The organism is Nocardia amikacinitolerans NBRC 108937 (assembly GCF_001612615.1).
Lineage (GTDB): Bacteria > Actinomycetota > Actinomycetes > Mycobacteriales > Mycobacteriaceae > Nocardia > Nocardia amikacinitolerans.
The window spans coordinates 1-56774 of record NZ_BDAU01000034.1 but is presented as its reverse complement, the minus strand read 5'-3'; the positions used below and the strand labels follow the sequence as shown (position 1 = coordinate 56774).

At 68.7% G+C, this 56774-nt stretch carries 57 protein-coding genes and 1 pseudogene (1 of these 58 running past the window's edge); 29 read left to right on the top strand and 29 right to left on the bottom strand.

The window, feature by feature from the left end:
* The 5 genes from NAM01S_RS25010 to NAM01S_RS24990 all read right to left on the bottom strand — a co-directional run.
* Positions 1-196 carry the 5' portion of an SCO2523 family variant P-loop protein gene (locus tag NAM01S_RS25010; protein WP_067789403.1) on the bottom strand. The gene continues 722 nt to the left of window position 1, outside the view, so 196 of the gene's 918 nt are visible here — the first part of the coding sequence; it begins with the start codon at positions 194-196; its stop codon lies off the left edge, out of view.
* A 3-nt stretch (positions 197-199) separates the two neighbouring features.
* Positions 200-2059 (bottom strand): SCO2524 family protein, encoded by a 1860-nt coding sequence (locus tag NAM01S_RS25005; RefSeq protein ID WP_067789400.1) that lies wholly within the window; start codon positions 2057-2059, stop codon positions 200-202.
* A 278-nt stretch (positions 2060-2337) separates the two neighbouring features.
* Positions 2338-3189, bottom strand: coding sequence for a TIGR02569 family protein (locus NAM01S_RS25000; protein ID WP_067789395.1), 852 nt, complete (start codon positions 3187-3189; stop codon positions 2338-2340).
* Between the two features lie 163 nt (positions 3190-3352).
* Positions 3353-4537: an adenylyltransferase/sulfurtransferase MoeZ gene (gene moeZ, locus NAM01S_RS24995; protein WP_067789392.1), complete on the bottom strand. Its 1185-nt coding sequence runs from the start codon at positions 4535-4537 to the stop codon at positions 3353-3355.
* Positions 4538-4631: 94 nt separating this feature from the next.
* On the bottom strand, positions 4632-5825 hold the full coding sequence (locus NAM01S_RS24990; RefSeq protein WP_307188703.1) for a DUF3152 domain-containing protein: 1194 nt from the start codon (positions 5823-5825) through the stop codon (positions 4632-4634).
* A gap of 184 nt (positions 5826-6009) precedes the next feature.
* Here NAM01S_RS24990 and fasR point away from each other — a divergent pair, with 184 nt between their 5' ends.
* Positions 6010-6699 carry an HTH-type transcriptional activator FasR gene (fasR, locus tag NAM01S_RS24985; protein ID WP_067789389.1) on the top strand — a complete coding sequence of 230 codons (690 nt, stop codon included), beginning with the start codon at positions 6010-6012 and terminating at the stop codon, positions 6697-6699.
* Positions 6700-6794: 95 nt separating this feature from the next.
* Here the strand turns inward: fasR and NAM01S_RS24980 are convergent, their stop codons facing one another.
* Complete coding sequence (locus tag NAM01S_RS24980; protein WP_067789386.1) at positions 6795-7022, bottom strand: DUF3107 domain-containing protein; 228 nt, start codon at positions 7020-7022, stop codon at positions 6795-6797.
* Between the two features lie 155 nt (positions 7023-7177).
* Positions 7178-7726, bottom strand: coding sequence for a YceI family protein (locus NAM01S_RS24975; protein WP_067789383.1), 549 nt, complete (start codon positions 7724-7726; stop codon positions 7178-7180).
* Positions 7727-7828: 102 nt separating this feature from the next.
* Between NAM01S_RS24975 and NAM01S_RS24970 the strand changes: the two genes are divergently transcribed.
* Positions 7829-8668 carry a helix-turn-helix transcriptional regulator gene (locus NAM01S_RS24970; protein ID WP_067789552.1) on the top strand — a complete coding sequence of 280 codons (840 nt, stop codon included), beginning with the start codon at positions 7829-7831 and terminating at the stop codon, positions 8666-8668.
* Between the two features lie 88 nt (positions 8669-8756).
* On the opposite strand, the gene NAM01S_RS24965 is transcribed toward NAM01S_RS24970, so the two are convergent.
* Both NAM01S_RS24965 and NAM01S_RS24960 read right to left on the bottom strand, forming a co-directional pair.
* Positions 8757-9449 carry a ferritin-like fold-containing protein gene (locus tag NAM01S_RS24965; protein ID WP_067789381.1) on the bottom strand — a complete coding sequence of 231 codons (693 nt, stop codon included), beginning with the start codon at positions 9447-9449 and terminating at the stop codon, positions 8757-8759.
* Between the two features lie 134 nt (positions 9450-9583).
* Positions 9584-10630: an alpha/beta fold hydrolase gene (locus NAM01S_RS24960; protein ID WP_084483288.1), complete on the bottom strand. Its 1047-nt coding sequence runs from the start codon at positions 10628-10630 to the stop codon at positions 9584-9586.
* 529 nt (positions 10631-11159) lie between these two features.
* Here NAM01S_RS24960 and NAM01S_RS24955 point away from each other — a divergent pair.
* The 5 genes and pseudogenes from NAM01S_RS24955 to NAM01S_RS24935 all read left to right on the top strand — a co-directional run.
* Positions 11160-12572: pseudogene (locus tag NAM01S_RS24955) on the top strand (DEAD/DEAH box helicase); the annotation flags it as partial.
* A 953-nt stretch (positions 12573-13525) separates the two neighbouring features.
* Positions 13526-14761 carry an Rv3212 family protein gene (locus tag NAM01S_RS24950; RefSeq protein ID WP_067789376.1) on the top strand — a complete coding sequence of 412 codons (1236 nt, stop codon included), beginning with the start codon at positions 13526-13528 and terminating at the stop codon, positions 14759-14761.
* Positions 14762-14853: 92 nt separating this feature from the next.
* On the top strand, positions 14854-15462 hold the full coding sequence (locus NAM01S_RS24945) for an acid phosphatase (protein ID WP_245910033.1): 609 nt from the start codon (positions 14854-14856) through the stop codon (positions 15460-15462).
* Complete coding sequence (locus tag NAM01S_RS24940) at positions 15459-15968, top strand: GNAT family N-acetyltransferase (protein WP_084483277.1); 510 nt, start codon at positions 15459-15461, stop codon at positions 15966-15968. The genes NAM01S_RS24945 and NAM01S_RS24940 overlap by 4 nt, the downstream gene beginning before the upstream one ends.
* Positions 15962-16648, top strand: a complete 687-nt coding sequence (locus NAM01S_RS24935; protein WP_067789368.1) for an endonuclease V — start codon at positions 15962-15964, stop codon at positions 16646-16648. Before NAM01S_RS24940 ends, NAM01S_RS24935 begins: the two co-directional genes overlap by 7 nt.
* 74 nt (positions 16649-16722) lie before the next feature.
* On the opposite strand, the gene NAM01S_RS24930 is transcribed toward NAM01S_RS24935, so the two are convergent.
* The gene (locus NAM01S_RS24930) at positions 16723-17145 is read right to left on the bottom strand and encodes a hypothetical protein (RefSeq protein WP_067789366.1); all 423 of its coding nucleotides are present in this window, start codon (positions 17143-17145) and stop codon (positions 16723-16725) included.
* A gap of 85 nt (positions 17146-17230) precedes the next feature.
* Here NAM01S_RS24930 and NAM01S_RS24925 point away from each other — a divergent pair, with 85 nt between their 5' ends.
* Together NAM01S_RS24925 and NAM01S_RS24920 are read left to right on the top strand one after the other, a co-directional pair.
* Entirely contained in the window at positions 17231-18178 is a 948-nt protein-coding gene (locus NAM01S_RS24925; protein WP_067789363.1) for a diacylglycerol/lipid kinase family protein, read from the top strand.
* A gap of 248 nt (positions 18179-18426) precedes the next feature.
* Positions 18427-18681 carry a WhiB family transcriptional regulator gene (locus tag NAM01S_RS24920; protein WP_011211115.1) on the top strand — a complete coding sequence of 85 codons (255 nt, stop codon included), beginning with the start codon at positions 18427-18429 and terminating at the stop codon, positions 18679-18681.
* 630 nt (positions 18682-19311) lie between these two features.
* On the opposite strand, the gene NAM01S_RS24915 is transcribed toward NAM01S_RS24920, so the two are convergent.
* Positions 19312-20826, bottom strand: a complete 1515-nt coding sequence (locus tag NAM01S_RS24915; protein ID WP_067789360.1) for a sensor histidine kinase — start codon at positions 20824-20826, stop codon at positions 19312-19314.
* Positions 20827-20845: 19 nt separating this feature from the next.
* Positions 20846-21061, bottom strand: a complete 216-nt coding sequence (locus NAM01S_RS24910) for a biotin/lipoyl-binding carrier protein (RefSeq protein WP_067789356.1) — start codon at positions 21059-21061, stop codon at positions 20846-20848.
* Positions 21062-21237: 176 nt separating this feature from the next.
* Here NAM01S_RS24910 and NAM01S_RS37410 point away from each other — a divergent pair, with 176 nt between their 5' ends.
* On the top strand, positions 21238-21312 hold the full coding sequence (locus tag NAM01S_RS37410) for a 50S ribosomal protein bL37 (protein WP_022597109.1): 75 nt from the start codon (positions 21238-21240) through the stop codon (positions 21310-21312).
* Between the two features lie 104 nt (positions 21313-21416).
* Here NAM01S_RS37410 and rsrA read toward each other — a convergent pair whose 3' ends face one another.
* A complete protein-coding gene (gene rsrA / locus NAM01S_RS24905) occupies positions 21417-21674 on the bottom strand; it encodes a mycothiol system anti-sigma-R factor (RefSeq protein WP_067789544.1) in 258 nt (85 codons plus the stop codon).
* Positions 21675-21694: 20 nt separating this feature from the next.
* Positions 21695-22477 (bottom strand): sigma-70 family RNA polymerase sigma factor, encoded by a 783-nt coding sequence (locus NAM01S_RS24900; RefSeq protein WP_097244798.1) that lies wholly within the window; start codon positions 22475-22477, stop codon positions 21695-21697.
* 189 nt (positions 22478-22666) lie between these two features.
* On the opposite strand from NAM01S_RS24900, the gene ybaK reads away from it, so the two are divergent.
* Both ybaK and NAM01S_RS24890 read left to right on the top strand, forming a co-directional pair.
* On the top strand, positions 22667-23158 hold the full coding sequence (ybaK, locus tag NAM01S_RS24895) for a Cys-tRNA(Pro) deacylase (RefSeq protein WP_067789353.1): 492 nt from the start codon (positions 22667-22669) through the stop codon (positions 23156-23158).
* Between the two features lie 318 nt (positions 23159-23476).
* Positions 23477-23830, top strand: a complete 354-nt coding sequence (locus NAM01S_RS24890; protein ID WP_067789350.1) for a hypothetical protein — start codon at positions 23477-23479, stop codon at positions 23828-23830.
* Between the two features lie 24 nt (positions 23831-23854).
* Here the strand turns inward: NAM01S_RS24890 and NAM01S_RS24885 are convergent, their stop codons facing one another.
* Entirely contained in the window at positions 23855-24658 is an 804-nt protein-coding gene (locus NAM01S_RS24885; protein ID WP_067789347.1) for an SOS response-associated peptidase, read from the bottom strand.
* Between the two features lie 171 nt (positions 24659-24829).
* Between NAM01S_RS24885 and NAM01S_RS24880 the strand changes: the two genes are divergently transcribed.
* The 6 genes from NAM01S_RS24880 to NAM01S_RS24855 all read left to right on the top strand — a co-directional run bounded on the left by NAM01S_RS24880 (position 24830) and on the right by NAM01S_RS24855 (position 30153).
* Positions 24830-26338, top strand: a complete 1509-nt coding sequence (locus NAM01S_RS24880; RefSeq protein WP_067789344.1) for an aldehyde dehydrogenase family protein — start codon at positions 24830-24832, stop codon at positions 26336-26338.
* 108 nt (positions 26339-26446) lie between these two features.
* Positions 26447-27742 carry a 3-phosphoshikimate 1-carboxyvinyltransferase gene (aroA, locus tag NAM01S_RS24875; protein ID WP_067789541.1) on the top strand — a complete coding sequence of 432 codons (1296 nt, stop codon included), beginning with the start codon at positions 26447-26449 and terminating at the stop codon, positions 27740-27742.
* Complete coding sequence (rsgA, locus tag NAM01S_RS24870; protein WP_245910120.1) at positions 27739-28740, top strand: ribosome small subunit-dependent GTPase A; 1002 nt, start codon at positions 27739-27741, stop codon at positions 28738-28740. Before aroA ends, rsgA begins: the two co-directional genes overlap by 4 nt.
* Before the next feature lie 47 nt (positions 28741-28787).
* Positions 28788-29066: a type II toxin-antitoxin system prevent-host-death family antitoxin gene (locus tag NAM01S_RS24865; RefSeq protein WP_067789339.1), complete on the top strand. Its 279-nt coding sequence runs from the start codon at positions 28788-28790 to the stop codon at positions 29064-29066.
* The gene (locus NAM01S_RS24860; protein WP_067789337.1) at positions 29063-29326 is read left to right on the top strand and encodes a type II toxin-antitoxin system RelE family toxin; all 264 of its coding nucleotides are present in this window, start codon (positions 29063-29065) and stop codon (positions 29324-29326) included. The genes NAM01S_RS24865 and NAM01S_RS24860 overlap by 4 nt, the downstream gene beginning before the upstream one ends.
* Before the next feature lie 71 nt (positions 29327-29397).
* Positions 29398-30153 (top strand): aminoglycoside adenylyltransferase family protein, encoded by a 756-nt coding sequence (locus NAM01S_RS24855; protein ID WP_067789538.1) that lies wholly within the window; start codon positions 29398-29400, stop codon positions 30151-30153.
* A gap of 59 nt (positions 30154-30212) precedes the next feature.
* On the opposite strand, the gene NAM01S_RS24850 is transcribed toward NAM01S_RS24855, so the two are convergent.
* Positions 30213-30590 (bottom strand): YybH family protein, encoded by a 378-nt coding sequence (locus NAM01S_RS24850; protein WP_067789333.1) that lies wholly within the window; start codon positions 30588-30590, stop codon positions 30213-30215.
* A gap of 370 nt (positions 30591-30960) precedes the next feature.
* On the opposite strand from NAM01S_RS24850, the gene NAM01S_RS24845 reads away from it, so the two are divergent.
* A complete protein-coding gene (locus NAM01S_RS24845; protein ID WP_067789331.1) occupies positions 30961-31554 on the top strand; it encodes a DUF4352 domain-containing protein in 594 nt (197 codons plus the stop codon).
* Between the two features lie 55 nt (positions 31555-31609).
* On the opposite strand, the gene secA is transcribed toward NAM01S_RS24845, so the two are convergent.
* Complete coding sequence (gene secA / locus NAM01S_RS24840) at positions 31610-34456, bottom strand: preprotein translocase subunit SecA (RefSeq protein ID WP_067789328.1); 2847 nt, start codon at positions 34454-34456, stop codon at positions 31610-31612.
* A gap of 508 nt (positions 34457-34964) precedes the next feature.
* Here secA and NAM01S_RS24835 point away from each other — a divergent pair.
* The 6 genes from NAM01S_RS24835 (at position 34965) to bluB (ending at position 41834) form a co-directional block, all read left to right on the top strand.
* The gene (locus NAM01S_RS24835; protein ID WP_067789325.1) at positions 34965-36386 is read left to right on the top strand and encodes a WS/DGAT/MGAT family O-acyltransferase; all 1422 of its coding nucleotides are present in this window, start codon (positions 34965-34967) and stop codon (positions 36384-36386) included.
* Positions 36387-36399: 13 nt separating this feature from the next.
* Positions 36400-36948, top strand: a complete 549-nt coding sequence (locus NAM01S_RS24830; RefSeq protein WP_067789322.1) for a DUF6912 family protein — start codon at positions 36400-36402, stop codon at positions 36946-36948.
* Between the two features lie 107 nt (positions 36949-37055).
* Complete coding sequence (locus NAM01S_RS24825; protein ID WP_067789319.1) at positions 37056-38192, top strand: ferredoxin reductase; 1137 nt, start codon at positions 37056-37058, stop codon at positions 38190-38192.
* A gap of 106 nt (positions 38193-38298) precedes the next feature.
* Positions 38299-39738: a fatty acid desaturase gene (locus tag NAM01S_RS24820; protein ID WP_067789316.1), complete on the top strand. Its 1440-nt coding sequence runs from the start codon at positions 38299-38301 to the stop codon at positions 39736-39738.
* Positions 39739-39837: 99 nt separating this feature from the next.
* Entirely contained in the window at positions 39838-41112 is a 1275-nt protein-coding gene (locus NAM01S_RS24815; RefSeq protein ID WP_067789314.1) for a fatty acid desaturase family protein, read from the top strand.
* Positions 41113-41177: 65 nt separating this feature from the next.
* Positions 41178-41834, top strand: coding sequence for a 5,6-dimethylbenzimidazole synthase (bluB, locus tag NAM01S_RS24810; RefSeq protein WP_174554856.1), 657 nt, complete (start codon positions 41178-41180; stop codon positions 41832-41834).
* 63 nt (positions 41835-41897) lie between these two features.
* Here bluB and NAM01S_RS24805 read toward each other — a convergent pair whose 3' ends face one another.
* The 5 genes from NAM01S_RS24805 to NAM01S_RS24785 all read right to left on the bottom strand — a co-directional run bounded on the left by NAM01S_RS24805 (position 41898) and on the right by NAM01S_RS24785 (position 46091).
* Positions 41898-42197 carry a WXG100 family type VII secretion target gene (locus NAM01S_RS24805; protein ID WP_067789312.1) on the bottom strand — a complete coding sequence of 100 codons (300 nt, stop codon included), beginning with the start codon at positions 42195-42197 and terminating at the stop codon, positions 41898-41900.
* Positions 42198-42201: 4 nt separating this feature from the next.
* A complete protein-coding gene (locus NAM01S_RS24800) occupies positions 42202-42528 on the bottom strand; it encodes a WXG100 family type VII secretion target (protein WP_067789311.1) in 327 nt (108 codons plus the stop codon).
* A gap of 21 nt (positions 42529-42549) precedes the next feature.
* Positions 42550-43053: a hypothetical protein gene (locus NAM01S_RS24795; RefSeq protein WP_067789310.1), complete on the bottom strand. Its 504-nt coding sequence runs from the start codon at positions 43051-43053 to the stop codon at positions 42550-42552.
* Positions 43054-43063: 10 nt separating this feature from the next.
* Positions 43064-44530 (bottom strand): hypothetical protein, encoded by a 1467-nt coding sequence (locus NAM01S_RS24790; RefSeq protein ID WP_157107901.1) that lies wholly within the window; start codon positions 44528-44530, stop codon positions 43064-43066.
* A gap of 268 nt (positions 44531-44798) precedes the next feature.
* On the bottom strand, positions 44799-46091 hold the full coding sequence (locus NAM01S_RS24785; protein ID WP_067789307.1) for an acetyl-CoA C-acyltransferase: 1293 nt from the start codon (positions 46089-46091) through the stop codon (positions 44799-44801).
* A gap of 355 nt (positions 46092-46446) precedes the next feature.
* Here NAM01S_RS24785 and NAM01S_RS24780 point away from each other — a divergent pair, with 355 nt between their 5' ends.
* The 4 genes from NAM01S_RS24780 (at position 46447) to NAM01S_RS24765 (ending at position 49390) form a co-directional block, all read left to right on the top strand.
* Positions 46447-47151 (top strand): helix-turn-helix domain-containing protein, encoded by a 705-nt coding sequence (locus NAM01S_RS24780; RefSeq protein ID WP_084483274.1) that lies wholly within the window; start codon positions 46447-46449, stop codon positions 47149-47151.
* 10 nt (positions 47152-47161) lie between these two features.
* A complete protein-coding gene (locus tag NAM01S_RS24775) occupies positions 47162-47596 on the top strand; it encodes a hypothetical protein (RefSeq protein ID WP_157107899.1) in 435 nt (144 codons plus the stop codon).
* Positions 47597-47699: 103 nt separating this feature from the next.
* Positions 47700-48224 (top strand): hypothetical protein, encoded by a 525-nt coding sequence (locus tag NAM01S_RS24770; RefSeq protein ID WP_245910034.1) that lies wholly within the window; start codon positions 47700-47702, stop codon positions 48222-48224.
* Positions 48221-49390, top strand: a complete 1170-nt coding sequence (locus NAM01S_RS24765; protein WP_067789297.1) for an MAB_1171c family putative transporter — start codon at positions 48221-48223, stop codon at positions 49388-49390. Before NAM01S_RS24770 ends, NAM01S_RS24765 begins: the two co-directional genes overlap by 4 nt.
* Here NAM01S_RS24765 and hpf read toward each other — a convergent pair.
* The 7 genes from hpf to NAM01S_RS24730 all read right to left on the bottom strand — a co-directional run.
* Positions 49377-50069 (bottom strand): ribosome hibernation-promoting factor, HPF/YfiA family, encoded by a 693-nt coding sequence (gene hpf / locus NAM01S_RS24760; protein WP_067789530.1) that lies wholly within the window; start codon positions 50067-50069, stop codon positions 49377-49379. The two genes, NAM01S_RS24765 and hpf, sit on opposite strands and share 14 nt — an antisense overlap.
* 310 nt (positions 50070-50379) lie before the next feature.
* The gene (locus NAM01S_RS24755) at positions 50380-51042 is read right to left on the bottom strand and encodes a ComF family protein (RefSeq protein WP_067789294.1); all 663 of its coding nucleotides are present in this window, start codon (positions 51040-51042) and stop codon (positions 50380-50382) included.
* 41 nt (positions 51043-51083) lie between these two features.
* A complete protein-coding gene (gene lpqB, locus NAM01S_RS24750; protein ID WP_067789291.1) occupies positions 51084-52889 on the bottom strand; it encodes an MtrAB system accessory lipoprotein LpqB in 1806 nt (601 codons plus the stop codon).
* Positions 52886-54814, bottom strand: coding sequence for an MtrAB system histidine kinase MtrB (gene mtrB, locus NAM01S_RS24745; RefSeq protein ID WP_084483286.1), 1929 nt, complete (start codon positions 54812-54814; stop codon positions 52886-52888). The genes lpqB and mtrB overlap by 4 nt, the downstream gene beginning before the upstream one ends.
* A 74-nt stretch (positions 54815-54888) precedes the next feature.
* Positions 54889-55566: an MtrAB system response regulator MtrA gene (gene mtrA / locus NAM01S_RS24740; RefSeq protein ID WP_040781845.1), complete on the bottom strand. Its 678-nt coding sequence runs from the start codon at positions 55564-55566 to the stop codon at positions 54889-54891.
* A 78-nt stretch (positions 55567-55644) separates the two neighbouring features.
* On the bottom strand, positions 55645-56292 hold the full coding sequence (locus tag NAM01S_RS24735) for a dTMP kinase (protein WP_067789288.1): 648 nt from the start codon (positions 56290-56292) through the stop codon (positions 55645-55647).
* Positions 56293-56523: 231 nt separating this feature from the next.
* The coding region (locus NAM01S_RS24730; protein ID WP_174554855.1) for an adenosylhomocysteinase at positions 56524-56774 on the bottom strand (251 nt) is incomplete at its 5' end.

The window sequence follows — 56774 nt, the reverse complement described above, 5'->3', positions numbered from 1 at the left end:
AGCTGTGTAATCCCGCGCCGCCGGAAACGCCACGTTCGACCGCGCTGACTTCGAAGAGCGCGCCTGCCGTCGGCGAACCGAAGTCGAAATCGAGGTAGGCGACGTTCTTTCCGCCGAGACACAAGCGGTAGGCGAGATTGCAGCTGGTCACCGATCGGCCGGTGCCGCCCTTGTCCGATGTCGCGAAGACGAGCATGGATCAGCGGCTCCTCATCGCGTCCTGGTCCGCGTAGGACAGTTCCTCGAGTTCCTCCAGCGCCTTCATGGCCAAACTCGCCGAGGTACCCGGCTTCTCGGTGACCAGCTCGCGCGCCCGATTCACCCGCCGCTCGATCCGCGCGAGGGCTCGGCGATTCGCCGAGTGATCCACCGCGCTGACGCCGAGCAGTTCCTGGTTCAGCAGGTGCTCGGCCTCGCTCAAGTAAGCGACCGCGTCGTCCACCAGAGCAGGGGGACGCAACGGCAGCGAACGATAGGTGCGTGCGGCCGTGATCAGGCACTCGACGACGCGCTCTGTCAAATACCACGACGGCGCGGTCACGGCGGTGTCGTCGACACCGAAAGCACGCGCCGCGTCGTCCCACAGGCCGGTGGCGGGCCCCTCCTGGATCTTCCTCGCTTCGAGGTGCTGCATCACCGATTTCGCCAACTCCATCAGGCGGTGCCGGGCGGTGACGTTGCCCGACAGCCGCGCCGCCTGCAGGATGCGTTTGAGCAGAACCGGCGCGTAGTCCGAGACGACCCAGGCCAGTCGCGGGCCGTCGTCCACCTTCTCCGAGCCGACGAGCGACATCGGCACGCCGGGGACGTGCAGCTGCACGACCGGATCGTCGTGCGTGAAGCGACGAATGAGCTTGCCGCGCTTGGCCAGCTCGTCGAAGATGTCGACCGCCCTTGTCAGGTCCTCGTCGTTGGCGGTGCGGTTCACCAGATCCTGGATGAGCACGGCCGAGACCACGAGACTGTAGTAGTCGGATTCCTCGCCGTCGGAGGTCCGCCACGGAATGTCTTCCAGTGGCCAGCGACCTGGGCCGAACCGCGCCACCGTCGACCAGTAGAGCTGGGTCAGATGCCAGCGGGTCTGCAACGCCTCGGCGAGCCTGCGCTGTTCGTCGTCGAGCAGGTCGAGCTGCCTGGTTCGCTGCGAGGTGAGGTCGTTGATGCCGTCCAACGCCACGACGGTGAAATACAGGTACGGTCGGGGGTCCGCGACACCGGAGCGACTCGCTATCCGTCGCGCGGAGAAATCGATGGTCGTCGCTCCGTCGACCACACCCCAGCTCCAGCCGCACTCGAAAAGCCTTTGCTCATCCCATAATTCGACACCCGGGATGGTGGCAAGGGTGACATCGCTGCGCAGCTGGGTCCGCACCGGTTCGAGAGCGCGGACCAGAGCGTCGAGCAGCAGCCGCTCGGGCATGCCGGTCTGGTTCATCATGCCCAGGATCGCTTGTCCCGCATCGTCTCTGGGATCGACGGTGTTCACGACGAAGCTGCGAAGCAGGCCGATCATCGCCGCGGTAAGCCGGGTGCCGACGTCGCCGACGAGCGCCTCGATCCGGCGTTCGAGCGCGCGGGCTTCCTCGTAGGTCTGGCTCTTCACGTAGACCTGGTAGACCCGCAGGAAGCCGAGGGCCGCGATGCACAACGTCAGCGACATCGAGTACGAATCGACGATCTCGATCGCGCGCTGTTCCTCGGTCGGCGGGACTTCCGCGCCGCCGCGCAGATAGCTCCCGGCCGCGAAATTGGGTTCACCGTCCGGATCGGTGTAGCGCTGGACGTAATCCTCCAGCACCCGCACGATCACTTCGCCGATGCGCGGCGGTCCGCCCAGTGCTTCCAGTGCCGCCGCGACATCCTCGGCTGTGTCGTTCGGACGATCGAGGGAAAGCATGCTGATCTCGGTGGCCGGGTAGAGCAGGCAGAGCAGTTGTTCGGCGTCACTGATGGAATTCGGGGCCTCGCGTCCACCCCATTGCCACGCGCCGTCTCGATAGCACGTCGAGATCAGCGACTGCCAGACATTCAGAACCTGCTCGCGTGGCTTTATTCGCATCTGCCGCTGTCCTCACCCCATGTCGCAGTCCCCGAGATTCCACAAGGAAAAGTCACGGACGCGAGTTCGTCAAAATTAGCACGATCGACGAGATCGCGCTCGGCTCTATACATTTCGAACAACACCGGTTCGGGACGACACCGAACCGGGTACTGCGGAAGAACCAGTGGGCGGCCGGATAGCTACGGCTTTCCGTCGAGCACATGAGCCGAAAACGCCGACATCGAGGTGCGCGGCGGAGCAGAGCTTAGCGCACCGCCGCCCAGCGCAGCTCGAATTCAGAGCATCAGCCGGACCATATCGGCGGTCCGCGCCAGCCCGGGGAAGGCTTCGGGGGTGGAGCGGGGATGCAGCGCGTGCACGGCGAGGCGGAACATGACGGCACGCAACAGCATCTGGGGCCACTCCGGCAGATCGGACCAGCGGTCGAGCAGGCCTTCGTCGGCGCCGCCCCAGGAGAGCGCGTCGATGACGATGACGCCCGCGGCCCAGGCGGCGGGACGCCAGTACGGGGTGATGTCGGTGAGGCCGGGGCTTTGCGCGCCCGCGAAGAGGATGGTGCCGAACAGGTCGCCGTGCACCAGTTGGGCCGGGGTACGCACCGGCTTGCGCAGCGTGGCGAGCTGGCCGATGAGTTCCATGCTGCGCTGCCCGTCGGGCGAGGTGGTCGGTACCGCGCCGCCCGCGCGCAGGCTGCGCAGCGGGACCGCCTCCCACGCCGCGCGATCGGCCGCAACGAAGACGTCCACGTCGACCCACGGCGTGACCGGCGGCTGCACGAGGAAGCGCGGGCGCTCCAGCCGCGTCGTCGCCTGGTGTAGCCGCAGCGAGATCGAGACGACCTCGTCGTGGCGCGCCTCGGGGCTGCCTTCCAGGTAAGTGTCGGCGCGCCAGCCCGACACCACGTAGCGACCGTCGGTGGCGCGCACCGGACGGGCCACGCGTAGCCCGTCGACCTTCAGCGTCTCGCGGATCTTCGCCGACCACGCCGCCCGCGCGTGATCGGCGACCGGGCTGAGCACCACGTCGCCGCAGCGCCAACCGCCGTCCCAGTCGCCGAGCGGGACCGGAGTCACTTCGCGCAGACCGAACGTGGCGCGCACGTGCTCGGGAGGTTCCACAGAAGTCACGGCCGTACGGTACCGCCGGTGCGGGGCCGGATTCGGACGCCGCGCCGGTCCGGTCGCGCGTCCGGCTACCGCGCGGATCCGGGCCCTGTACGGCCCGGATCCGTCGTCGAGTCGCGGTGTGCGTCCGCCGGGCGAACCCGCGCGGACACGAGTCCGTCGTCGCTCAGTAGACCGGCAGGCTGGTGTCGACCTGGTTGGCCCAGGCGACGATGCCGCCCTGCACGTGCGTGGCGTCGGAGAAGCCCGCGTTCTTGAGCACCGCGAGCGCCTCGGCGGACCGGATGCCGGTCTTGCAATGCAGCACGATCGGCTTGTTCTGCGGCAGCTCGGACAGCGCCTCACCGGAGAGGATGCGGTCCTTCGGAATCAACCGCGCGCCCTCGATGTGCACGATGTCCCACTCGACGGGCTCGCGCACGTCGATGAGCTCGATGTCCTTGCCCGCGTCCAGCAGTTCCTTCAGCTCGCGCGCGGTGATGGTCGACCCGGCCGCGGCGGCTTGGCCCTCCTCGGACACCACACCGCAGAACGCCTCGTAGTCGATCAGTTCGGTGATCGACTGACGTTCCGGATCGCGGCGCAGCTTGATGGTCCGGTAGCTCATGTCCAGTGCGTCGTAGACCATGAGACGGCCGAGCAGCGGCTCGCCGATGCCGGTGATCAGCTTGATCGCCTCGGTCACCATGATCGAGCCGATGGACGCGCAGAGCACGCCGAGCACGCCGCCCTCGGCGCAGGACGGGACCATGCCGGGCGGCGGAGCCTCCGGGTAGAGGTCGCGGTAGTTCAGGCCGCGGCCGTCGGGGGCGTCCTCCCAGAAGACCGAGACCTGGCCTTCGAAGCGGTAGATCGAACCCCACACGTAGGGCTTTCCAGCGAGCACCGCGGCATCGTTCACCAGGTAGCGGGTCGCGAAGTTGTCGGTGCCGTCGAGGATCAGGTCGTAGTCGCGGAACAGCTCGACCGCGTTCTCCGGCTCCAGGCGCAGCTTGTGCAGGCGCACGTCGATGCCGGAGTTGATCTCCAGGATGGAGTCGCGCGCGCTGTCGGCCTTGGGGCGGCCGATGTCGGACTCGCCGTGGATGATCTGGCGCTGCAGGTTCGAGGAGTCGACCTCGTCGAACTCCACGATGCCGAGGGTGCCGACGCCCGCGGCGGCCAGGTAGAGCAGGGCGGGCGAGCCGAGACCGCCCGCGCCGATCACCAGCACCTTGGCGTTCTTCAGTCGCTTCTGTCCGTCCACACCCACGTCGGGAATGATCAGGTGACGGCTGTAGCGGGCGATTTCGTCCTTGCTCAGTTCCGCGGCCGGCTCGACCAGCGGCGGCAGGGACTTCGGTGATGACACGTCCAGGACTCCTCGAATCGAATTGGCCGATCGCGATGTGCAACGCGGACGATCGAACCGTTCTTCCCTCTATCGTCGCGCACCGCGCCGCCGATCAGCCGCGCGGGTACGGCCAGGGGTTGAATCGGCAGCGTTTGCCGTCCATCGGGACGACGCCGTCGGGATCGAGCGCGGCGATGTCGTTGTTCTCGGTGCCGAAGGTCTGCTGCATCATGATCGGCGCGAGCCCGCCGTCGGCCTCGCACGGCTGGTGCTGGTGGTAACCGATCGCGTGGCCGACCTCGTGGTTGATCTGGTACTGCCGGTAGGAACCGATGTCGCCTTCGAAGGCGGGCGCGCCGCGCACCCAGCGCACCTCGGAGAGCACCACCCGATCGAGGTCGGCGTTGAAGCACGAGGAATCGATGGGGATGTCGAAACCGCAGGCCTTCCTGGTGGTTTGGCGCGAGGTCAGCGAGATGCGGAAATCCGGGTTGCCCTGATCGACGCGGCGGAACGCGAAGCGCTTGTCCTGGACCCAGCTCTTCGGATTGGCCAGCGTGCTGTCGATCATCTTGGCCACCGACTCGTCGCCGCCGAAGCCGGCGGTGTCGACGCCGTTCTCGATCTCGATGGTGTAGCTGAAGTGGTACTCCGTGCCCGCGCCGACCTCGGCGGTGCCGCCGGGGACCACCCGCCAGGTGCCCGCGCCGTTCTCGGTGAAGGGGCCGCCGTCGGGCAGCGCGCCGGTGGGCAGATCGGCGGGGAACTGTCCGGCGCCGGGCGGCGCGCCGATGACGCCGGTGTTCGCGGCGGGCGGGCTGAGCCGACCGAAACTCGGGGCGGCGGTCGACCCGGCTGGGCTGCCGCCGCCGCGCACGGCGTCGGCGATCACGAGCACGGTGACCACGAACAACACGGGGAGGGCGTACGCGCGCCACCCGTAGGTGGACACGAAACGGCCGAGCGCGCTCTGCTTCTTGGCGTTGCGATCGGGTCGAGGGCCGCGGGAGCGATTCGGATCCGGCGCCGTGGGGTCCCAGCGCGCCCGAAGCGGCTGATGGGAGCGGTCGGCTGCCTGGTAGAGACCGAGAGGGTCGTAGATCTCGACGCCGTTGGCGTCGCGTGCTGCCGTCGGGGGTGTGGGCGCGGGTGCCGCGTCGTCGCCGTCGGGTTTCCGCGGCCACGGGTCGGTGCGGGTCCCGCGCTCGGGTCTGGATCGGCCGGGCCGATCTGGGATCCCGGACCGCGGTACAGCGCCCGATCGGGCAGCCGCACCCGAACGAGTTTCGGGACCGGACCTTGCCACGAGTTCTGAGCCTACGGAACCGGACGACCCAGAGCCAATGGGGGCCGAGCTCAGCTGTGCGCCACGTCTCACCCGCTGGACGAGATCGACAACCCCGATCGGCATGTGAGCTACAACCGGGTATCGTTCATTGGATACCCGGTGCACAACCCCTTTTGCCGGGGACTCGACTGGGAGAGCCGAAATGACTGACCTCGTGGACCGGATGACGTCCCGCAGAATGTCGTCCGAGGCCATGGTGCCGACCAAACGCGGTACGCGGTTGCCGCGTGACGAACGGCGGCAGCAGCTACTCCAAGCGGCGAGCGAGGTGTTCGTGCTGCGCGGTTATCACGCGGCGGGCATGGACGAGATCTCGCAGGTCGCGGGTGTCAGCAAGCCGGTGCTGTACCAGCACTTCACCAGCAAGCTGGAGCTGTACCTCGCGGTGCTGCAGAACTACGTCGACATGCTGGTGTCGAGCGTGCGCCAAGCGCTGCGCTCCACCACCGACAACCGTCAGCGCGTGCGCGCCGCCGTGCAGGCCTATTTCGACTTCGTCGACAACGAGATGCAGGGCTTCCGGCTGGTCTTCGAATCCGACCTGACCAGCGAGCCGCAGGTGCAGCGCCGCGTGGAGCAGGCCACCGAGGCGTGCGTGGACGCGGTCTTCGACCTGGTCGCGCACGACTCCGGCCTCGATCCCTATCGCGCGCGCATCCTCGCCGTCGGCCTGGTCGGCACGAGCCAGTTCACCGCGCGCTACTGGCTGGAGGCGGACCGCCCGATCCCCAAGGACGAGGCCGTCGATACCACCGTCGCGCTGGCCTGGGGCGGTCTGTCGCACGTTCCGCTGCACCCGATCGACAACGCGGGCAACGCAACGCGCTTCTGATTCGGCGGCGCGGCTCCTGCCGCGCCCCAAACGCGAACGAGCCCTCGGGTTCTCGGTCATGAACCGGAACCCGAGGGCTCGTCGCGTAGAGGTCGTCAGACCGCGGCGAAACCGACCCGGCCGCTGGTGGCGGTGCCGATCTCCACGTAGGCGACCTTCGAAGCCTGGATGAGGAACTTGCGGCCCTTCTCGTCGGTGAGCGCCACGACGCCGCCGGTGCCGCTCAGCGCCTCGGACACCATCGCCTCGACCTCTTCCGGGGTCTGCCCGCTGTTGATCACGAGTTCGCGCGGGCTATCCGAAATACCGATCTTGACCTCCACGGCCAACCTCCGAACCTAGAGTCCTGTGCGGCGGTCGGACGTTCGCGTCCGCCCGAGCGCTCTTGCTGTCCGGTCCAAGGCTAGTGCAGGGCAACGGCCGCGCGGCACCGCACTGCCTACGCTGACCGCGAACAGCGATCCGGCCGAGCGGCCGGTCACTTGGGTTCGATCAGCTCGATATCCAGCTCGATCTTCACCGCGTCGCTGAGCATGCCCGGCATCGGGCCGCCGACGCCGAAGTCGGTGCGCTTGATGGTGCCGGTCGCCGAGAATCCGGCGTGCCGCTCGCCGGTCGGACCGAAGTCCTGGACGCCGCCCCACTCGACCTCGAGGGTGACCGGCTTGGTGATCGCGCCGAGGGTGGCCTCGCCCTCGACCGTGAATGTCTCGGCGATCGCCACCGGCCGAGGGGCGCGGAAGGTGAGCGTCGGCCGGTTGGCGACGTCGAGGAAGTCGGCGTTGCGGACGTGGGCGTCGCGGTCGGCGTTGCCGGTGTCGAAAGAGTCGAGGTAGATGGTGGCGCCGAGGGTGGCCGCGCCCGTCTCGTCGACGACGAACTCGGTCTCGAAGCGGGTGAACCCGCCGCGCACCTTCGAGATGCCGAGGTGGCGGATGGTGAACGCGACCGAGGAGTGGGCGGTGTCCAGCGCCCAGGATCCGGGCTTCAGCTGCTGGGTGGCGGTGGTTGCGGAAGTGTTCGTCATGCCATCGACCTTGTCCGGACCACGGTCCGGTAACCAGACCGCCGTTATCCTGGACCTCGCAGGGCGAGGATGAATGTCCGAGGACCGGGCACGATGGAGACCATGGCACGCAATGGTTTCGCCGAATTCCTCGTCGCCCGCCGCGGCGAGCTCCGGCCCGCCGACGTCGGAATGCCCGAGGGCGGGCGGCGCCGGACGCCGGGACTGCGCCGCGAGGAGGTCGCGGTGCGGGCGGGTGTCAGCGCCGACTATCTGGCCCGGCTGGAGCAAGGTCGCGACACGAATCCGTCCGTCGCGGTGGTCGAAGCGCTCGCCGACGCACTGTTGCTCGATGGCCCGCAGCGCCACCACTTCGGACTGCTCGCGATGGCCTCGGGCAACGAATCCCGTTGTCCGGGTAGCGAATCCCCGCGCGAACAGCTCGGCGAGACGATCAGGGCGGTGCTCGACGCGCTCCAGCCGACACCCGCCTTCGTCATCGGCAGACGGCTGAACGTCCTCGGCTGGAACCCCGCGTGGGCCGACTTCGCGACGCCGCTCGGTCTGCTCGACGAGGACGGCGAAGCGAACCTGGCCTGGTACGTCTTCAAAGATCCGCGCGCCCGGCGGACGCTGCGCGACTGGCCCGCCGCCGCGGTCACCTTCGCGGACGCGCTGCTACGCGCGAAGATGCGCTGGCCGGGCGACGCCGAATTGCTCGCGATGATCGACGCGCTGCGGCGCGAGCCCGAGTTCCGTGAGCGGTGGAAGCCACATCGGGTCGGCGACGGGCCGGTGTCGAGCCTGCTGAAGTTCGATCACCCGGTACACGGCCCGGTCGACGTCCCGTTCGAAACGATGGAAACCGACCGCGACCAGAGCGTCGTCGTCTGGCTACTCGACCAAGCCGCCACCCGCACCACCGGCCTACGACTGGTCCACACCCGCGCCGCGAACGAATAAGGCGCCGACCGAAGGTGACCGTGACCAGGTATGACCGACCGAAGGTGGCCTTTGGTCGGCGACCTGGTCCGGCCGTGGGCGGATCCGATCAGATGCCAAGGACCGCCATGCGCTCGGCGTGGCTGGTCTGCATGCGCTCGAACAGCGCGGCGATGCCGTTGAGATCGCCGGTGGCCGTGAGCACCAGGTCGGTGAGTTCGTCGCGCTGCGCCATGACGTACTGCGCCTGGGTAATCGCCTCGCCGAGCAGCCGCCTGCCCCACAGCGTGAGCCGGTCGCGCTCGGAGCGGCTGGTCGACACCGCGCGCCGCACCTCTTCGACAACGAACTCGGAGTGGCTCGTCTCGGCGAGCACGTCGTGGACGACGGTGGCGACCTCCGGCGACAGCGCGCCCGCGATCTCGCCGTAGAAGTCCGCGGCGATGCCGTCGCCGACGTAGAACTTCACCATCGACTCGAGCCAGGTCGAGGGATCGGTGGACGCGTGGTAGGCGTCGAGGGCCCGAACGAACGGCGCCATCGCGTCGAACACCTCGACGCCGCGCTCGGCGAGCGCCGCCTCGAGCGTCTTGAAGTGGTCCATCTCGGCGGACGCCATCTTCGCGACGGCCACCTTGCCGCGCAGGGTCGGCGACAGCTTGGCCTCCTCGGCCAGCCGGTAGAACGCGGAGATCTCACCGTAGGCGAGCACGGCGAACAGATCGGTCACACCGGGATGGTCCGCGGCGATGGGCGAGGTAGCCGGATCGAACGAAACGCCAAGTGTTGACTGTGCTCCCATGTGCCCTAGCGTAGCGGCGTCGGGGCGCGAGTGTTCGTCCAGCCGAACATTCGTCGGGTCGGTTTCGCGACGCTTGTCAGGGCGGCCGCCGGATCTACCCCCGGCTCACACCCGGCTCGATCCGGCGGCGGCGATCAGCCCAGTTCCGCGAGGAACTTGTCGAGGTAGGCCCACGTGGTGTCGCGGGCGGTCTCACCGGTGAGGATGCCGAGGTGGCTGCCGGGGGCGGTCTCGTAGCGGACCTCCGCGGCGCCGGTCAGCGTGCGGGTGCCCGCCTCGACGGCGGCGGCCGGGGTGATCACGTCGCTCGGCCCGCCGACCAGCAGCACGGGCGCGGTCACGTCGGCCAGCGCGATGCGCCGCTCGCCGAGCCGAACGACGCCGCGGCCGATGTCGTTGTTCAGGATCAGGCGGCCCCACAGCTGGCCGTAGAAACGGCCGGGGTAGCCCGGCATCGCCGCCATGAACCGGTCGATGGACTCCATCTTGGCCAGTGTCTCGGTGCGCGCGATGTTGCTCGCCACGAACCACGGCCTTGTCAGCTCGCGGTCCCACGCGGTGACCCGGTAGGCGGCGCGGGTGAGCCCGGCCGGAATGCCGCCCGCGGCCCTGACCGCGGTCGAGGTGGCGATGCCACCGGTGAGCTTGGCGACCGCGCGCAGTTGCGGGATGCCGGTCATCTTGTCGTAGTCCAGCGGCGAGCCGACGGCGGTGATCGAGCGGATCGGCAGCTGCGCGTGCGCGGCGGCGGTGAGCAGCGCCAGCGTTCCGCCGATCGACCAGCCGAGCAGGTCGACCGGCTTGCCGCCGACATCGGCGGAGGTGCGCATGATCGCCTCGGGAAGGATGTCGTCGAGCCAGTCCTCGAAGCCCATCTTGCGGTCGGCGAAGGTGATGTCGCCGTAGTCGACGACGTAGGTGGCCCGGCCGCTGTCGCGCAGGAAGCGCGCCACGCTCTGACCGGGGCGCAGGTCGAAGCAGCTGGCCGGGGCCGCGAGCGGCGGGACGAGGAGCACCGCGGACGCGCCGTCGCTCGCGCCGCCCTCGTAGCGGCGCAGCTGTCGGTGCGGCTCGTCGCACAGCACCGTCGACGGCGCGGGGTCCGGCGCCTCGACACCCGAGCCGAAGGTCAGCGCCCAGGCGTTGCGGGCGGCGGTGGTGACGGTCTCTGCGATGCTCACCACAAGAATGTCTCACATGCCAGTACCGTCGGTAACAGGCAAGTCCGGTTTGCGAGGTTCCACGGCGGCGCCGAGACCGCTCCCCCCACGCCGTCGCGACCCGCCGGGCGCGGCGCACGCGAATAGCGCCGGACGGCCCACTTTCCGGCGCCGCCCGATTCCGGCTCGGCGATGAATTGTCAAGTCGCGCACCGTCGGTCGGCGACGATCGGGACGGAAACCGGAGTATTGCCATGGAATAACGACGGCGGCAATTCGAGCCGGGCACAATATCACGCTACAATCACTGCGGACAACGGAAACTTTCGTTACCCATGCGTCGGCCACAGGTGTGGCGCCAGGGCTTCCGTCGTCCAGGAAAATGTGCGCGCACCAGATCCGCATCCGACTGCGCTGCGCCGATGTTCCCAGGTAGTTGCCGTCATCGGACGGCACCCGAACGACATCCGGCTGCGGCGAGCGTTATCGGCGGATACGTGGTCGTCGTGGACCGGCCGGTCCGCCCCACGCCTCGGGCGCGCGTGACGCGATAACGAGGAAGGCACGAACCTGAGCAAGATCACTGTCGAGCAGGAACCCGGTGTGGCGGACACGCTGTTGACGGCCGAACTGGACGCGACGCATACCGCCCCGACATTCGCCGAATTGGGGGTGCGCGAGGAAATCGTCCGAGCGCTCGCCGAGATCGGCATCGAACGAACATTCGCCATTCAGGAACTGACGCTCCCGCTGGCGCTGGCCGGCGAGGATCTCATCGGTCAGGCGCGCACCGGCATGGGCAAGACCTTCGGTTTCGGCGTGCCGCTGCTGCACCGCGTCGCCACCGCCGATTCCGGAACGACGCCGCTGGACGGCACGCCGCGGGCGCTGGTCATCGTGCCGACTCGCGAGCTGTGCATCCAGGTCACCCAGGACCTGGAGAACGCGAGCAAGCACCTGCGCAACCACAAGGGCAAGCTGCAGGTCGCCGCGATCTACGGCGGTCGTCCCTACGAGTCCCAGATCGCCGCGCTGCGCGACGGCGTCGACGTGGTGGTCGGGACGCCCGGCCGACTACTGGACTTGGCCAAGCAGAACCATCTCATTCTGGGCAAGATCGGCGTGCTCGTCCTCGACGAGGCCGACGAGATGCTCGACCTGGGCTTCCTCCCGGACATCGAGCGCATCCTGAACATGGTGCCCGAGAAGCGCCAGACCATGCTGTTCTCAGCCACCATGCCGGGCCCGATCATCACGCTGGCCCGCACCTTCCTCACCCGCCCGACCCACATCAGGGCCGAGGAGCCGCACGACTCGGCGGTGCACGACCGCACGGCGCAGTTCGTCTATCGTGCGCACGCGCTGGACAAGAGCGAGTTGATCGCGCGGGTGCTGCAGGCCGAGAGCCGCGGCGCCACCATGATCTTCACCCGCACCAAGCGCACCGCGCAGAAGGTCGCCGACGAGCTGGCCGAGCGCGGTTTCGCGGTCGGCGCGGTGCACGGCGACCTCGGTCAGATCGCCCGCGAGAAGGCGCTGACCAAGTTCCGCAAGGGCACCATCGACGTGCTGGTCGCCACCGACGTGGCCGCCCGTGGCATCGATATCGACGACGTCACGCACGTCGTCAACTACCAGTGCCCCGAGGACGAGAAGACCTACGTGCACCGGATCGGGCGTACCGGCCGGGCCGGGCGCACCGGCGTCGCGGTGACGCTGATCGACTGGGACGAGCTCAACCGCTGGGCCGCCATCGACACGGCGCTCGGCCTCGGCATCCCGGAACCGGTGGAGACCTACTCGCGCTCACCGCACCTGTTCGCCGATCTCGGCATCCCCGAGGGCGTCACCGGCATGGTCCGCAAGGCGCGGCCCGCCCGCGAAGAGGACGACGTGGTGGTCGAGCGCGAGGCGCGCAGTCCGCGCAAGCGCAATCGCAGGCGCACCCGAGGCGGCAAGTCCGTCGACGGGGCCGAGGTCGGCGCCGAGTCGACCGTCGAGGTCGACGGGAACGACACCGAGCCGAACGGCGCGGGGCAGAACGGTGCGGAGTCGAACGCGGACGAGGGCCGGTCGCGCCGTCGGCGCAGGCGGCGGCGCTCCGGCGGCGCCGAGGGCGCGGACAACGGCGTGGCGGACGTCGCCGACGAGGGCGAGTCGACCGAGAACGCGGGCGAGAGTGCCGAGGCGGAGACCGCCGAGGCTCCGGCGCGGCGCAGGCGTCGTCGGCGGAAGTCCGCGGACGCGAACGGTGCCGCGGAGACCGCTGAGTCGACCGAGAACGGCGTGCCCGCGACCGCGGCGACCGCGACCGCGGTTCCTGTCACGGCCGAGACCACGGCTGCGGCTCGGGCTGAGACCACGACGGCTGCCACCGCGGCTCCGGTCGAGGCCGAAAGCGCAGCGGCAGTCGCGAACGCGACTCCGGTCGAAGCCGAGACCGCAGTGGCCGTCGCGAACGACACCGCGGCACCGGCCAAGGCCGAAACCCCGGCGGCGGTCGCGAACGACACCGCGGCACCGGCCGAGGCTGAAACCCCGGCAGTCGCGGACAACCCCGCGGTACCGGCGCAGGCTGAGACCGCGGCGGCACTCGCGACCGAGACCGCCGAGGAGGCGCCCAAGAAGCCCGTTCGCCGACGGACCCGCAAGGCCGCCACGGCCGAGTCGACGGACAACGGCACCGCCGAGAACGGCGCGGCAACGGCCGAACCGGTCAAGCGCCGCCGCACCCGTAAGACGGCCGACGCGCCGGTCGACGGGAACGGCGACGCTTCCGCCGACGCGGAGGCCGCCGAGAAGCCGGTGCGCCGCCGCCGTCGCAAGGCCGACGAGGCCGAGGCGAGCGAGGCCGTGGCCGCGACCGCGGGAACGGCTGCTTCGGCTTAGTTCGGCGGATCCGCTAGTCTCGCAATCGTGCTCGCACCCGAGCGGCGGACGCGCGCCGACATCATCTCCGCAGTCGCGATCGCCGTGCTCGTGGCGATCGCGGGGCTGGTGGTGTGGGCGCGCGGCGACGCTACGGGCACCGAATCGGTGACCGCGGCGACGCCCGCGACCACCCCGCCGACGGCCGACAAGATCCCCGCGAACCTGCGGGAGTTGTGGCACGCGCCGGACGACGCCAGCGCGCGGGCGCTGGCCTCCGGCGGCGTGGCGATCACCGGTTCGGGCGGCACCGTTACCGGCCGTGATCCCGCCACCGGCGCCGAATTGTGGCGCTACCGGCGGGATATGCCGCTGTGCGGTGTGGAAGCGCAGTTCGGCATGGTGATCGCGGTGTACCGGGACCAGCGCGGGTGCAGCCAGGCCACCCTGCTGGCCGGTGACACCGGGGAACGCCGCACCGCGCGCAGCAGCTACATGGATCCGAGCGTGCGGCTCTCGGTCGACGGCACCTACGTGCTCGCGTACGGCGAGCGGCGACTGGAGATGTGGCGCTCGGATCTGGTGCGCACGCTGGAGTACGGCTACGTCGACGCGCCGGTGAACGTGAAAACCCAACCGCGCAAAGGCTGCACGCTGCTCTCGGCCGGTTCCAGCTCGTCCCGGCTGGCCGTGCTGGAACGCTGCCCCGACGACCCGGCGGCCCGTTTGACGGTGCTCAATCCGGCGCCGAAGGACAACACGGTGCCCGAGGAGTACGGCTCGCACGTGCTCTCCGGTCCTGGCGCCGATGCGCCGGGCGCCCGGGTGATCGCGGTGTCGGACAGCCGGATCGTGCTCTACTTCCCCGGCGGAACCGTCTCCGGCGCAGGCGAATCCACGCCACCGCGCCTCGGCGTGTACGACGGCACCGGCAATTCCGTTGCGGTGCATCAACTTTCCGCTCCGCTTAGCGACAACGCGACGACCACCCGGATCGGCTCGGCGTTCCTGGTGTTCACCGGCAACAGCGTGATCGCCTTGAACGCGAGCACATTCGATCCGCTCTGGGCCGCGCCCAATTCGCTCGGCTCGCCCGCGATGATGGCCGGACGCCTGCTGCTGCCGGTCGCCGACGGCCTCGCCGTCCTCGATCCCACCTCCGGCGCCGAAGTCGGCCGCATCCCGTTCCCGCGCCCCGGTTACACGGGCGGCCCGATCTCCCTCGCCGTACTCGGAAACATCGTGCTCGAACTCCGCGATGGACACCTGCACGCGCTCGGCTGACGTCCGCCGGTCTCGGCGCCCGAGTCTGTCGGTGCCTTGCGTCACAACCCCGGCCCGGGCGGCGCGGCGCGTTTCTGACCATGATGGAGGGCATGTCCGCACACGAAGACGCCCGGCTGGTTCTGCTCCGGCACGGCGAGACGTCCTGGTCGCGCGAGCGGCGACACACCAGTCGCACCGATCTGCCGCTCACCGAGCGCGGCGAGCGGCAGGCGGAGGCCGCCGGGCGGTTGCTCGCCGAGCTGAAGCTGCGCGATCCGCTCGTCCTCACCAGCCCGCGGCAGCGCGCGGTGCGCACGGCGGAGCTGGCGGGCTGCACCGCGACCACCGTCGACGACGACCTCGCCGAATGGGACTACGGCGACTACGAGGGCCTGACCACCCCCGAGATCCGCGAGACCACGCCGGGATGGACCATCTGGACCGGCACGGCGCCCGGCGGCGAGACGGCCGCCCAGGTGCGCGCGCGGGCCGATCGGCTGCTCGCCGCCGTCGAGCCCGTCCTGCCGGAGCGGGACGTGGTGCTGGTCGGGCACGGGCACTTCTCCCGGGTGCTGATCGCCCGGTGGGCCGAGTTCGAGGTCGTCGAGGGCCGCCGCTTCGCCATGTCCACCGCAGCGGTGAGCCTGCTCGGCTACGAGCACGACGCGCGAACCATCCACGCGCACAACATCGTTTCGACCAACGAGGGAGCCAAGTGACCGCCGCGATCCGCCGCGCCACCCCCGCCGACGTCCCCGCGCTCGTCGATCTCGTCTACGACCTCGCGGAGTACGAGAAGGCGCGCCACGAGTGCACGCTGACGCTCGAGCAGCTGCGCGCCGCGCTGTTCGGTCCGTCGCCCGCGCTGTTCGCGCACGTCGCCGAGGACGAGACCGGCGTTGTCGGCTGCGCGATCTGGTTCCTGAACTTCTCCACATGGGACGGGGTGCACGGCATCTACCTGGAGGACCTGTACGTCAAGCCGGAGACGCGCGGCAAGGGCTACGGCAAGGCGCTCATCGCGGCACTGGCCAAGGAGGCGCTGGACAAGGGCTACAGCCGCGTCTCCTGGTCCGTGCTCACCTGGAACACACCGTCCATCGACTTCTACCGCTCGATCGGCGCCGTCGAGCAGGACGAGTGGGTCGGGTACCGGCTGTCGGGCGGCGAGCTGGTGAAGCTGGCCGCCGAAGCGTCCTCAACCGCGCGGAGGATCGATTGCTGATCGAGACGCCCGATCGCTGGCCCGCCGACGCCGCGGCGGCGACGGCGATTCAGGACGAGCTGCGGCCGCGCGTCGTCGCGGCGAATCCCCGTCCCCCGCGGTTCCGGACGGTGGCCGGGCTCGACTCGGCCTACGACGACGCGAGCGGTGTGGTCGCCGCCGCCGTCGTGGTGCTCGACGCGTCGACGCTCGCGACGGTCGACTCCGCGGTCGCGCACGGCACGGTGAGCTTCCCGTACGTGCCAGGCCTGCTCGCCTTCCGCGAGCTGCCCACCACCCTCGGCGTGCTCGAACGGCTCGGCGCCGCACCGGATCTGCTGATCTGCGACGGCCAGGGCCTGGCCCATCCACGCCGCTTCGGACTGGCCTGTCACGTCGGCGTGCTGGCCGGAGTGCCGACGATCGGAGTCGCCAAGAACGCGTGGGGCGAATACAGCGAACCGGGGCCCGCACGTGGTGACGCGTCGGATCTGGTCATCGACGGCGAAGTGGTCGGCAGGGCGCTGCGCACCAGGGCGGGCGTCAAGCCGGTGTTCGTCTCGGTGGGTCACCTGATCGACCTCGACACGGCGTGCGCGCAGGTACTCGCCCTCACGCCGCATTACCGTCAGCCCGAGACGACCCGCCGAGCCGACGCCCTGTGCCGACAGGCCCTGCGCGCGGCGATCGCATCCGCGTGATGAGGCCCTGGCTAGCACAGCCGGGCGTAGTCCGCGAGAGCCCGCGCATGGCCGGAGCGAAGGCGGAGGTACGCCTACTCGGCCCCGTACTCCCTCGCCATCCAGCGGGTCGAGGACGGTACGAAGAGCAGGATCAGCGCGGCGACCACGACCACGCCGAGCAGCCCGCCGTAGACCGGCTGGTGCGAGTCGGTGAGCAGCGACCACACCACGGGCAGCAGCAACACCTGGGCGATGACCGCGATGGCGCGGCCCCAGCGCTGGCCGAGCAGCAGTCCGACGCCCGCGGCCAGCACGGCGCCGCCGAGGATGCCGAACCACGCCGCGGTGCCGTAGCCGCTGGCCTGCGATTGGTCGTGACCGAGCAGCCCGCGCACCACGAGCACGATCGCGACCGTCACCGCGACCGCGCCCTCGAGCGCGACGAGCCCGCCCGCGCCGCGCACCGTCGCGGGAACCGCGTCCGCCGAAACCTCTGCCTTGCCGCTTTCCGCCACGCGCCAAGCCTACGACGCGGCGTAGGGTGCGCCCGGTCACGGCCGCACGGCCTTGGGCCCTTCGCGCCCGCACTAAGCTGCGAACGTGCGGACGTTGCTGATCGTGAACCCGAATGCCACCTCGACCACACCGGCGACCCGAGACCTACTGGCCCACGCCCTGGAGAGCCGCACCCAGCTGACCGTTGCGCACACCCAGCATCGCGGCCACGCGGCCGAACTGGCCCAGTGGGCCTCCACCAACGAGATGGACCTGATCGTCGTGCACGGCGGAGATGGGACCGTCAACGAGACCATCAACGGTTTCCTCCCGCTGCCCGAACTGAACGACGGACAGGCCTGGATTCCCCGGCTCGGCGTGATCCCCGGCGGCTCGGCCAACGTGTTCGCCAGGGCGCTCGGCATCTCCCCCGATCCGGTGACCGCGACCAACCAGCTCATCGACCTGCTGACCCTCGAACACGACCGCACGATCGGCCTCGGCCTCGCCGACGACCGCTGGTTCACCTTCAGCGCGGGCGTCGGATTGGACGCCGATGTGTGCGAGGCCATAGACGCGAGTCGCGCGAAGGGCCACGCCGCCACACCCGGTCGCTATGTTCGAACAACTGTGCGACAATTCTTCCGCGCGAAGCGTCGGGAACCGCGGATTCGGATCGAAATTCCGGGCATGGAAGCGGTCGACGAGGTGCACTACGCGTTCGTCACGAACGCCAGTCCGTGGACCTACCTGAACGCCACGCCGGTGCACACCAACCCCGGCACGAGCTTCGAAACGGGCCTCGGGGTGTTTGCGGTGCGGTCCATGGCGGTGCTACCGACACTGCTGCTCGCCAGGCAGCTCCTCGCTCCGAATGGAAATCCCAAGTCCCGCAATCTGTTTCGTGACGACGACGTTCCGTCGGTGCATATCGAGACGAAGGAACCCATCGGCCTGCAAATCGATGGCGACTTCATCGGAAAGCGCAACGTGGTGGATTTCACGGCGGTCCCCGATGTGCTGGAAGTGGTGGCGCCGCAACCACGTCGCTGACGAAACGCCGCGAAAAACTCGCGGTTGCGCTGCGAAAACCGCCTCGAGCGAGTACAAAGGACCGGGCAGGTCCCCCACGGGGGTACCTCGATTGCGTGAGCTTCCCCACGGTGCACCGGATACCTATTGACATCTACGGTGTTCGTGAAAGCATTCACAAGCAACCGTGCGGAAACATTCGAGTCGCACAAGTGAACGATCCACAAACGACAGGCGCCCTTTGCGGCGCCCAGCAAAGGAGCAGAGGAATGGACTGGCGCCACAAGGCCATCTGTCGCGACGAGGACCCCGAACTGTTCTTCCCGGTGGGTAACAGTGGTCCTGCGCTCGCGCAGATTGCCGATGCCAAGCTGGTCTGCGCTCGCTGCCCCGTTACTGCCGACTGCCTGTCCTGGGCCCTGAAGTCCGGACAAGACGCCGGCGTGTGGGGTGGTATGAGTGAGGACGAGCGCAGGGCGCTGAAGCGTCGCAACGCGCGCACCCGCACCCGCACCGTCGTCTGACAAGACGACCGCCTTTACCGGACCCTCTCAGCCCGGCCCGGTAGAGCATTCAGCCCGGCACCTGACAAAGGTGCCGGGCTTGGTTATTTTTGCCGCGACTTCGTCGCGGCGGTTCGCGGCCCCTTATGTCTCGCGCCCCAGCGGTCGAGACTTGCGACTGCGTCGCGTGCGCTTCGACCGCTGGGGCGCGAGACGGCCGCGAACGCTGATGCTAGGTCTCGCTTCGCTCGAAACCTGTTGTTGGGCAGGTTGATTGTGGTGGTTGCGTTGGCCAGGCGGCGGTGCTGTTGTGCTGCTGCCAGTGCTTCATGGTGCACTGCCGCCGGGTTGCTGCGTCGTGAACCAGATCTGCCGAAGCGCGCTCTCGGTCGCGTGGACCAGCCTGCGGACGGTGGCTTCAGCGCGCCAGCGGAGGCCTCCTTCCCTGCACAAGCGCGATATACGTCACATGACGCCGAGCGCCCGCCGCCGGGGAACCGCCGCGTTCGACGGGGCCACGGTCGGCGTAAACCGGCTCGACCCACGTCTCACCGGGGCGACTACGCGCACATCGCGGGGAGCGGTTCGTGGGTCGCGCGTGGAGCGGTGTCTCCGCGGGCCAATCGAGGGGCGCGGATCGAGCGTCGGGAGTCAGCGCCCCGAACGGCGTCCCAGCGGCACTCGCAACACCGCGTCCGTGCCCACATCCGCGCCCGGGTGCAGGCCGATGGAGCCGCCCAGTTCGGCGGTGACCAGCGTGCGCACGATCTGGAGGCCCAGGCGATCGGAGGCTTCCAGGCTGAAGCCGGGTGGGAGGCCGCGGCCGTCGTCGCTGATGATCACGTCGAGCCAGCGGGCGGAACGTTCCGAGCGAATCGTCACGGTGCCGGTCTGGCCGGAGTCGAAGGCGTGCTCGATGGCGTTCTGCACCAGCTCGGTCAGCACCATGACCAGCGGGGTGGCGCGTTCGGCGGAGAAGACGCCGAGCGAGCCCGCGCGGCGGACCTTGATCCTGGTGGTGTGCACGGTCGCGACGTCGGCCATGATCGGCAGCAGCCGGTCGACGACCTCGTCGAGATCGACCTCTTCGTCCACCGACATCGACAGCATCTCGTGCACCGAGGCGATCGAGGTCACCCTGCGCACCGACTCGGTGAGCGCGACCTGCGCCTCCTCGTTCTCGGTGCGGCGGGCCTGCAAACGCAGCAGCGCGGCGACGGTTTGCAGGTTGTTCTTCACCCGGTGGTGGATCTCGCGGATCGTCGCGTCCTTGGACAGCAGCGCGCGGTCGCGCCGCTTCACCTCGGTGACGTCGCGGACCAGCACAGCGGCGCCCGCGAGTTCGCCGTGCGGGCGCAGCACGAGGGTCCGCAGCAGCACGGTGGCGCCGCGCGCCTCGACCTCCATGCGCCGTCCGGTGCGCCCGGCCAGCGCGGCCTGGATATCGCCGACGACCTCCTGGGCGTCGAACGGGTCGGTGATCAGCGAGCGGGTCGTGACGGCCAGGTCCTGTCCGGCCAGATCGCTCTGCAAGCCCATCCGGTGATAGGCCGACAGCGCGTTCGGGCTGGCGTAGACCACGATGCCGTCGGTGTCGAGGCGGATGAAGCCGTCGCCCGCGCGCGGGCTCGAGTGCGTGGCGGCTCGGTCCTCGGGAGTGGGGAAACTGCCGTCGGCGATCATCTGGCACAGGTCGTCCGCGCACGCCACGTAGGCGATCTCCAGGGTGCTGCGGACCCGGGAGCGCTGCATATCGGTGTCGCGGGAGAGCACCGCGATCACGTCGTCGCCGCAGCGCACCGGGATGGCCTCGCGGATGGCGTGCACCGGGTGTGGGTGATAGACGCCCTGCGCCTCCACGTCGCTGTCGGCGCGCACGATCTTGCCGGTCATCAGCGCGTCGAAGACTTGGGGATGGTCGGCCTGTAGGGCGGTGGTGCCGACCAGGTCCTCGACGTGCACGGTGGCGGCCGTCGTCGGGCGGCACTGGGCGACACACACGATGTCCGCGCCCTCGACCACCGGTCCCGCGCCCACCCACAGCAGCAGGTCGGCGAAGGACAGATCGGCGAGCAACTGCCAATCGCCGACCACCCGTTGCAGATGGTCGACGGCGACGCCGGGCAGGTCGGTGTGTTCGGCAAGAAGCTCGCTCAGTGTCGCCACGTTGGTCTACCGCTTCGCCCTAGGAAATGACCGCGATGAGATCGCCCTGCTGTAGCACCTGGCCGGGCGCCACCGCGATGGAGGTCACCTCGCCACCGGTCTCGGTGATGACCGGGATCTCCATCTTCATGGACTCCAGCAGGATCAGCGTCTGGTCGACGTCGACGTGGTCGCCGACCGCCACCTCGACGGTCAGCACCGTGGACACCATCTCCGCGCGCACTTCCTCAGCCATGACACCCCATTCACTCGGTTGTTCGGGCGGCTCCGCCGGTCGCCCGGCGGCGACGCCGCACCGCGCCTGTATCCGCTGAAGGTACAGCCAACCACATGTGGAACAATGGCCTTCAATCAGATGTGTTCGATCAGAAGTGTTCCCCGTGGTGACGGGGAAGAGCCAGGAGACTACCGATGGGTAAGCGTGGACGTAAGAAGCGCAGCCGCAAGGGCAACGCCGCGAATCACGGCAAGCGGCCCAACGCCTGAGCCGGTTCGCTGACCAAACACTGAGCGGCACGCTCCTCCGAATGGAAGAGCGTGCCGCTCAGTCGTTTCCGGGCGGCGTTCGGTGAGAACGCCGCCCGCGCAATCTATTCGCCCTCGACCTTGTACACCCGCATCGACTTGTGGATCTCGAAGGTCAGCCGGTCGCGCAACGAATCCGGCGCCTTGTCGCCGCCGCACTTGCGGCTGAGCAGACTCTTGATCTTCTCCTCGATGCCGTACGCCTCGATACACGGCGAGCAGTGATCCATGTGATGCTGCAGACGCGCGCGGGTCGCGTCGTCGCATTCGCCGTCCAGCATGAGCCAGACGTCGGCTAGTACCGCCGTGCAGTCGAGCTCCATGTCGGGGTCCCGCTCCACACTCACTGCTTGACCTCCTGGCGCTCGCTGCGGTTGAACCCCCGTTCGCGCGCCACGTCGGCGAGCAAACCCTTCAGTTGCTTGCGGCCGCGGTGCAGCCGGGACATCACCGTACCGATGGGAGTGCCCATGATGTCGGCGATCTCCTTGTACGGGAACCCTTCGACGTCCGCGTAGTACACCGCCATGCGGAACTCCTCGGGCAACTCCTGCAGCGCGGCTTTGATGTCGTCGTCCGGCAGCGCGTCGAGCGCCTCGACCTCGGCCGAGCGCAGACCGGTCGAGGTGTGCTCCGCCGTCGCGGCGAGCTGCCAGTCGGTGATCTCGTCGGTCGGGTACTGCGCGGGCTGGCGCTGCTTCTTGCGGTAGGAGTTGATGTAGGTGTTCGTCAGGATCCGGTACAGCCAGGCCCGCAGGTTGGTGCCCTCCTTGAAGGACTTGAACCCCTGGAACGCCTTGACGTAGGTCTCCTGCACGAGGTCCTCGGCATCGGCCGGGTTCCTGGTCATACGCAGCGCCGCGCCGTAGAGCTGGTCGAGCAGCGGGAGTGCGTCCCGCTCGAATCGCTGCGCCAGCTCGGCTTCACCGACCGCGGTGCCGACCTCGCCGTCGTCGCGCACCACGCCTTCGTCGCTCGTCACACCTGTCCCTTCGATAGCTGTACCTGCCAAATCTACCGGCAAGTCCAGCTCCGAGGGGAAACCGGCTTCCGTCGGCGACGCGACGGTCCACACCGGACGTTCGTCGAGCAGTACGGACACCGACATCTCCTTCACGTCGTCCATCGGGCTGTTCGATCGGCGCCGCGGCGCCTGTATCGCATGCAACATGCCCGCCGCACGCTGTGTTCCCACAGGGTGGGCGATGTGGTGCGGCAGGGCGGCCGGACCGTGCGGCGCGGCGGTCCCCTGCGACGAGGCCGGTGCGGAAATCGGGTTGCGGCGCGGCCCTGTCGCGCCGATATCGTGTCGCCCATGGCAGGCGCCTCGACTCCCGCGATCCGCACCCTGACCAAGGCCGGTATCGCGCACCGCGTGCACTCCTACGCGCACGATCCGCGCGCCGACTCCTACGGCGCCGAGGCCGTCGACGCGCTGGCCGCCGAACTCGGAGTGCGCGCGGCGCAGATCTTCAAGACGCTGGTCGTCGAGCTGTCCACGGGCGCGCTCGCCGTCGCGGTGCTTCCGGTGCCGAACACCCTGTCGCTCAAGGCCGCCGCCGCGGCGCTCGGCGCGCCGAAGGCGACCATGGCCGACAAGACCAAGGCCGAACGCACCACCGGCTACGTGCTCGGCGGCATCTCCCCGCTCGGGCAGCGCAAGCGGTTGCCGACCGTGATCGACGACTCGGCGCTCGGCTGGGATCGGATGCTGTGCAGCGCGGGCAAGCGCGGGTTGGAGATCGAGCTGGCTCCGGTCGATCTGGTGCGCGTCGCCGGGGCGGTGACCGCGTCGATCACGGCCTGAGGGCCGCGCGCGATCCGCTCGCGAGTCCCCTGTCGGACCATCAGCAGCCAACCACGGCACGACGACAACGACGGCTCGGTGAGTTCGCGGCAGCGCGTTCGTTCGCGGCGATTGGTCCGATGACAACGGCACCGATGACGGCGAGTTCGCGGCGGCGCGCCCGTTTCCGCGACGAGTCCGACGACACCGGCGCGAAACCGCCGGGATCACCGCGGATCTGTGCGTTACTGGTCTCTGCGCGACCCGGTTCGCGCCTCGCTGATTTCTGCGTTACCCGAACAAGGTCCGATTCGTCCGACCCCGAGGATGTGATGCGAAATGTCCCAGCACCACCGTCTGCGCACCGCCACCGTCGCTCTCGCCGGAGCCGCCCTGCTGACAGTGGGCGCCGCCGCGCTCGAGACGCCGGAGGCGACGGCCGCTCCTGGCGGTCCGGCCGTGACCAAGGTCGACCATCCCTTCGACTTCGGCGGCGAGGAGCAGACCGACGAGGACGAGAAGAAGGACGAACCGGCGGAGCACGCGGAGAAGGCGGAGCAGAACGGCGGCGACGTCGCCACCAAGGTCATCGACATGCTCACCGGCAACGCGGGCGAGGCCATCGAGTTCCTCGGCGGGGTCGTCAAGTGCACGCTCAACGTCGCCACCGACGCGGTGAAGTGCGATATGTGAGCGACGGATTCGGCGGCCGGGCGATCACAACAGGCTGATCTGCCCGGCCTTTTCCGTGTCCGCGCCGGACACCTCGGCGAGCAGTGCGGGCCCGTTGTTCTTGACGCTGTTCACCAGCGGTGACACCGGCCGCGCGACGATGCCCGCCACCGTTTCCTCGCTCGGGGTCGCCAGCAGCTCCGCTGGGGCCGGGTGATCCGGATCGAGCCAGGCGTCCCAGTGCTCGCGCGGCATCGGCAGCGGCATCCGGTCGTGGATGCGGGTCAGGTCGCCGACCGCGTCGGTGGTCAGGATGGTGCAGGACAGCAGCGGCTCGCTGTCGCGCACCGAACGGTCCCGCCACACCGACCACAGGCCCGCCATGTACAGCAGGGAGCCGTCGGCGTTGGCCATGAAATACGGGTGCTTGACGGCCTTGCCCTTGCCGCCGCCGACCGCATCGGGTTCGGTCAGCCACTCGTACCAGCCGTCCATCGGCACCAGGCAGCGCCGGTATTTCACGGCGTCGCGGAACGAGGGTGTGGTCGCCGCCTTGTCCGCGCGCGCGTTGAACAGCGGTTTGCCCTTGGCCGGGACGCCCGGCTCGGCCGCCTTCGTCCAGACCGGGATCAGTCCCCAGCGCATCCGGCGGATGCGCAGCTTCGGATCGTCGTCGGGGTTGTCGTGGTCGTGCCGCTCGACCACGGTCAGCACCCGATTCGTCGGCGCCACGTTATAGTTCTCGAAACCGCCCGCGCGCGAATCGTTTTCGCTGCCGGTCTCGTCGATGGCGTCGAGCTCGACCGCGAGCCTTCCCGGGTTCGTCGTCGTCGCGTATCGTCCGCACATATCTCCGATACTCCCACCTCGCACCGACAAGCTCGTGGACAATCGATACTGAGTGGTGACCTGGTGAGAGTTTTGACCTAGCATTCTCTCAACGGATGGGACGGCCATCACACCCATCCGCTCCGGCACGCGCACCGACCGGCCACCGTAGAGGCAAGAGGAGAGCACCACGTGACAACCACCGAGACCACCCCCGCCGCGCCAGACACGCTGCTGAAGTCTGTCGATCCGGCCACGGGCGAGGTCATCGCCACCTACCCCATCGCCGACGAGGACGCGGTGCGCGCGGCCGTCGCCAAGGCCCGCACCGCCGCCGCCACCTGGGGCGCCATGAGCTTCGACGAGCGCCGCAAGCACCTGCTGCGCTGGTCGAGCCGCCTGGTCGCGGACTCCGAGGAGTTCACCCAGCTCATCCACAAGGAGAACGGCAAGCCGCTCGACGACGCGTTCCTCGAGCTCATGCTCGCGCTCGAGCACATCGCATGGGCGGCCAAGAACGCCAAGAAGCTGCTCTCGCCGAAGAAGGTGTCGCCGGGCGCGCTGATGTCGAACTTCGCGGCCCGCCTCGAGCACCGGCCGCTGGGCGTCATCGGCGTCATCGGCCCGTGGAACTACCCGGTCTACACGCCGAACGGCTCCATCGCCTACGCACTCGCCGCGGGCAACACCGTGGTGTTCAAGCCGAGCGAATTCTCCACGGGCATCGGCAATTTCCTCGCCGACGCGTTCAAGAAGGCCAACCCCGAACTGCCCGAGGGCGTCTTCGAGACCATCAACGGCTACGGCGCGACCGGCGCGGCGCTGGTGAAGTCCGCCGTCGACAAGATCGCCTTCACCGGCTCCACCGCCACCGGCAAGCGCATCATGGCCGCGGCCGCCGAGAACCTCACCCCGGTCCTGCTGGAGTGCGGCGGCAAGGACGCGGTGATCGTTGCTGGCGACGCCGACGTCAAGGCCGCGGCCGACGCGGTGGCGTGGGGCGCCACCGCCAACAGCGGTCAGACCTGCGCGGGCGTCGAGCGGGTGTACGTCGACCGCTCGGTGCGCGAGGAGTTCGTCGCCGAGGTCAAGCGGATCCTGTCCGACATCAAGCCCGGCTCCGACGACAAGGCCGCCTACGGCCCGATGACCATGCCGAGCCAGATCGACATCGTGCGCAGGCACATCGAGGACGCGCTGAAGAAGGGCGGCACCGCGGTGCTCGGCGGGCCCGAGTCGATCAAGGGTCCGTTCATCGAGCCCGTCGTGCTCGTCGACGTGGACGAGGACTCCGAGGCGGTGGCCGAGGAGACCTTCGGCCCGACCGTCACCATCCGCACCGTCGACGGCGTCGACGAGGCCGTGGAACTGGCCAACAAGTCCAAGTACGGCCTGTCCTCGGCGGTGTACTCGAAGAAGAACGGCCTGGACATCGCGCGGCGGTTGCGCGTCGGCGCCACCTCGGTGAACTCGGTGCTGGCCTTCGCCGCCATCCCCGGCCTGCCGTTCGGCGGTGTGGGCGACTCCGGCATCGGCCGCATCCACGGCGAGCCGGGCCTGCGCGAGTTCGTGCGGCCGCATTCGATCGCGGTGCAGCGCTTCACGGTTCCCGGCATGGCGCTGCTCAGCTACACCCGCACCGATTCCACGATGAAGCTGCTGCGCAAGCTGGTTCCGTTCCTGCACGGGCGGCACAAGTAGGAAGTGCTCGGTGCGCGCGAGCCTTGCGGTTCGCGCGTACCACGCGGGCCGGTTCCGTACGACCCAATTCGGCCGCAGTTCGCGACCGCCGGTGTGTTCGGCGACGCGATGGGCCAAGATGGACTGGTGACTTTCTGGCCTGCGCCCCACGTCGATGTCCCGGTACACGCGACCGTCACCCTGCCCGGATCCAAATCCATCACCAATCGCGCCTTGATCCTCGCCGCGCTCGCCGACGGGCCGTCCACGATCACGGGGGCGCTGCGCAGCCGCGACACCGATCTGATGATCGCGGCCCTGCGGGCGCTCGGCACGAGCATCTCCGGTGACGCGGACACGCTGCACGTCACCCCGGCGAAGCTCGGCGGCGGCACGGTCGACTGCGGACTGGCGGGCACCGTGATGCGGTTCCTGCCGCCGGTGGCGGCGCTGGCGACCGGCGACGTGGCCTTCGACGGCGACGCGCAGGCCAGGGTGCGTCCGCTGCGCACCATCCTGGACGCGTTGCGCGGGCTCGGCGCCGACATCGACGGCGACGCGTTGCCGTTCACCGTGCACGGCAGGGGCGCGCTGCGCGGCGGCCCTGTCACCATCGACGCCTCCGGTTCCTCGCAGTTCGTCTCCGGGCTGCTGCTCTCGGCCGCGCGCTTCGACCAGGGACTGACCGTGCACCACGACGGCAAGGCCCTGCCGTCCATGCCGCACATCGAGATGACCGTGGAGATGCTGCGCCGCGCCGACGTTCGCGTGCAGGCGCCCGAGGACAGCCGCAAGGCGCAGACCTGGGTCGTCGAGCCCGGCCCGATCCGCGCCGTGGACTGGGACGTCGAGCCCGATCTGTCCAACGCAACGCCGTTCCTGGCCGCCGCGGCGGTCACCGGCGGCGAGGTGAAGATCCCGCACTGGCCGCGCCTGACCACCCAGCCCGGCGACGTGATCCGCGAGATCCTGGTGCGCATGGGCGCGGAGGCGCGCGTCTTCGACGGCATACTCACCGTGCGCGGCCCGGAACGACTGGCGGGCATCGACATCGACCTGCACGACGTAGGCGAGCTGACGCCGACCGTCGCCGCACTGGCCGCGCTGGCCGATTCCCCGTCCCTGCTGCGCGGCATCGCGCACCTGCGCGGGCACGAGACCGACCGACTCGCCGCGCTGTCCACCGAGATCAACCGCCTCGGCGGCAAGGTCAGCGAGACCGAGGACGGGCTGGAGATCGTGCCGACGCCGCTGCACGGCGGCGCATGGCACTCCTACGCCGACCACCGGATGGCCACCGCGGGCGCGATCCTCGGTCTGCGGGTGCCCGGCGTGGAGATCGAGGACATCGGCACCACCGCCAAGACGCTGCCGAACTTCGTGTCCCTGTGGGAGCACATGTTGAACGACGGAGCCGCACACTGAGCCGGCCACGTCGCTCCGCCGCGGGCTACGACGAATCCGATGTGCGGGTTCGTCCTGGCCGAAGTTCGCGCCCGCGCACCAAGACTCGTCCGCAGCACAACGACGCCGAGGCCGCGATGGTGGTCTCCGTCGACCGCGGCCGCTGGGGCTGCGTGCTCGGCGGCGACCCCGAACGGCGGATCGTGGCGATGCGGGCGCGGGAACTGGGCCGCACGCCGATCGTGGTCGGCGACCAGGTGGACGTCGTCGGCGATCTGTCCGGCAAGCCCGACACCCTGGCCCGCATCGTGCGCGTCGGCGATCGCCGAACGGTGTTGCGCCGCACCGCCGACGACACCGATCCCTTCGAGCGGATCGTGGTCGGCAACGCCGAGAAACTGTTCATCGTGGTGGCGCTGGCCGATCCGCCGCCGCGCACCGGGTTCGTCGAGCGGTGCATGGTCGCCGCGTATGTCGGTGGGCTGCAACCGGTTCTGTGCCTGACCAAGCACGATCTGGCCGCCGACTCCGAATTCGCCTCGGCCTTCGACGATCTCGATCTCACCATCGTCTACGGCGGCATCGACGATCCGCTCGAACCGACCCTCGACCTGCTGACCGACCATCTCACCGCGTTCATCGGCCACTCCGGCGTCGGCAAGTCAACCCTGGTGAATCGCCTTGTGCCGGACGCGGATCGGGCGGTCGGCGAGGTCTCCGGCGTCGGCAAGGGCAAGCACACCTCCACCCAGTCCATCGCGCTGTCGTTGCCGGGCGGCGGCTGGGTCATCGACACCCCGGGCGTGCGCTCCTTCGGCCTCGCGCACATCACGCCGGACGACGTCATCCTGGCCTTCAGCGACCTGGCCGAGGCGATCGAGGACTGCCCGCGCGGCTGCACCCACCTCGGCCCGCCCGCCGATCCGGAATGCGCGCTGGACGCGCTGCCGGAAAAAGAGCGCCGGGTCGCGGCCATCCGCCGATTGCTCGTCGCCTTGAATTCCAACGAGCCCTGGTAGCGCCGCGATCACCCCTTCGCGTACACGCCCGGGTGTACACTCCAAGTATGGACGACCAGCTCAGCATCCGCGAAGCCCGCGCCCAATTGCCCGCCGTCGTCAGCGCCGCGGCCCACGAGGGCCACGTCACCGTGATCACCCGCGCCGGAGAACCGGCCGCAGCAGTTATCCCGCTGTTCATGCTCGCCAAGCTCGAGGAATGGGAAGACGAGCAACTCGGCCGCATGGCCGATGCAGCGCTCGCCGAGGGTGGTGAGCCGGAGAACATCACGCTCGGCCAGATGATGGACGACATACTCGCAGCCGGACACGAAGGCGCGGCGTGAAATACGAGTTCTGCTGGACTCCGGCCGCGCGTCGCGCGCTCCGGACGATTCCGCAGCACGATGCCATGCGGCTCTTGGTCGCCCTGACATTGCTCGGCGACGATCCCTACCGCCGCGACGGAGTGGACGTCAAAGCCCTCACCGGTCGGCCCGGCTTTCGACTGCGCGTCGGCAACTATCGGCTGGTCTACGAGGTCGACGACGGCAAACTGATCATCCTCGTTGTCACCGCCGGCCACCGCCGCGACATCTACGAATAGTCACGTGCAGAGCGGCAGCGGCGCGCGTCGTCGGCCAGCCGCGTGCCGCGGGTGCGCCTACAGTGGAGCGGGTGACTCAGGAAGCCGCCGTCGCCGATCTGCTCCGCGCCGTGCTCGGGCCCCAGTTGCTCGGCGCCTATCGCCACGGTTCGGCGGCGCTCGGCGGGTTGCGGCCGCACAGCGATATCGATGTTCTCGTGGTCACCGATGGGCATTTGGAGACCGAGCAGCGGCGGGCGTTGGTCGACGGATTGCTCGCCGTTTCGGGCGATCCGCGCGTATCCGGGGCGCCGCGGCCCGTCGAACTCAGCACCGTCGCGCACACCGACGTGCGGCCGTGGCAGTATCCGCCAACCCTCGATTTCCAGTACGGCGAATGGCTGCGCGACGAGTACGAGCGCGGCGCGCTGCCCGTCGCCGCGCCGGACGCCGACCTCGCCGTCTTGATCACGATGACCCTCCAGGCCGACTCCCCACTGCTCGGGCCGCCTCCCGCCGAGCTCCTCGACCCCGTCCCGGCGGAGCATCTGCGCGGCGCGCTGCTCGACGGCATCCCCGATCTGCTGACCGAACTCGACAGCGACACGCGCAACGTCCTGCTCCGGCTGGCCCGGGTCTGGATGACGTTGGAAACCGGCGAGATTCGTGCCAAATCCGAGGCCGCGAGCTGGGCCATCGACCGCCTCCCCGACGAACACCGCCCGGCGCTCGCCCACGCCCGCGCCGTCTACTTGGGCGACGCCGCCGACACGTGGGCCGACCGCCTGCCGCAGGCGCACGACACCGCCGCCGCCCTCGCAGGCGAAATACTCCAGTACAGCGCGTGAATCGCGCGTTCGCTGTGAAACTCGTTCGGCACTGAAGTGGCCCGTTGGCGCGGGTGTGGTCAGTGACCGTCGGGTTGTCCCGGCGCGAACGGCCACTCCTCGAAGTGGATACAGCGGCCGGAATCGTCGAAGCGGATGATCCACAGGTCGCGCCAGCGGGAGGGGTCGTCGCGCTCGTATTCGACCGCCACCCTGACCACCGCGGTGTCGCCATCGACCGCGACGAGGTCGGAGGTCATGGTGAAGGGCTCGTCGGCTCCGTCCCTGCCCCGTTCCCAGAACTCGGCTAGCGCGGGCATACCGACGATCGGGCTCGCCCAGGGTGACACCACGTAGTCGGCGTCGGCGGCGAACAGTTCGGCGAGTACGTCGGTGCCCGGTGTGCGCCAAGCCCGTTCGTAGGCCGCCACCCACGCGCGAACAGCATCGCGATCCATGGCCCGGACGCTACTCCTCCGATCGGCCATCTCCCGTGAACTCGCATCCGAGTGCCCTCGAGCGATTCCGTGGCAGCCACCCGGTTTCCCGAGCTGTACCGAAACGGCGTCCCGCCGCCAACGGCGTGTCCAGACCATGATCAGGACAGTCACCGAACGGTCCCCCTAACACCTGCCCGAAAAAGCCCTCGGTCCAGCACTTTCGGCTAACCTCCAGACTTCCACCGGGGGACTTCGGCTAAACCTCGAACCGCCCGGCGCGAACCGTCGCTCCCGACGGCACGCCATCGAACCGCCGCGCATTTCCGTGCTGTCGCGTGCGGCAGCCCCAGCACCGCGCTCGCCCCGCAGTCGAGAAAGGAATACCGGCATGACCAATCCACAGACGCCCCAACAACCGTGGGCAGGCCAGAGTCCGCACTACCCGCCGCCGCCGAAGAAGAAGCGGGCGGTGTGGCCGTGGGTGCTCGGCGGGTTCTTCGCGTTCGTGCTGCTGCTGTTCGGCGGATGCGTCGCGCTGTTGAGCAGCGCGGCCGACGAAGTCGCCGAGAGCACGGAGAAGCGGACCTCCACGGCCCCCGCGGGTTCCGAGGTGCGCGACGGCAAATTCGGTTTCGTCGTCACCCGCGTCGAACGCCCGGTCGCCTCCGTCGGCGACAACGAATTCCTCAAGAAGGACGCCCAGGGCGAATTCATCCTGGTGTACGTCGACGTCAGCAACACCGGCGACCGACCGCAGACCTACTTCGGCGACAACCAGAAACTCGTCGACGCCCAAGGCCGCCTCTACAGCAACGACACCGCCGCCGAGGTGAACCTCAACAAGAACCTGGTCACCGAAATCAACCCCGGCAACCGAATTTCCGTCGTCCTCGCCTTCGACGTCCCCAAGGGCACCACCCCCACCGCCATCGAATTCCACGACTCCGCCTTCTCCGGCGGCGCCCGCGTCGCCCTCGGGTGACGCAGAAACAACGAAGGCACCCAGGAAACCCTGGGCGCCTTCGTTGTTCGAGCTGTCAGTGCCTGCGGCGCGACTTCGGTCCGCGCTTGCCCTTGCTCTCGGCGCGCGCCGCTTCGCGACGCTCCCGGCGGGTGGCGTGGGCGCCGGGTTCGGAGCCGTATTCCTCGGCGTCGCTGTGGACTTCGGCGCCGCCGCGTTCGCCGGGGCCCGAGTAGCTGAAGCCGCGGGTGGTGCGCTCGTCGATGCCCTTGGCGCGCAAGGCGGCCGGGGCGCCGTTGGCGGTGGGGGCGGCCTGCTGGGTGGGCAGCGGGGCCGGAGCGCCGGACATGGCGCCGACCGGGGAACGCAGGCCAGGGTCGACGGCGACGCCCGCGGGCTGCGGCTGCTGCACCTCGACCTGGAGGTTGAACAGGAAGCCGACCGACTCCTCCTTCAGGCCCTCGAGCATCGCGGCGAACATGTCGAAGCCTTCGCGCTGGTATTCGACCAGCGGATCGCGCTGCGCCATGGCGCGCAGGCCGATGCCCTCCTTGAGGTAGTCCATCTCGTAGAGGTGCTCGCGCCACTTGCGGTCGAGCACCGAAAGCAGCACCTGCCGTTCGAGATTCCGCATCGAGCCCTCGCCTGCCAGGCCGTCGATCTCCTGCTCGCGCTTCTCGTAGGCGTCGTGCGCGTCGTCGAGCAGGGCGTCGAGCAGTTCGTCGCGGGTCAGGTCGCCCGCCTCGCCGATGCCGGTCTCACCGGTCAGCTCCTTGTAGTCGACGCCGACCGGGTAGAGGGTCTTCAACGCGGTCCACAGCTTGTCCAGATCCCAGTCCTCGACGTAGCCCTCGGCGGTGGCGCCGTCGACGTACGCGGTGATCACGTCGGTGATCATGTTCTGGACCTGGCCCTCCATGTCCTCACCGCGCAGGATCCGGTTGCGCTCGCCGTAGATGACGGTGCGCTGCTGGTTCATCACCTCGTCGTACTTGAGGACGTTCTTGCGGATCTCGAAGTTCTGCTGCTCGACCTGGGTCTGCGCGCTCTTGATGGCCTTGGAGACCATCTTGGCCTCGATCGGCACGTCGTCGGGCAGGTTGAGCCGGGTCATGATCGCCTCGAGCGCCGCGCCGTTGAAGCGCCGCATCAGCTCGTCGCCCAGCGACAGGTAGAAGCGGGACTCGCCGGGATCGCCCTGACGGCCGGAGCGACCGCGCAGCTGGTTGTCGATGCGCCGGGACTCGTGGCGCTCGGTGCCGAGCACGTACAGACCACCGGCGTCGCGGACCGCCTCGGCGTCCTCCTCGGTCTGCTGCTTGACCTGTTCGAGGGTCGGATGCCAGGCGGCCTCGTACTCCTCCTGCGTCTCGACCGGGTCGAGGCCCTGCTTGCGCAGCAGGATGTCGGCGATGATGTCCGGGTTGCCGCCGAGCACGATGTCGGTACCGCGGCCCGCCATGTTGGTGGCGACCGTGACCGCGCCAGGCCGACCGGCCTCGGCGATGATCTCGGCTTCCTTCTCGTGGAACTTCGCGTTCAGCACGTTGTGCGGGATGCCGCGCCTGGTGAACTGCTTGGACAGGTACTCCGAGCGCTCGACGCTCGTGGTGCCGATCAGCACCGGCTGGCCCTTCTCGTGCCGCTCGGTGACGTCGTCGACCACGGCGGCGAACTTGGCCTCTTCGGTCTTGTAGATCAGGTCCGACTGGTCGGCGCGCACCATGGGCTTGTTCGTCGGGATCGGCACGACGCCGAGGCCGTAGATCTGGTGCAGCTCGGCCGCCTCGGTCTCGGCGGTACCGGTCATGCCGGAGAGCTTGTCGTAGAGGCGGAAGTAGTTCTGCAGCGTGATGGTGGCCAGCGTCTGGTTCTCCGGCTGGATCTCGACGCCTTCCTTGGCCTCGATCGCCTGGTGCATGCCCTCGTTGTAGCGGCGGCCGACCAGGATGCGTCCGGTGAACTCGTCGACGATGATGACCTCGCCGTCGCGGACGATGTAGTCCTTGTCGCGCTGGTAGAGCTCCTTGGCCTTGATGGCGTTGTTCAGGTAGCTGACCAGCGGCGAGTTGGCGGCCTCGTACAGGTTGTCGATGCCGAGCTGGTCCTCGACGAACTCCACGCCCGCCTCGTGCACGCCGATGGTGCGCTTCTTGATGTCGACCTCGTAGTGCAGGTCCTTCTTCAGCAGCGGCGCGATGCGCGCGAACTCGGCGTACCACTTCGAGGAGGCGTCGGCCGGACCCGAGATGATCAGCGGCGTGCGGGCCTCGTCGATGAGGATGGAGTCGACCTCGTCGACCACGGCGAAGTTGTGGCCGCGCTGGACCAGGTCGTCCAGCGAGTGCGTCATGTTGTCGCGCAGGTAGTCGAAGCCGAACTCGTTGTTGGTGCCGTAGGTGATGTCGGCGTGGTAGGCGGCGCGGCGCTGGGCCGGGCTCATACCGCCGAGGATGACGCCGACCTCGAGACCGAGGAAGCGGTGTACGCGGCCCATCCACTCCGCGTCGCGCTTGGCCAGGTAGTCGTTGACCGTGACGACGTGCACGCCTTCGCCGGACAGCGCGTTCAGGTACGCGGGAAGCACACAGGTCAGGGTCTTGCCCTCACCGGTCTTCATCTCGGCGATGTTGCCGAGGTGCAGCGCGGCGCCACCCATCACCTGGACCTTGTAGTGCTTCTGGTTGAGCACCCGCCAGGACGCCTCACGCGCCACCGCGAACGCCTCGAGCAGCAGGTCGTCGAGGCTCTCGCCGTCGGCGTAACGCTCCTTGAACTCGTCGGTCTTCGCGCGCAGCTCGGCGTCGCTGAGCTGCTCGTACTCCGCGTCGAGCGCGAGGACCTCGTCGGCGAGATGAGCGAGCCGCTTGACGGTGCGACCCTCACCAATCCGTAGCAACCTCGTCAGTGTCAGCGCAGGCACGGGTCTCGTCAGTCCTCTGGTCGGTGTGTCAAATGTTTCGGCCCCCACAACCTCCGCCGGGCACGGCGGAAGCCGCAGCACCCCTCATGGTAATGCCGCGACCATGCTGAGCGCGGGTGACCAGCGTCGTATCACGTCGCACGGCATCGCCGCAGCGGTCGCGTGGCGTCGCTTCTCACCGTACTCGCCTCGCGTCGCGCGCGATGCCCGCAGCGGCCGCGGACCTGGGACTCGGCGACCCGTCGCGCCGGTCCCTTCGGCGAACCGCCGGTGAATCCCGCTGGAGCCGAACCGCTTCGAACGCAGGTGCCATACGATGGCAGACGTCCGGCGCGCCGTCGGCGGCGTGCGATCGGACCGAACGTTCCCGCAACACCCCGGCACGCGGACGGGCAAGAGCAGTGCGGCTCGTGTTTTTTCGCTGGATATGCCACAGGATCCCCCACCTTTCAGTTGTCGCGAACGACAATGAAGCGGGGACACGGCATCGGAAGGAGCACCGGGCAGCGTGATCACGCGTTTGACGCCGCAGGACGCGGCGTTCTATCGGCTCGAGTCGAGCAGCAATCCGATCCACATCGGCTCGCTCGCGATCGTCCGCAACGCCGACGACGGCCATCTCGACGGCGAACCGGCCCTCGACTACGACCGCCTGGTCGATCTCGCGGAGAGCAGGCTCTCGCTTGTCCCGCGCTACCGGCGCAAGGTGCGCGAGATCCCGTTCGCGCTCGGCAGGCCGGTGTGGGTGGAGGACAGCCGCTTCGACATCACCTATCACATCCGCCGCTCCGCGCTGCCGAGTCCGGGCACCGACGAGCAGCTGCACGACCTGGTCGCGCGGCTGGCCTCGCGACCGCTCGACCAGAGCAAACCGCTGTGGGAGATGTATCTGATCGAGGGACTCACCGAGGGCCGCTGCGCGATCTTCACCAAGACCCACTCGGCGCTGGTCGACGGCGCGAGCGCGCTGGAGATCGGACACGTCATCCTGGACAACAGCCCCTCGCCGCGCGGTCTCGCCGACGACTCCTGGGTCGCGCCGCGCGAACCCACCGACGTGGAACTGCTTGTCGGCGCGCTCACTCATCTGGCTGCCCAGCCGCGCGAGGCGCTGGAGGTGGCGCGCGACGCGAGCGCCGACGCCTTCGCGATGATCGGCGCCGCGGGTCGCGCGGTCGACTCGGTCGTCTCGGCGGTGCGCACCGCGGCCATCGGCGCACCGGACAGCCCGCTCAACGCGCGCACCTCGCGCAGCCGCCGCTTCGACGTGGTGCGCACCGACCTCGGTGACTACCGCAAGATCCGTCAGCGCTTCGGCTGCTCGACCAACGACGCGATTCTCGCCGTGGTCACCGGCGCGCTACGGAACTGGCTGCTGTCCCGCGGCGAGGCGCTGATCGAATCGACCACGCTGCGCGCGGTGGTGCCCATGTCGGTCTACGTGGAGGGACCGGACCACGATCGGCTCGAGCCCGCGAGCGAGGTGTCCTCGTTCCTGTTGGATCTGCCGGTAGGCGAGCCCAATCCGGTGATCCGGCTCTCGCACATCGCGCACGCCACCGAGGCCAACAGCAGGGCGCGGCGCGGGGTGCGGGCGCGCACGCTGGTGCACATGGCCGGTTTCGCTCCGGCCAGCCTGCATGCGATGAGCGTGCGGGCGGCGAGTACGTTCGCAGAGCACACGTTCAACTTGGTGATCACCAACGCGCCGGGTCCGCAGACGCCGATGTACATCGGCGGCGCGCGGATGCTGGAGATGTATCCGGTGTCGCCGCTGCTGCGCAATCAGGCCTCGAGCATCGGGATCACGTCCTACGACGGACGCGTCTTCTACGGACTCAACGCCGACCGCGACGCGATGGCCGACATCGAGGTGCTGGCCGCCGCGGTGCACGAGTCCATGGAGGAGATGCTCGGTGCCTGCGTCTGATCAGAAGAACACCATGCGGGTGTACGTGCCCGCGACGGTGCCGATGCTGCGCGAGCTGGTCGCCGAGCGGGAGCTGTTCCCGATCGGCGGCACCGCGTTCGCGGTCACCCCGGCGCTGCGCGAGGCCTACGCCTCCGGCGACGACGAGGAGCTGGCCGAGGTCGCCATGGCCGAGGCCGCCCGCGCCTCGCTGCGCCTGCTCGCCGCCGAGCGCGAGGCGATCGTCGAGGACATCGAGGACGGCGAACCCGCTGCCGCGCGACCGTCCGGCGGTCCTGTGTACCGGCGGGCCGTGATCGCCGCGGACGTCGTCGGCGCCAAACTGCGGCCCGACCTCGACGACGCGGTGGTCAAGCTCGCGGGTCCAATCGGCTACGACCGGATCGCGTCGATCCACGTCGACCTGGCCGAGGCCGAACCCGAGGTGGCCAAGGCGGTGGACGTCGTCGACGCGGCCGATCTCGGCGACCCCGACGCGGAGTTCGTGCTCGGCGACGCCGAGGACCACCAGCTCGCCTGGTACGCGGCACAGGAACTGCCGTTCCTGCTCGACCTGCTCTGAGGCGTCGGGTCGCGGTCGGAGCTGCCCGCTAACCTACGATGCCGTAACCTAGCCGAGAGCGACCCCGACGGCGGTCGCCACCTCGACAGAAAGACGAAACGGCACCGATGGTCTTCAAGAATGTCCGGGACTGGCTCGAAGCGCCCGCGGCGAGCGTCGCCGACCGCGGCGGTCGGCTCAACGTGTTGCGCGGGGCCGTCGCCCGGGTGACCACACCGCTGCTGCCCGACGACTACCTGCACCTGGCCAACCCGCTGTGGTCGGCGCGCGAGCTGCGCGGCCGGATCGTCGACGTGCGCAAGGAGACCGCCGATTCGGCGACCCTGGTGATCAAGCCGGGCTGGGGCTTCGACTTCAAGTTCCAGCCGGGCCAGTACATCGGCATCGGCCTGCTGGTCGACGGCCGCTGGCACTGGCGGTCCTACTCGCTGACCTGCCCGCCGGACTGGAACGCCCCCGAGCACGGCGGCAAGCGCCTGATCTCCATCGCCGTGAAGGCGATGCCGGAGGGCTTCCTGTCCAGCCACATCGTCGGCGGGGTCAAGCCGGGCACGATCGTCCGGTTGCAGGCGCCGCAGGGCGGGTTCGTGCTGCCCTACCCGCCGCCCGCCAAGGTGCTGTTCCTCACCGCGGGCAGCGGCATCACGCCGGTGATGTCGATGCTGCGCGCGATGGACCGGCGCGGCTCGGTCTCCGACGTCGTGCACCTGCATTCCGCGCGCACCGCCGAGGACGTGATGTTCGGCGACGAGCTGCGCGCGCTGCACGACCGGCACCCGAGTTTCCAGTCGCACCTGCACCTGACCGGCGAGCACGGCAAGTTCAAGCTCGCCGACTTGGACCAGAAGTTCCCGGACTGGCGGGAACGCGACACCTGGGCCTGCGGCCCGGCCGCCATGCTGGACGAGATCGAACAGCACTGGCGGGAGGCCGGTCTGGCCGACCGCCTGCACGTGGAGCGGTTCGAGATCGAGCGCTCGGCGGTCGGCGAGGGCGGCACCGTCAGCTTCGGCAAGAGCGGCCGCAGCGTCACGGTCGACGGCGCGACCAGCCTGCTGGAGGCCGGCGAGTCGGTCGGGGTTCAGATGCCGTTCGGCTGCCGGATGGGCATCTGCCAGACGTGTGTGGTGACCTTGAGTTCCGGACACACACGGGACCTGAGAAACGGCGACGAGCGCCGCGAGGGCGACAAGGTGCAGACCTGTATCTCCGCCGCCGCGGGTGACTGCACGCTGGACGTGTGATCTGCCGGATCGGTACGTCCGCGCGGTGCGCACCCGCGGACCACACCGATACCGCATCGGACACGGGTACCCTCGACCCCATCAGTCGAGCAGAGAAGGGACTCCGGTGGCCATCACCGATATCCAGACGTTCTCCCACCTCACGGCCGCCGATATCGAGACCCTGGGGCAGGAACTCGACAGCATCCGGCGTTCCGTCGAACTCTCCCGCGGCGAACGCGACGCGAAGTACATCCGCCGCACCATCGCGGCCCAGCGCGGCCTCGAGGTCGCCGGGCGCGCGGTGCTCTTCGGCAGCCGCAACCGCTGGGCCTGGCTCGCAGGCACCGCGCTGCTCTCGGTCGCCAAGATCATCGAGAACATGGAGCTCGGGCACAACATCAGCCACGGGCAGTGGGACTGGATGAACGATCCGGAGATCCACTCCACCACCTGGGAGTGGGACCAGACGGGTCCGTCGTCGCAGTGGCGGCGCGCGCACAACTACTCGCACCACACCTACACCAACGTCCTCGGCAAGGACGAGGACCTCGGCTTCGGCATCCTGCGGATGACCCGCGACGAGGAGTGGCGCCCGATCCACCTGGTGCAGCCGCTGGCCAACCTGCTGCTGGCCGCCACCTTCGAGTGGGGCATCGCGCTGCACGATTGGAGCATCGAGAAGGAGCTGACGAATACTCCGAGGCGGGAATTGCTGTCGGCGCCGAACCGGGAGTTCGCCCGCAAGATCGCGCGCCAGGTGAGCAAGGACTTCCTGCTCTACCCCGCGCTGACCGGACCGGCGTGGAAGTCGACGCTGAAGGCCAACGCCACCGCCAACCTGGTGCGCAACCTCTGGGCCTACGCCGTGATCTTCTGCGGTCACTTCCCCGACGGCGCCGAGAAGTTCACCATCGAGCAGCTCGAGGGCGAGACGCAGGCCGAGTGGTACCTACGCCAGATGCTCGGTAGCGCCAACTTCAAGGCCGGGCCCGCGATGGCTTTCATGAGCGGCAACCTCTGCTACCAGATCGAGCACCACCTGTTCCCCGACCTGCCGAGCAACCGGTACCCGGAGGTCGCCCAACGGGTGCGCGAACTCTGCGACAAGTACGACCTGCCCTACACCACGGGCTCGCTCGGCAAGCAGTACCTGCTCGCCTTCCGCACCATCCACAAGCTGGCGCTGCCGGACCGGTTCCTGAAGCGCACCGCCGACGACGCGCCGGAGACCTCCTCGGAGCGCAAGTTCGCGGGCATCACGCTGCCGAACACCGAGCGCTGGGCCGACAACAACTCGGTGTTGACCGATCCCGAGACCGGGCAGCGGCGCGGTCTGCGTTCGGCGTTGCACGAGGCCAAGATTGTGCTCGAGGAGAAGGCGCGGCACGAGAAAGAGGTGTTGCGCGAGGCCAAGCGAGCGCTGAAGGACAAGGCGCGCCAGGAGAAGGAGCTGCTGCGCGAGGCCAAGAACGCCCTCCAAGAGAAGGCGCGCGTCGAGCAGGCCGCGCTGCGGCAGAAGACCGAGCGAGCCAAAGGTTTTCGCCTGCGCCTGCGGCGCGCCTGATATAACATCCGGCCGCCACGTTCGCAATGCGAGATTTGCCACGGTAGCGACGCGATTCTCGCAACCTACGGTGTCGTAACTTACGGTACTGTAACCCCCATGGCGATCTCGGATGTCAAGGAATACGCGCACCTCACCGCCGCGGATGTGGAGGCGTTGGGCGCGGAATTCGACGCGATCCGGCGGGAAATCGAATCCTCGCGCGGCGAATCGGACGCGCGGTACATCCGCAATGTCATCAGGCTGCAGCGCGCGCTGGAGATCAGCGGGCGCGCGGTCCTGTACGCCGGTTTCCTTCCGCCCGCCTGGCTCGCCGGCGTAGCCCTGCTCGGCACCGCCAAGATCATCGAGAACATGGAGATCGGGCACAACGTCATGCACGGGCAGTGGGACTGGATGAACGATCCGGAGATCCACTCCAGCTCGTGGGAGTGGGACAACACCGGCCCGTCCAAGCACTGGAAGCACACGCACAACTACCTGCACCACAAGTACACCAACGTCCTCGGCATGGACGACGACATCGGCTACGGCCTGCTGCGGGTCACCCGTGACCAGCGCTGGAAGCCGTTCAACATCGGCAACCCGATCTACAACCTGCTGCTGCAGCTGTTCTTCGAGTACGGCGTCGCGATCCAGCACCTGGAGCTCGGCAAGCTGGCCGCGGGCCGATACAAGCCGGGCACCCCCGAGCGCGCCGAGTTCGAGCGCAAGCGCAGCGAGGTGCTGAACAAGGTCGGTAAGCAGGCGCTCAAGGACTACGTGGTCTTCCCGGCGCTCACCGGTCCCCTGTTCTTCTCCACGCTCACCGCGAACTTGGCCGCCAACATGATTCGCAACGTCTGGTCCAACGCGGTGATCTTCTGCGGCCACTTCCCCGACGGCGCGGAGAAATTCACCAAGGCCGACATCGACGGCGAGACCCAGGCCGAGTGGTACCTGCGCCAGATGCTCGGCAGCGCCAACATCTCCGGCGGCCCGATCATGCACTTCATGACCGGCAACCTGAGCCACCAGATCGAACACCACCTGTTCCCCGATCTGCCGAGCAACCGGTACGCCGACATCGCGGTGCGCGTGCGCGCGCTCTGCGACAAGTACGACCTGCCCTACACCACGGGATCGCTTCCCGTGCAGTACTTCAAGGCGTGGCGCACCATCCTCAAGCTCGCGCTGCCGAACAAGTACCTGCGCCACACCGCCGACGACGCCCCGGAAACCGCCTCGGAGCGGAGGTTCGGCGGCAACGCCGTCGCCACCATCGACCCGATCACCGGCAAGCGGCGCGGGTTGCGCACCGCGCTCGCCGAGGGCAAGCGCCGGTTTGTACGGCGCACGGCGCGGCCAGAGCCCGCACTCCAGCTCGCGAAGTAGGCGGATCTCGAGCACAGCGGACCGGCGGGTGTGGACCCGCCGGTCCGTTTTGGTTGACTGAGGCGGTGAGTGCTGATCGCCTGAGTGTCTACGAGGCCATTCGGTTGCGTCGCGATGTGCGCGCCGAATTCACCGGGGAGCCGGTCGACGAGGACACACTGTGGCGGATTCTGGACGCCGCGCATCGGGCGCCGAGCGTCGGCAATTCGCAGCCGTGGGATTTCGTCGTGGTGCGTGAGCCGGGCACGCTGCGCCGGTTCGCCGATCATGTCGCGGGCAAGCGTGTGGAGTTCCGCGACGCCCTACCGCCGGAACGGGCAACGACTTTCGAGCCGATCAAGATCGAGGGCATCGTGGAGAGCGGCACCGGCGTCGTCGTCGGCTACGACCACGACCGCGGCGGACCGCAGGTGCTCGGCCGCGCGACCGTCCCCGAAACCGGCGTCTACTCCACGGTTCTCGCGATCCAGAACCTCTGGCTCGCCGCCACCGCCGAGGGCATCGGCGTCGGCTGGGTGTCCTTCTACGACCCGGAATTCCTCGCCGAATTGGTCGGCCTACCGCCCGGCATCCGTCCCGTCGCGTGGCTCTGCGTCGGCCCGGTCCACGAATTCCAAACGGTCCCAGACCTCGAGCGCTACGGCTGGCGCACCGGCCGCCCGCTGTCCGAAGCGGTGCACCGCGAAACGTTCGGCGCGCACACCACCGACCACCGCCCATGACCGAATGTCACCTCTACCAAGCCGAATTCGGTGAAGGTGACGTTCGGTCGGGTGTTCGTGTCGTCAGCGGAACATTTTCCCATTGGCATCGTTCGCGCCCTGGTAAGCGGCTCTGGCCGTGGCGATCCGCTGCCGAATCTCTTCGAGATGGCGCAGGACCTCCCTGGCGCGGCCGGTCCAATCGGACTGACTGGTCTGGTAGGCATCGGCCGCGGCACCGCGCCATTGCGCCGACGTGGCGCCTACGATGCGGTCGACCGCGTCGACCTGATCGCGGTAGAAGTCGACGAAGCCCGCGAGGCGGCGCTCGAGATTCTCCAACGCCTCCAGGTCGATCGAGTAACCGGCTGAATTGTCACTCATCTGGTCACATCGGAAGATCCAGCGAACTCGACGCGCCTTGGATGGTCGCCGATGTCGCGCTGTCGGTATCGGTCAGCAAGTCCACGGCCTGCGGTACACGCGCCACGATCTCGCGACCATCGGCCAGCACCTTCTCCGCCTCCGACCGCACCGCCTCGTAGTGCGAACGGAAGCGCTCGGCGGCGGTTCCCGACCAGCCATCCGCCAGGAGCGCCTCGATGTCGGCGACGATCGAACTCAATCCTGATTCGAGCGACTGATGGATGCCGTTCATCGACCTGAGCGTTGCGGTCATTCCGGCGGGATCGAGGAAGAAGTTCTCATTCGACATTTGTCGTCCTGATATGGATCGCTAGTCCTTGCGTGGAGGGCGGCCGGCTTCGACCCACTTCTTGTACTTCTTTACCGCGTTGTCATATGGGGTTACGATCTCTTTTCCCGTGCGTCGCTGAAATGCGAAGCTAATCGAATTCATCGGATTGTAGAAGACCGACCTGAATTCCGCTTCCACGAGCGGCAGTGGTCCCCGCTTGGGCGGATCAGGCGGAAGGGCGAACCACTTGCCCTCCACGGCCCGCCGGAAGGTTTCACCGATGAAGTAGACGAATCGCATGGCGAGCTTCTGGTTCTCGTCGGCGAACGCTGTGCGGTAGTCCGGAAATCGTTCGAGGAGAACCCTCTCCGCGATGACGAGCCCCTCCCTGGTGTACATGTGGCCGTTCACCTCGGGGACATCGAAGATGGAGAATTCGATATCCATTGCGGCGTCTTGCATCCGAAGCCAGCTCTGGAACTTCTCATCGTTCTGGTACTCGAGAACCTTCGGGTCTTTTCTGGGATCGTAGAGCGGTTCCACAGATACTCTCCTAGTAGAAGTAGTTCACGGTCAGGTTGGGATACTCGGACTGAAGCCGATCCAATTTTCGCTGATCGCTCGGCGAAAGCGGGCTGCGAATGTTGTAGGTCACGCGGTGACCGTCATCCAGGGCCGCCTCATCCTTCTCCAGTTGCTCATTGTCCAAGCGCCCGCTCTTGTTCTCCACCAGCTCATCGGGAACGCCATCCTCGTTGTAGTGCACGAAATCGTATCGCCGATTGGGAACACCATCGACCTGCCGTTGAGGGTGCCATCCGTTCTCTGGCGTGTAACCCATGAGCGCGCCGACTTCTCGGTCCCACTCACTCCCCTGCGAGGTGTTTTCCATCAACTGGTCGTACTTCTTGCTCCACTCTTCCATCGACAGGCACCCCGACGGCCGGGTATGACAATCCGCCAGGTACCGCTCCCACGCGTCCTGCTTCCACTTCGGGAATACCGCACCGGTCTTGATGGCTCCGGTGTCGGGATCCACCTCGAATGTGGCGAGTGGTTTGTGGATGGTTTCTTGCAGCAGCCGCACCGCCGCGGCGGTGGTCCGCACCGTCGACAAGGTGGTGCCGAGCGTTCGAGCAGCCGCGTTCAGCAGCTGAATGAGGTTCCTGATTCGGTTGGCGGCAAGGGTGACTCGCGCGGCGGTGACACCCGCTGCCGCCCAGTCGGATCCGGTCGCGGTGATCACGGTGCCCGCGAGACCGGCCGCGATCGTGATCCCGACGTCTCGGGTGAGCGCGCGCATCTCGGTCTCGATGTCTCTGCGCTGCTTGACGATCTCCTCGCCGAATCCCTTTGCCGACTGGGCCAAGGACGCGGCGTCGGCCTCCACCATCCCCGACGGCGCCAAAACGTTGTCGACGTACTCGTTGTAGAGCAGACGTGCCTCGTTGGCGTCTCGCGGACCCGGCTCTCGGCCGTACTTGCGGACGTCGTCGGTCTTGTCCCGAATGACGGCGCGGAGTTCTTCGAGCACCCGGCCGGTGTCGGCCAGCTTGATGTCGTTCCCGTTGGGAACCTTGAAACCGATCTCCCGCAGCAGATCCGGGATGTCGGTGTTCAGGCTGTCGCCGTTGTCGCCGATCGAGGTCGGCATGTTTCCGATCAGCCGGCGCTGATCGACCGCCGTCGGCGGGTCGGTGGGAGGTTGGGGCGCCGAGCCCTCGCGGCCCGCGGCAATCCATTCGGCGTTGAGGACGTTGACGCCTGCGAGGTACGCGCGGTTGGCGATGGCGCCGTAGGCGTCGGCGAGCCGCGAGGCGTTCGGGAAGAACTCGTTGGCGGCCGTGTCCCACGCCTTGCCCCAATGCTGGCCGACCTCGTCGTTGCCCGCCATGCTCGCGGCATACAGTTCGACGAGGTGGGCGACCTCTTCGAGCTTCTGTCGGATGACGAACGACGCATTGTCGGCCGCGCGTGCGAATTCGAAGTACTGGAACCAGTTGTGGTCGACGATCGCCATCATGCCCCCTAGCGCTATCCGGAAGCCTACCTGGCCGAATTCGGCTCGAATGAAGACCAGAAACGACTGGCCGCGTGACGGATTCGCGTCTCGATGACGAAAGCGCCTGGTGCCTCGTCTATTTCGTCACGCTCCGCGACTACTCGTCCGATGAGCTGGAACAGCTGCGGACGGACCGCGCGGTGGTGTCACCCAGCAAGCGACGGGCCACGACGAGCGACGCGAATCGCCGGTGCGGTTCGAAGGAATCCGCACCGGCGACCGGTCATCACACCCGCTCGAGAACGGCCGAGGCGCCGATGCCGCCCGCGGCGCAGATGCCGAGGAGCGCGGTGTTCTTGCCGGTGCGGGCGAGTTCGTTCGCCATCGTGGTGACCATGCGGGCTCCGGTGGCGCCGAAGGGGTGGCCGAGGGAGACGGAGCCGCCGTGCACGTTGAGTTTGTCGATGTCCACGGTGCCGACGGCGGTGTCGCGGTCCAGCCGAGTCTTGGCCCATTCGTCGCTGGCGAGCGCTCTCAGCACCGAGAGGGTCTGGGCGGCGAAGGCTTCGTGGATGTCGACGAAGTCGATGTCGGACAACGACATTCCGGCCTTGTCGAGCGCGCGCGGCATGGAGATCGCCGGGCCGATGAGCACCTGATCGGTGGGATCGACGCTGACGTAGCTCCAGGAACGGAACGCGGCCAGCGGACGGTAGCCGAGCTCGCGTGCCTTCTGTTCGCTCATCAGCAGCACCGCCGAGGCGCCGTCGGTGAGCGGACTGGCGTTGCCCGCGGTGACCGTGCCCTCCTTGGCGAACACCGGCTTCAGCTTGGCCAGCTTCTCGACGCTGGTGTCCGCTCGGACCAGACCGTCGCGTTCGATGTCCACCCCCTCGGGCGTGCGCACCCGCAGCACCTCGTCGTCGAAGCGTCCGGAGGCGATGGCGGCCGCGGCGCGCTGGTGCGAGCGGGCCGCGAACTCGTCCTGTTCGGCCCTGCCGATGCCGTGGATCCGCGCCATCTTCTCGGCCGACTCCCCCATCACCTCACCGGTGGTGCGCTCGGCGATCTTCGGCCTGCTCGGCAGGATGTCGGTGAACGGCGCCAATTGCGCTGCGGCGGAAAGGTAGTCCTTCGCCTTCGGCTTGCCGAGCGCCAGCGGCGCGCCCGCGTGCACCAGCTTCTGCGGCAGCTTCACCTCGGCGTTGCTGGTGGAATCGCTGCCGCCGGCGATCATGATGTCGTACTCGCCGCGTTCGATCGCGGCCGCCGCGGCGGTCACCGCCTGCAAGCCGGACGCGCACGCCCTGGTGACGGTGTAGCCCTCGCACCCGGGATCGAGGCGCAGATCGAGCGCGATCTCCCTGGCGATGTTGGGCGCCGCGCTCGGCAGGATCACCCCGCCCCACACGATGGCCTGCACTTGGGCGCCGGGCAGCCCGGTGCGCTCGAGCAGGCCGCGCACGGCGGCGTCGGCCAGCGCGATGGAGTCCATCCGGGTGAAATCGGTGAACGCGCGCACGAACGGGGTGCGGGCGCCGGACACGATGACGGCACGGCGAGCGGCGTCGGAAGCCATGCGAATTCCTTTCCAGAGACGTACACCACAAACTTACTCTGAAGTAAGTTCCTGGTCCACGCTCGCACGGGAAAACGCCTCCCCGCACCCCTCCGGGCGGGCAGGCTTTTCGTCCCGAGCCGCAGGCGGCTCAGCGATCCCCTCCAGATGCCGCTGAGCCGGCCTGCGGCGCGCCGTTGCGCTGCAGGCCGGGCGCCCGTCCCGACGAACGCCCCTGCTCGTCCCGGAACCGCTTCGAGTGGTCGGCACCGCGCATCCGACGCAGAAAGAACAGTAGCGTTCTTTCGACCGATTTTTCAAATCTTTTCTATGAAGTTGTCATTACCGTCCGGTAAGGCCTACTATGAGGCCCACTATGAGAAGCCCTTCGGAGCTGTCGCGGCAGAAGCGCTTCGGCCGAATCATCAAGGAACGCCGAGACGAGCTCGGCCTCACCCAGCTGCAGATCGGCGATCTGGGTGGGCCATCGGCGCCGACGATCCGAAAGATCGAGGACGGCGACGCCGCGATCAGCACCCACACGCTGAACAAGCTGGACGCACCGCTGCGCTGGCTGCCGGGCAGCGCGGCACGCACCTACGCGGGCGGCTCGCCCGCGGTGCGGGAGGCCGCGGCGGGCGAACACGCCACCGACGAGTCGATCGTCGCAGGCCCGACGTCGATCCGTTTCGACATCTCGGACCTCACCGGCCTGCTCGCCGCGACCGGCAGGCTGACCGATGCCGTTGAGCGCGGCCAGACCTCCGAACCCGCTGTGGTCGAGGCGATCTCGGACCTGAACCGGGTCGTGTCCCGGCTCTCCGCCCGCTACGCGACCGTCATGCTGGAACGCAACGGCGGACCGGGCCGCCAGCTGCACCCGCTGGTGGAGATGGCGTTCTCGCACCTGCTCGAGGTCCCCGCCGAAGCCGACGACGCGACCGAGCTAGAGGAGCGCCGTTACCGGCGCTGGCTCGCCGGTCGCTCGGAAAACGTGAGCCCCGCGACCGAGGCCCAGTTCCGGGCCAGGTGGTTGGCCGCCAACAGCACGACCGCGCCGAATCGCAACGGCAAGCACTGAGGTGATCGACATGACCGAGGCCGCGCACCTGCCGCTGAGCCACAAGATCAACCGACTTTTCGCGGTGATGCACCCGCGCTCGGCGCCGGAACGCAGCACCGAGTCCGTCGCCGAACAGGTCAGCGACCAGCTGGACCGCGCGGTGGCGGCCAGCTACCTCGAAGAGCTGCGCGATGGTCGCTTCGACGACGAACGCGACGGCGCCACTGTCGAATTCGAGATCCTCGCGGCGATCGCCAGTTGCTTCGGCGTCGCCCCGCGCTATCTGACCACCACCGGGCAGGCCGCCGCGAGCATCGACAGGGAACTCGAACTGCTGGCCACCATGCGCGACGCCAACGTCGCCAGCATCGCGCTGCGCGGCTCCGACGTGGACCGGGCGATGCTCGCCCGATTGATCCGCGGCACCGAGGATTCCGCCGAATCGGGCGCTCCCGCGCACTGACCTCGCGGCGACGGCCCGTGGGTCGCCCACGCAGCGCCGTCCTGGGTACCATTCTCAGCTACACGGGGCGGGACCGCGGAACTGCTGTAGGAGATCGCATCGCATGGCCGGTATGGACACCCGGTTCCGGGAGCTTTCCCGGCACGTACCGATACCGCACCCGTGGAACCTGAACACCTATCTCGATACCGTCGCCGAGTTCCGTGACCGCCCGATCACCTTGCAGCCGGTGGACACCGCCGTGCTCGCGGGCGCGGGCTGCGGCACCGGCAGCGGATTGTGGATCGCCAAGCGGGACAGCGATGTGATCGTCTACGGCGCCGACACCACCGAATGGCACGCCGAGCACATCATCGCCCACGAGCTCGGGCACATGCTGCTCGGGCACGGCCCGGAAGCGGAGCCGACGCCGAGCGACCAGACCGCGCACACCCTCGCGGCCGTCGCCGAACTGCTGCCCTCGATCTCGCCGGAATCCATCGCGCACGTACTCGGCCGCACCGACTACGGCACGAGCAGGGAACGCGACGCCGAGACCTTCGCCGACATGGTGATGCTGCAGGCGATGCGCCCGCCGCGCCGCGACTCCCTGCTGCACCGGACGTTCTTCCGCGACCGTCGTAGGTGAACTCCCCCGTACCGGGGGAGATCGCGGCGCCGCTGATCGGATTCGTCGCACTGGTGACCGCCGGCCGGTGGGCGCTGCTGCACCGAACCACCACCGACCGGCTGCTGAACCGGGCGCTGGCGTGGGCGGCGGCGGGAATGGTGCTGCTGGAGCGCGGCATCGCGCCGCGATTCGGCAGTCTCATGCACCAACTCTCCATGGGCTGCATGCTCTTCACGATCATGAGCGCCTACGGCGTCGCCATGCTGTGGGCGGGTGCGGACCCCTCGGACGCGCGACGACGGCAGCGCCGCTACGACCTGATCGCCGCCGCGTGCGCCGTCGTCATCCTGGTCGTCGGCACACCGGCACGACACGAAGGGACGCTGCTCGGCCAGACGCCCGGAGTGTGGTCGGCGATCTCGGCGCTGGCGTTCTGCCTGCCCGCGATCGCCTGCGGTCGCGTGATGGCGACCGCTCTGTGGCGGGAACTGGCTCGCGAGGACACCAGGCGGCGGGAACGGCTGGTATACGGCGCACTGCTCGCGGCGTTGGCGATCGGCGCGTGCAGTCTGCCGTTCTCGGCGCTGCTCTTCGGCGGGATTCTCGGCGACGCCGTGCGCATCGAGGATCCGAACCTGATCCGCTGGGCCTGGCCGAACTTCACCGTCATCGTGGTCAGCGCCGCCGTGCTCGCGGTGCCGCTGCTCGGCGTGCTGGTGACGCGCGCGGGCTTGGATCGATCCCGGCGCTACTGCCGACGGCTGCGCCCGCTCTGGACGGACGTGACGCGCGCGGTGCCGGAGATCGTCCTCGACCTCGCGGCGACCGGGCAGGACGAGCCCGAGGTGCGGCTGATCCGGATGACGGTGGAGATCCGCGACGCCCTGCTGCACCTGAACAGGTATGCGCCCCACGATCTTCCGATGCCCGCCGGAGTGAGCCCGACGGAGCGCTACGCGCGGCGGATCGCGCACGGGATACACGCCAAGGCCGACGGACACGGTCCCGCCAACGCCGCCGCGAGGACTGCGGCACCCGCCTCCCGCGACCTCGATTCCGAACTCCGCCAGCTGCTGGAACTGGCACGCGTGTGGCCGCGAGCGCGAGCCGGTACGGAGACCAAGCGGCCGACGCCCGCGAGGGCGTCGGCCGGGCTCTTCCGACGTTTGGCTATGCGAGCCTGATCAGGCCGTAATCGAAGGCGTGACGCCGATAAACGACCGACGGTCGGTCGGTCTCCTTGTCGTGGAAGAGGAAGAAGTCGTGCCCGACGAGTTCCATCTGGTAGAGGGCATCATCGACCGTCATCGGTGTCGCGGCGTGCTCCTTGGTCCGCACGATGTGGCCGGGACCGGCCTCGTACTCGGGTTCTTCCTGTTCGGCGCGCTCACCGGGGTGCGCGTGCGCCTTGGAGGCTTCGTCCGTCAGAGTGAACAGCGAATCGTCGACCAGGTCTGCCGTGGCCTCGGCGACCGAGACGGGGGTCTTCTCCCCGTAGTGGACCCGGCGCCGGTCCTTGATTCGGCGCATCCGGCTCTCCAGCTTGGCGGTCACCGACTCGAAGGCGGCGTAGAAGCTGTCCGCGCAGGCCTCCGCCCGTACCACCGGGCCCTTGCCACGCGCGGTGATCTCGACGCGCTGGCAGGCTTTGCGCTGACGGCGGTTGCGTTCGTGGAACAGCTCGACATCGAAGAGGAAGATCGACGGGTCGAAGCGTTCGAGACGGGAGAGTTTGTCCGCGACATAAATTCGGTAATGGTCAGGAACCACGACGTTGCGGCCTTTTACCACGATGTCGGCGCGAGTGGCCGGTGGTTGGTCCGCTGCGGGTTGCTCTGTCGCATCCAGGGCGCCGGCATCCAGCACCGAAGGATCTGCGTCTTTCACTGAAGGACGTGAAGAAGTCGTCACGCGTACCTCCCGGATCTGGCCGCACGGACCGATTTCCCGTGCGGCGGGATTGAGCCGTGCCGAGCGGAATCCGGAGGTCTTGGGGTGCGCGAGAGCCGTTGGTTGTCAGACAGGCTGACGCCTTCGGGCTTGGCTCACACCGGGGATTCGCACGACACGAAGTTGTCCGAGGCGCCACCTCCAAACTCTCGGTTCGGGTGTGTGATCGCGACGGTAGTACGCCAACCGGCGGTCCGCCAGTGTTCACGCAAATTTCCCGGAGTCAAGCAGAACACGTCACCAGGACGGCACTTGTTTCGACTCCGGCCGCGCGGAGCGCGCGCACCGATTCGCGGGCTGTCGCGCCGGTCGTGAGGACATCGTCGACCACGACGACCTCGGCGTTCCCCACGCTCCGCAGGCTCGCGAGTGGCCCGCGCCGCACCGAGACCCTGCCGCGCAGATTGTGTTGTCGCTCACCGGGTGTCAATCCCACCGAATCGCGCACACCCCACCACACACGCAACATCGGCACCACCCGGCAATCCGGTAGCCACCCCGCCGCGGCGCGCGCCGTCCGCAGCACCGGATCCCCACCGCGGCGCCGCGCGGAGGCTCCCCGGCTCGGCGCGGGCACCACCACCAACACGCGATCGGGCGTTCGCAATCGGGCGAGACCCCGCGCCATCGCCAGCCCGAGCGGCGCCGCCAGATCGCGGCGGCCGCGTTCCTTTGCTGCCAGCACCGCGCGGCGCGCGGGACCGGCGTACGGGGCGAGCGCCCAGCACGGAACGCCGGGATCGGTGCGCGGACGCACCCGCTTCGGACCGCCCGTCAGCGCCGCCGCGCAGTCCGCGCACCAGCCGACGCCCACCGCGCCGCAGCCCGCGCACGAAGCGGGCAGCGCCAAGTCCAGCAGGGCGGCGAGGTGTTCGGCGGCTCCCATGACCGAAGTGTGCACCCGCCCACCGACATTCGGCGGGTGGATCAGCCGGGTAGCACCGGCGCGGTGTCCGATCCGAGACCGGGGATCTCGGTCCAGTAGCGCAGTTCGCTGGTCTGGTTGTTGGTCAGCTCGAGCACGCCGCGCGAGTCCGCCACGTACTGCGTGGTCGGCGACGCGGCGACCACCCGAACGGGCGCCGTGAGGTTCTGCGAGGTCAGCGGGTACCTCTCGGAACCGTCGATGGAGACGGTGAACACCGGCTCGACATTGCCCTCCCTGGCGACCATGAGCGCTTCGCCGCCGAGCCAGTCCAGCGAGAGCGCCCTGGTGCTCAGATCGACGGCAAGCGGCAGCGGCGAGGTCAGCGCGTACTTGCCGTCCGGCCGCCGTTCCACCACCGCGACGTACACCTTGCCGTCGGCGATGAGCGCGGCGCGCACGCCGGTGCGGGAGATGCGCAGTTCGGTGATGGGACCGCGAAAATTCGGCTCGGACGCCGACTCGGTCAACGCCGAGGTGTCGACCTCCTGCACCGAGACGTTGCCGGTGCCGCGGTCGTTGACGGCGCGGATCACGCGTCCGCCGTCGATGACGGCCCACGCCGCGCCGCCGTCGGCGACCCAGGACGGCCTGCTGATCGTGGTGCCCTCGGCGACCGGAAAGGCGTTGCCGCCGTAGGTGCCGACCATGAGCGTGCGCGGCGGCTCTGGCGCGGGCCGTCCGTTGGCGGCGACCCCGGCGACCAGCTGCCCGTCGGGCGAGAGCGCCACCGACTGCAAGTTGTTCACCGTCCCGAAGTAGCCGGGAGCGGTCACCACGCCGCGCTCGTTCACCTGGGCCAGCGCACCGCCGCGCAGGGCATGCAGTCCGATCCGGTTCTGGGCGTACAGCTCGGGGCTGAACTGTTCCACGTCGGCGACCGACCAGCCGTTGGCGGCGAACCGGTCGTCCAGCGGTTTGCCGTCGGCGAGCAGCATGTAGGGGCCGAGGACGTCGGCGCCCGCCAGAGTCAGCACCACCTGGGCGGCAAGCAGTTCGCGGTCGCGCGGACTCAGCCCGCCCGCGCCCGCGAAGTCGACGCGCACGCCGCCGAGCCCGATGCCGACCTCGTCCGGATCGCCGTTGGCCTTGGTGATCGGACCCCGCAGCGCGACCGGCTGGGCGAGCTGGTTGCGCACGACCGAGCCGAGCTCCGGCTGCGGCCCCTCGGTGAGCAGGGTCAGCAGCCGCTGGGTGAGCTGATTCTTGGACACCGAGATCCAGCGCAGATCGGGCACGACCGAGGCGCCGCCCGGTTCCACGAAGTAGAGCACGTAGCGGCGGTAGGACTTGTTGAACGCCGTCCGGTCCATCACGACACCGTCGGGCAGCTCGTCGATGCGCCACTCGCCGTCGACCCGGCTCATCTCGATCTTGTTCTCGACCATGCCCTCGACCGCGCGGTAGGCGCCGTCCGGAGCCAGTTCCCCGACCTTCTGCGCGCGGATGACATAGGTGGCCTTGTCACCGGAGCGCGATTCGCGCAACGTATCCGGCTTGTCGACGATCGTCGTGCTCGCGCCGTCCTCCCACTGCGCCGAGGCCGACGGCGTCATGTACTGGCGGGCGGCAAGGTGCCGGTTCGCCGGGTCGGCGGTCGCCTGCAGGAAATCCCGCAGCAGCAGATCGGGATCGCGGCCCTGGATGGGCGGCGGCGGCCCGTCGGAGGTCGGTTCCCGATTGAGCGTGCCAAGCGCTTGCGGGGCCGAGGATTCCGGCAGGCTCGCGCAGCCGCTGATCGCCAGCAGCGCTGTGACGAGCACCGCGACCACGGCCAGTCGGGACGATCTGGCACCGAGCATTCTCATGACTGTACGTCTCCGGGTTCGGTGAGCACCCGGCCGGAGCCGGACCCGTCCGGTCGTTGCGCGCCGGAGCTGTCCGTATCGGCCGCGTGCGACCCCTCCGCTGCCTCGCTGACGCCATTGCGCGCGTGGGTCGGCTGTTCGATACCGTTCGCCGCCGCCGCGTCCGCAGCGGGGTTCTCCGCCGCTTCGCGCGCCCGCACGCCGTTCGCCGTACCGGTCGACGGGGTCCCGTTCGCACCGACCGGATCCACCGCGCCGGCCGACTGTGGGAACGGCACCGTCGGCGTATCGCTTTCGGTATCGGACGGACGCGGCGCCGTCCGGCGCCCCGGCTCCAGCGGCAGCGGACTGGCGCCCATCTTGCGGCCGCGCACCAGCGGCAGGGTCAGGCGGAAGCTGGCGCCGACGCCGACCTCGCCCCAGGCGTCCAGCCTGCCCTCGTGCAGGTTGGCGTCCTCGACGCTGATCGACAGTCCGAGGCCGGTGCCGCCGGAACGGCGCATGCGCGACGGATCGGAGCGCCAGAACCGGTTGAAGACCAGCTTCTCCTCGCCGGGCCGCAGGCCGACGCCCTGGTCGCGCACCACGACGGCGACGGCGTTGGCCTCGGTGTCGCCGCGCATCCGGATCAGCACCGGCTTGCCCTCGCTGTGGTCGATGGCGTTGGCGAGCAGGTTGCGCAGCACCCGTTCCACGCGGCGCGGGTCGACCTCGGCGACCAGCGGATCCTCCGGCAGGTCGATGACGACCTCGACGCCGGACTCCTTGGCCAGGTGCCGCACTGTCGAGATCGCGGCCCGCGCGCACATCCGCACGTCGAGCGACTCCACCTGGAGTTCGGCGACGCCCGCGTCGTGGCGGCTGATCTCCAACAGGTCGTTGAGCAGACCCTCGAACCGGTCCAGCTCGGTGACCAGCAGCTCGGCGCTGCGCGCCAGCGCGGGATCGAGGTCCTCGCTGCTGCCGTGGATCAGGTCGGCGGCCATGCGCACCGTCGTGAGCGGCGTGCGCAGCTCGTGGCTGACGTCCGAGGTGAACCGTCGCTGCAGATTGCCGAACTCCTCGAGCTGGGTGATCTGGTTGGACAGGCTCTCGGCCATCTCGTTGAACGCCTGCGCCAGCCGCGCCATGTCGTCCTCGCCGCGCACCAGCATGCGCTCCTTGAGGCGACCGTCGGCGAAGCGGCTGGCGATCCGCGCCGCGGACCGGATCGGCAGCACGACCTGCCTGGTGACCAGCGCGGTGATCGCGGCGAGCAGGACGAGCAGCACCAAACCGCCGATCATCATGGTGCCGCGCATCAGCGCGAGGCTGCGCTCCTCGTTGGCCAGCGGGAAGATCAGGTAGATCTCCAGCGTCGGCACCTCGGCGCTCGGGCTGCCGATGATCAGCGCCCGCCCTTGGTAGCCGTCCGGATCCTCGACCGTGGCGAACTGATAGCTGACCTGATTGCGCTGGACGAACCGGCGCAGTTCCTCCGGTATCTCGGTGATCGGGCCGGACGAGATCGGCTGCTGCGGCGTGCCGCCGACCATGCTCAGCGCGGAGTCGAAACTGCCTGCGGCGCCGGTGGATTGACCGGTCCCGCCGCGGTTGGACAGCGAGTTGCGCGCGTCGGTGAGACGCTGCTGCTGGGTGCCCGCGTCCTGCACGCCGACCAACTGGCTCTCCACCGAGTTGCGGGCGCGGTCCATCTCCTCGACGGCGGCGTTGATCTTCGCGTCCAACAGCCGGTCGGTGATCTGACTTGTCAGCACGACGCCGAGGATGGTGATCACGATGAGCGAGAGCGTCAGCGTGGAGACGATGACGCGCAGCTGCAGCGACCGGCGCCAGACATGACCGAGCGCGGTGCCCGCCTCCTTGAACCAGGCGGCCACCGGGGCGAGCGAACGCTCGAGACGTGCCAGCGTCCCGCGCGGCACGCCCACCCGATCACCCACGGCGGACGCGGTCTCTTTCGAGCCCTTGGCGTCCGCCTGCTGGGCATCGCCATCGGTCACGGCGGTCCGGCCTTGTAGCCGACGCCTCGGACGGTGAGCACGATCTCGGGATTCTCCGGATCCTTCTCGACCTTGGCGCGCAGCCGCTGCACGTGCACGTTGACCAGCCGGGTGTCGGCCGCGTGCCGGTAGCCCCAGACCTGCTCGAGCAGCACCTCGCGGGTGAACACCTGGCGCGGCTTGCGGGCGAGGGCGACAAGCAGGTCGAACTCGAGCGGGGTCAGCGAGATCTGCTGACCGCCCCTGCTCACCTTGTGCGCGGGCACGTCGATGACGATGTCCGCGATCGACAGCAGCTCCGCGGGCTCTTCTTCGGTACGGCGCAGGCGGGCGCGCACCCTGGCGACGAGCTCCTTCGGTTTGAACGGCTTGACGATGTAATCGTCGGCACCGGACTCCAGACCGAGCACGACGTCGACCGTGTCGGTCTTCGCCGTGAGCATGACGATCGGGACTCCGGAATCGGCCCGCAGCACGCGGCACACATCGATGCCGTTCATGCCGGGCAGCATCAGGTCCAGCAACACCAGATCGGGGCGGATCTCGCGAACCGCCGCCAGTGCCTGCGTACCGTCGCCGACCACGTGCGGGTCGAACCCTTCCCCGCGCAGGACGATCGTGAGCATCTCAGCGAGTGCCATATCGTCGTCGACGACCAGAATCTTCGGCTTCATAATTACTATGTTGTCATCTCCCAGGCCAGGATCGGGCCGCCACGCCAACACTGGTGCGAACCCGCCGCACATCCAACCCTATCGGGCAACAATTTCGGCGATACGCGTGGCCAGCGATGCCGGATCGTCACCGATTCGGTACGTCCACCACCGGCCGTGCCAGTTCCGTTCGGCCAGCTCACGGTACACCTCCAGAGTGCGCCGCTGGAGCCCACCGTCGCGTTCGTACGCGTCGAGCGCACGTGACTCGTCGAGTTCGCCGCGCAGGCGCGCACGTTCGGCGGCCACCTCGGTCGAGACGTCCAGCAACACTTGCACGTCGGGCTTCGGCATGCCGAACCGGCCGAACTCCAAATCGGCTGTCCAGCGCGCCATCTCACCGTCGGCGGACTGGTGCAGCCGAGCGGCGTTGTAGGCGGCGTTGGAGGCCACGTAGCGGTCCAGGATCAGGATGTCGTTGTCCGCCAAGAGTTTCGCCAGCTCCGCGCGCGCTTCGGCGCGGTCCAGTGCGAACAGCAACGCCATCGCGTACACCGAGTCGGCAAGGTCGCCGTGCGCGCCGCGCAGTGCCTCGGCGGCGAGATCGGCGTGCACCGACCGGCCGTAGCGCGGGAAGGCCAACGTGGCCGCGTGCAACCCGCGCTCGGCGAGCGCGGCGATCACGGCGTCGGTCAGCGTGCGCTTCCCTGCGCCGTCCAGACCTTCCACCGCGATGAGGGCACCCATGGCAGGTCACAGTACCGATCGCCGGTGCCGCGCCGTCCACCGACACCGGCGGCGCAGGCGACAGGTCCGCGCGCTTCGAGGCCGACGGGTTCGGCGAACCTCGATCGCCGTTCCCGGCACCGATCCGCGGATCTGGTCGCGCGTCTCGGCGCGCTTGCGCTACAAGGACTTACACGCCGAGCGGCCCGGCAACCGCGCGGGTTGCCGGGCCGCTCGTACGAAGCGGGGGGCTCAGTACCGGTAGTGGTCCGGCTTGTAGGGGCCCTCGACGTCGACGCCGATGTATTCGGCCTGGTCCTTGGTGAGCTTGGTCAGCGTGCCGCCGAGCGCCTCGACGTGGATGCGGGCGACCTTCTCGTCCAGGTGCTTGGGCAGGCGGTAGACCTCGTTGTCGTACTCGTCCGGCTTGGTCCACAGCTCGATCTGGGCGATCACCTGGTTGGAGAAGCTGTTCGACATCACGAACGACGGATGTCCGGTCG

Coding starts and splice junctions, on each gene's coding strand:
- NAM01S_RS24825 (WP_067789319.1), top strand. CDS start 37,056: ATGGTCTTCAAGAATGTCCGGGACTGGCTCGAAGCGCCCGCGGCGAGC.
- lpqB (WP_067789291.1), bottom strand. CDS start 52,889: ATGAGAATGCTCGGTGCCAGATCGTCCCGACTGGCCGTGGTCGCGGTG.
- NAM01S_RS24845 (WP_067789331.1), top strand. CDS start 30,961: ATGACCAATCCACAGACGCCCCAACAACCGTGGGCAGGCCAGAGTCCG.
- NAM01S_RS24910 (WP_067789356.1), bottom strand. CDS start 21,061: ATGGCTGAGGAAGTGCGCGCGGAGATGGTGTCCACGGTGCTGACCGTC.
- NAM01S_RS24770 (WP_245910034.1), top strand. CDS start 47,700: ATGGCCGGTATGGACACCCGGTTCCGGGAGCTTTCCCGGCACGTACCG.
- NAM01S_RS24945 (WP_245910033.1), top strand. CDS start 14,854: ATGTCCGCACACGAAGACGCCCGGCTGGTTCTGCTCCGGCACGGCGAG.
- aroA (WP_067789541.1), top strand. CDS start 26,447: ATGGGCCAAGATGGACTGGTGACTTTCTGGCCTGCGCCCCACGTCGAT.
- NAM01S_RS24815 (WP_067789314.1), top strand. CDS start 39,838: ATGGCGATCTCGGATGTCAAGGAATACGCGCACCTCACCGCCGCGGAT.
- fasR (WP_067789389.1), top strand. CDS start 6,010: ATGACTGACCTCGTGGACCGGATGACGTCCCGCAGAATGTCGTCCGAG.
- NAM01S_RS25005 (WP_067789400.1), bottom strand. CDS start 2,059: ATGCGAATAAAGCCACGCGAGCAGGTTCTGAATGTCTGGCAGTCGCTG.
- NAM01S_RS24890 (WP_067789350.1), top strand. CDS start 23,477: ATGTCCCAGCACCACCGTCTGCGCACCGCCACCGTCGCTCTCGCCGGA.
- NAM01S_RS24735 (WP_067789288.1), bottom strand. CDS start 56,292: ATGGGTGCCCTCATCGCGGTGGAAGGTCTGGACGGCGCAGGGAAGCGC.
- NAM01S_RS24975 (WP_067789383.1), bottom strand. CDS start 7,726: ATGACGAACACTTCCGCAACCACCGCCACCCAGCAGCTGAAGCCCGGA.
- mtrA (WP_040781845.1), bottom strand. CDS start 55,566: ATGAAGCCGAAGATTCTGGTCGTCGACGACGATATGGCACTCGCTGAG.
- NAM01S_RS24775 (WP_157107899.1), top strand. CDS start 47,162: ATGACCGAGGCCGCGCACCTGCCGCTGAGCCACAAGATCAACCGACTT.
- NAM01S_RS24865 (WP_067789339.1), top strand. CDS start 28,788: ATGGACGACCAGCTCAGCATCCGCGAAGCCCGCGCCCAATTGCCCGCC.
- NAM01S_RS24785 (WP_067789307.1), bottom strand. CDS start 46,091: ATGGCTTCCGACGCCGCTCGCCGTGCCGTCATCGTGTCCGGCGCCCGC.
- NAM01S_RS24965 (WP_067789381.1), bottom strand. CDS start 9,449: ATGGGAGCACAGTCAACACTTGGCGTTTCGTTCGATCCGGCTACCTCG.
- NAM01S_RS24780 (WP_084483274.1), top strand. CDS start 46,447: ATGAGAAGCCCTTCGGAGCTGTCGCGGCAGAAGCGCTTCGGCCGAATC.
- NAM01S_RS24800 (WP_067789311.1), bottom strand. CDS start 42,528: ATGTCGAATGAGAACTTCTTCCTCGATCCCGCCGGAATGACCGCAACG.
- NAM01S_RS24970 (WP_067789552.1), top strand. CDS start 7,829: ATGGCACGCAATGGTTTCGCCGAATTCCTCGTCGCCCGCCGCGGCGAG.
- ybaK (WP_067789353.1), top strand. CDS start 22,667: ATGGCAGGCGCCTCGACTCCCGCGATCCGCACCCTGACCAAGGCCGGT.
- NAM01S_RS24830 (WP_067789322.1), top strand. CDS start 36,400: ATGCGGGTGTACGTGCCCGCGACGGTGCCGATGCTGCGCGAGCTGGTC.
- NAM01S_RS24755 (WP_067789294.1), bottom strand. CDS start 51,042: ATGGGAGCCGCCGAACACCTCGCCGCCCTGCTGGACTTGGCGCTGCCC.
- NAM01S_RS24885 (WP_067789347.1), bottom strand. CDS start 24,658: ATGTGCGGACGATACGCGACGACGACGAACCCGGGAAGGCTCGCGGTC.
- NAM01S_RS24805 (WP_067789312.1), bottom strand. CDS start 42,197: ATGAGTGACAATTCAGCCGGTTACTCGATCGACCTGGAGGCGTTGGAG.
- NAM01S_RS24790 (WP_157107901.1), bottom strand. CDS start 44,530: ATGGCGATCGTCGACCACAACTGGTTCCAGTACTTCGAATTCGCACGC.
- NAM01S_RS24850 (WP_067789333.1), bottom strand. CDS start 30,590: ATGGATCGCGATGCTGTTCGCGCGTGGGTGGCGGCCTACGAACGGGCT.
- NAM01S_RS24900 (WP_097244798.1), bottom strand. CDS start 22,477: ATGGACGACGTGAAGGAGATGTCGGTGTCCGTACTGCTCGACGAACGT.
- NAM01S_RS24920 (WP_011211115.1), top strand. CDS start 18,427: ATGGACTGGCGCCACAAGGCCATCTGTCGCGACGAGGACCCCGAACTG.
- rsrA (WP_067789544.1), bottom strand. CDS start 21,674: ATGGAGCTCGACTGCACGGCGGTACTAGCCGACGTCTGGCTCATGCTG.